The 57,671-nt window shown below is 43.8% G+C and carries 43 protein-coding genes, 1 pseudogene and 2 riboswitches (2 of these 46 running past the window's edge); of the genes and pseudogenes, 22 read left to right on the forward strand and 22 right to left on the reverse strand.

What is annotated here, in order from left to right:
- The 4 genes from pcnB to sfsA all read right to left on the reverse strand — a co-directional run.
- On the reverse strand, positions 1–1,258 hold the 5' portion of the coding sequence (gene pcnB, locus L2730_RS00695; RefSeq protein WP_020914368.1) for a polynucleotide adenylyltransferase PcnB. 44 nt of this gene lie to the left of the window's left edge; the window shows 1,258 of its 1,302 coding nt (coding positions 1–1,258); it begins with the start codon at positions 1,256–1,258; its stop codon lies beyond the left edge, outside the window.
- A gap of 180 nt (positions 1,259–1,438) precedes the next feature.
- On the reverse strand, positions 1,439–2,317 hold the full coding sequence (gene gluQRS / locus L2730_RS00700) for a tRNA glutamyl-Q(34) synthetase GluQRS (RefSeq protein ID WP_248972828.1): 879 nt from the start codon (positions 2,315–2,317) through the stop codon (positions 1,439–1,441).
- A gap of 51 nt (positions 2,318–2,368) precedes the next feature.
- Positions 2,369–2,812, reverse strand: a complete 444-nt coding sequence (gene dksA / locus L2730_RS00705; RefSeq protein ID WP_020914366.1) for an RNA polymerase-binding protein DksA — start codon at positions 2,810–2,812, stop codon at positions 2,369–2,371.
- 160 nt (positions 2,813–2,972) lie between these two features.
- Entirely contained in the window at positions 2,973–3,677 is a 705-nt protein-coding gene (sfsA, locus tag L2730_RS00710) for a DNA/RNA nuclease SfsA (RefSeq protein ID WP_248972829.1), read from the reverse strand.
- 225 nt (positions 3,678–3,902) lie between these two features.
- On the opposite strand from sfsA, the gene pepB reads away from it, so the two are divergent.
- Both pepB and L2730_RS00720 read left to right on the forward strand, forming a co-directional pair.
- Positions 3,903–5,180 carry an aminopeptidase PepB gene (gene pepB, locus L2730_RS00715; protein WP_248972830.1) on the forward strand — a complete coding sequence of 426 codons (1,278 nt, stop codon included), beginning with the start codon at positions 3,903–3,905 and terminating at the stop codon, positions 5,178–5,180.
- Positions 5,181–5,406: 226 nt separating this feature from the next.
- The gene (locus L2730_RS00720; protein ID WP_248972831.1) at positions 5,407–6,309 is read left to right on the forward strand and encodes a winged helix-turn-helix domain-containing protein; all 903 of its coding nucleotides are present in this window, start codon (positions 5,407–5,409) and stop codon (positions 6,307–6,309) included.
- Between the two features lie 475 nt (positions 6,310–6,784).
- Here the strand turns inward: L2730_RS00720 and L2730_RS00725 are convergent, their stop codons facing one another.
- Positions 6,785–7,096: a hypothetical protein gene (locus tag L2730_RS00725; RefSeq protein ID WP_248972832.1), complete on the reverse strand. Its 312-nt coding sequence runs from the start codon at positions 7,094–7,096 to the stop codon at positions 6,785–6,787.
- A gap of 74 nt (positions 7,097–7,170) precedes the next feature.
- Entirely contained in the window at positions 7,171–7,716 is a 546-nt protein-coding gene (gene thpR / locus L2730_RS00730) for an RNA 2',3'-cyclic phosphodiesterase (protein WP_248972833.1), read from the reverse strand.
- Positions 7,717–7,848: 132 nt separating this feature from the next.
- On the opposite strand from thpR, the gene hrpB reads away from it, so the two are divergent.
- The gene (hrpB, locus tag L2730_RS00735) at positions 7,849–10,359 is read left to right on the forward strand and encodes an ATP-dependent helicase HrpB (RefSeq protein WP_248973167.1); all 2,511 of its coding nucleotides are present in this window, start codon (positions 7,849–7,851) and stop codon (positions 10,357–10,359) included.
- A gap of 25 nt (positions 10,360–10,384) precedes the next feature.
- Positions 10,385–12,754 carry a penicillin-binding protein 1B gene (mrcB, locus tag L2730_RS00740; protein ID WP_248972834.1) on the forward strand — a complete coding sequence of 790 codons (2,370 nt, stop codon included), beginning with the start codon at positions 10,385–10,387 and terminating at the stop codon, positions 12,752–12,754.
- Positions 12,755–12,806: 52 nt separating this feature from the next.
- On the opposite strand, the gene L2730_RS00745 is transcribed toward mrcB, so the two are convergent.
- Complete coding sequence (locus L2730_RS00745) at positions 12,807–13,559, reverse strand: hypothetical protein (RefSeq protein WP_248972835.1); 753 nt, start codon at positions 13,557–13,559, stop codon at positions 12,807–12,809.
- 397 nt (positions 13,560–13,956) lie between these two features.
- Here L2730_RS00745 and L2730_RS00750 point away from each other — a divergent pair, with 397 nt between their 5' ends.
- The 4 genes from L2730_RS00750 to L2730_RS00765 all read left to right on the forward strand — a co-directional run bounded on the left by L2730_RS00750 (position 13,957) and on the right by L2730_RS00765 (position 18,622).
- Positions 13,957–14,859, forward strand: a complete 903-nt coding sequence (locus tag L2730_RS00750; protein WP_248972836.1) for a LysR family transcriptional regulator — start codon at positions 13,957–13,959, stop codon at positions 14,857–14,859.
- Between the two features lie 139 nt (positions 14,860–14,998).
- Complete coding sequence (locus L2730_RS00755) at positions 14,999–16,873, forward strand: alkyl sulfatase dimerization domain-containing protein (RefSeq protein WP_248972837.1); 1,875 nt, start codon at positions 14,999–15,001, stop codon at positions 16,871–16,873.
- 152 nt (positions 16,874–17,025) lie between these two features.
- Positions 17,026–17,730, forward strand: coding sequence for a glutathione S-transferase family protein (locus tag L2730_RS22020; RefSeq protein ID WP_248972838.1), 705 nt, complete (start codon positions 17,026–17,028; stop codon positions 17,728–17,730).
- 121 nt (positions 17,731–17,851) lie between these two features.
- The gene (locus L2730_RS00765) at positions 17,852–18,622 is read left to right on the forward strand and encodes a class I SAM-dependent methyltransferase (protein WP_248972839.1); all 771 of its coding nucleotides are present in this window, start codon (positions 17,852–17,854) and stop codon (positions 18,620–18,622) included.
- Here the strand turns inward: L2730_RS00765 and L2730_RS00770 are convergent, their stop codons facing one another.
- The 3 genes from L2730_RS00770 to L2730_RS00780 all read right to left on the reverse strand — a co-directional run bounded on the left by L2730_RS00770 (position 18,623) and on the right by L2730_RS00780 (position 21,182).
- Positions 18,623–19,396, reverse strand: coding sequence for a PepSY-associated TM helix domain-containing protein (locus tag L2730_RS00770; protein WP_248972840.1), 774 nt, complete (start codon positions 19,394–19,396; stop codon positions 18,623–18,625). It lies immediately after the preceding gene.
- A complete protein-coding gene (locus L2730_RS00775; RefSeq protein ID WP_248972841.1) occupies positions 19,393–19,926 on the reverse strand; it encodes an FMN-binding protein in 534 nt (177 codons plus the stop codon). The genes L2730_RS00770 and L2730_RS00775 overlap by 4 nt, the downstream gene beginning before the upstream one ends.
- A 77-nt stretch (positions 19,927–20,003) precedes the next feature.
- Positions 20,004–21,182: a porin gene (locus L2730_RS00780; protein ID WP_248972842.1), complete on the reverse strand. Its 1,179-nt coding sequence runs from the start codon at positions 21,180–21,182 to the stop codon at positions 20,004–20,006.
- 466 nt (positions 21,183–21,648) lie between these two features.
- Here L2730_RS00780 and L2730_RS00785 point away from each other — a divergent pair, with 466 nt between their 5' ends.
- The 7 genes from L2730_RS00785 to L2730_RS00815 all read left to right on the forward strand — a co-directional run bounded on the left by L2730_RS00785 (position 21,649) and on the right by L2730_RS00815 (position 32,780).
- Positions 21,649–22,356: a DUF3581 domain-containing protein gene (locus L2730_RS00785; protein ID WP_248972843.1), complete on the forward strand. Its 708-nt coding sequence runs from the start codon at positions 21,649–21,651 to the stop codon at positions 22,354–22,356.
- A gap of 347 nt (positions 22,357–22,703) precedes the next feature.
- Positions 22,704–22,834, forward strand: a riboswitch (glycine riboswitch).
- A 206-nt stretch (positions 22,835–23,040) separates the two neighbouring features.
- Positions 23,041–24,414, forward strand: a complete 1,374-nt coding sequence (locus L2730_RS00790) for an alanine/glycine:cation symporter family protein (protein ID WP_248972844.1) — start codon at positions 23,041–23,043, stop codon at positions 24,412–24,414.
- 310 nt (positions 24,415–24,724) lie between these two features.
- On the forward strand, positions 24,725–28,399 hold the full coding sequence (locus tag L2730_RS00795) for an ATP-binding protein (protein ID WP_248972845.1): 3,675 nt from the start codon (positions 24,725–24,727) through the stop codon (positions 28,397–28,399).
- Positions 28,399–29,052, forward strand: a complete 654-nt coding sequence (locus L2730_RS00800; RefSeq protein ID WP_248972846.1) for a condensin complex protein MksE — start codon at positions 28,399–28,401, stop codon at positions 29,050–29,052. The genes L2730_RS00795 and L2730_RS00800 overlap by 1 nt, the downstream gene beginning before the upstream one ends.
- Position 29,053: 1 nt before the next feature.
- Positions 29,054–30,274, forward strand: coding sequence for a phosphoenolpyruvate carboxylase (locus L2730_RS00805; RefSeq protein ID WP_248972847.1), 1,221 nt, complete (start codon positions 29,054–29,056; stop codon positions 30,272–30,274).
- Positions 30,262–31,116 (forward strand): DUF7281 domain-containing protein, encoded by an 855-nt coding sequence (locus L2730_RS00810; protein ID WP_248972848.1) that lies wholly within the window; start codon positions 30,262–30,264, stop codon positions 31,114–31,116. Before L2730_RS00805 ends, L2730_RS00810 begins: the two co-directional genes overlap by 13 nt.
- Positions 31,117–31,535: 419 nt before the next feature.
- Positions 31,536–32,780, forward strand: a complete 1,245-nt coding sequence (locus tag L2730_RS00815) for a dicarboxylate/amino acid:cation symporter (protein ID WP_248972849.1) — start codon at positions 31,536–31,538, stop codon at positions 32,778–32,780.
- 47 nt (positions 32,781–32,827) lie between these two features.
- Here L2730_RS00815 and L2730_RS00820 read toward each other — a convergent pair whose 3' ends face one another.
- Positions 32,828–33,310, reverse strand: coding sequence for a hypothetical protein (locus L2730_RS00820; RefSeq protein WP_248972850.1), 483 nt, complete (start codon positions 33,308–33,310; stop codon positions 32,828–32,830).
- 181 nt (positions 33,311–33,491) lie between these two features.
- Positions 33,492–34,019, reverse strand: a complete 528-nt coding sequence (locus tag L2730_RS00825; RefSeq protein WP_248972851.1) for a hypothetical protein — start codon at positions 34,017–34,019, stop codon at positions 33,492–33,494.
- Between the two features lie 358 nt (positions 34,020–34,377).
- Between L2730_RS00825 and L2730_RS00830 the strand changes: the two are divergent.
- Positions 34,378–34,608 (forward strand): annotated as a pseudogene (locus tag L2730_RS00830) (cation:dicarboxylate symporter family transporter); the annotation flags it as partial.
- Positions 34,609–34,675: 67 nt separating this feature from the next.
- Here L2730_RS00830 and L2730_RS00835 read toward each other — a convergent pair.
- Both L2730_RS00835 and L2730_RS00840 read right to left on the reverse strand, forming a co-directional pair.
- Entirely contained in the window at positions 34,676–36,055 is a 1,380-nt protein-coding gene (locus L2730_RS00835; RefSeq protein ID WP_248972852.1) for a sigma-54-dependent transcriptional regulator, read from the reverse strand.
- Positions 36,052–38,064, reverse strand: coding sequence for an ATP-binding protein (locus L2730_RS00840; RefSeq protein ID WP_248972853.1), 2,013 nt, complete (start codon positions 38,062–38,064; stop codon positions 36,052–36,054). The genes L2730_RS00835 and L2730_RS00840 overlap by 4 nt, the downstream gene beginning before the upstream one ends.
- Before the next feature lie 406 nt (positions 38,065–38,470).
- On the opposite strand from L2730_RS00840, the gene L2730_RS00845 reads away from it, so the two are divergent.
- Positions 38,471–40,261, forward strand: a complete 1,791-nt coding sequence (locus tag L2730_RS00845; protein WP_248972854.1) for a flavocytochrome c — start codon at positions 38,471–38,473, stop codon at positions 40,259–40,261.
- A 288-nt stretch (positions 40,262–40,549) separates the two neighbouring features.
- On the opposite strand, the gene L2730_RS00850 is transcribed toward L2730_RS00845, so the two are convergent.
- Positions 40,550–41,539, reverse strand: a complete 990-nt coding sequence (locus L2730_RS00850; RefSeq protein ID WP_248972855.1) for a class 1 fructose-bisphosphatase — start codon at positions 41,537–41,539, stop codon at positions 40,550–40,552.
- A 275-nt stretch (positions 41,540–41,814) separates the two neighbouring features.
- Here L2730_RS00850 and L2730_RS00855 point away from each other — a divergent pair, with 275 nt between their 5' ends.
- Entirely contained in the window at positions 41,815–44,013 is a 2,199-nt protein-coding gene (locus L2730_RS00855) for a S9 family peptidase (protein WP_428848425.1), read from the forward strand.
- Positions 44,014–44,345: 332 nt separating this feature from the next.
- On the opposite strand, the gene arcA is transcribed toward L2730_RS00855, so the two are convergent.
- Entirely contained in the window at positions 44,346–45,062 is a 717-nt protein-coding gene (gene arcA / locus L2730_RS00860) for a two-component system response regulator ArcA (protein WP_020914329.1), read from the reverse strand.
- A 569-nt stretch (positions 45,063–45,631) separates the two neighbouring features.
- On the opposite strand from arcA, the gene L2730_RS00865 reads away from it, so the two are divergent.
- From L2730_RS00865 to L2730_RS00880, 4 genes are all read left to right on the forward strand, one after another.
- Positions 45,632–46,060 (forward strand): DUF3293 domain-containing protein, encoded by a 429-nt coding sequence (locus tag L2730_RS00865; RefSeq protein ID WP_248972857.1) that lies wholly within the window; start codon positions 45,632–45,634, stop codon positions 46,058–46,060.
- Between the two features lie 143 nt (positions 46,061–46,203).
- A riboswitch (Lysine riboswitch) is annotated at positions 46,204–46,382 on the forward strand.
- A 134-nt stretch (positions 46,383–46,516) separates the two neighbouring features.
- The gene (lysC, locus tag L2730_RS00870; protein WP_248972858.1) at positions 46,517–47,881 is read left to right on the forward strand and encodes a lysine-sensitive aspartokinase 3; all 1,365 of its coding nucleotides are present in this window, start codon (positions 46,517–46,519) and stop codon (positions 47,879–47,881) included.
- Positions 47,882–47,930: 49 nt separating this feature from the next.
- The gene (locus L2730_RS00875; RefSeq protein ID WP_248973168.1) at positions 47,931–49,040 is read left to right on the forward strand and encodes a succinylglutamate desuccinylase/aspartoacylase family protein; all 1,110 of its coding nucleotides are present in this window, start codon (positions 47,931–47,933) and stop codon (positions 49,038–49,040) included.
- 600 nt (positions 49,041–49,640) lie between these two features.
- Positions 49,641–53,432: a S8 family serine peptidase gene (locus tag L2730_RS00880; protein WP_248972859.1), complete on the forward strand. Its 3,792-nt coding sequence runs from the start codon at positions 49,641–49,643 to the stop codon at positions 53,430–53,432.
- A 113-nt stretch (positions 53,433–53,545) separates the two neighbouring features.
- On the opposite strand, the gene asnC is transcribed toward L2730_RS00880, so the two are convergent.
- The 6 genes from asnC to L2730_RS00910 all read right to left on the reverse strand — a co-directional run.
- Positions 53,546–54,007 (reverse strand): transcriptional regulator AsnC, encoded by a 462-nt coding sequence (gene asnC / locus L2730_RS00885; RefSeq protein WP_248972860.1) that lies wholly within the window; start codon positions 54,005–54,007, stop codon positions 53,546–53,548.
- A 364-nt stretch (positions 54,008–54,371) separates the two neighbouring features.
- Positions 54,372–55,049, reverse strand: a complete 678-nt coding sequence (gene rluA, locus L2730_RS00890; RefSeq protein WP_248972861.1) for a bifunctional tRNA pseudouridine(32) synthase/23S rRNA pseudouridine(746) synthase RluA — start codon at positions 55,047–55,049, stop codon at positions 54,372–54,374.
- Positions 55,050–55,258: 209 nt separating this feature from the next.
- Positions 55,259–55,954: a DUF2182 domain-containing protein gene (locus tag L2730_RS00895; protein WP_248972862.1), complete on the reverse strand. Its 696-nt coding sequence runs from the start codon at positions 55,952–55,954 to the stop codon at positions 55,259–55,261.
- A gap of 46 nt (positions 55,955–56,000) precedes the next feature.
- Entirely contained in the window at positions 56,001–56,627 is a 627-nt protein-coding gene (locus tag L2730_RS00900; protein ID WP_248972863.1) for a DUF1326 domain-containing protein, read from the reverse strand.
- A 369-nt stretch (positions 56,628–56,996) separates the two neighbouring features.
- The gene (locus tag L2730_RS00905; protein WP_220735813.1) at positions 56,997–57,287 is read right to left on the reverse strand and encodes a hypothetical protein; all 291 of its coding nucleotides are present in this window, start codon (positions 57,285–57,287) and stop codon (positions 56,997–56,999) included.
- 28 nt (positions 57,288–57,315) lie between these two features.
- Positions 57,316–57,671: the 3' portion of a class I SAM-dependent methyltransferase gene (locus L2730_RS00910; protein ID WP_248972864.1), read on the reverse strand. The gene runs 184 nt beyond the window's last position; 356 of the gene's 540 nt are visible here — the last part of the coding sequence; its start codon lies beyond the right edge, outside the window; the stop codon is at positions 57,316–57,318.

Genomic DNA, 57,671 nt, shown 5'->3' on the forward strand with positions numbered 1-57,671 from the left:
GACGGCGTTGAGAGTTGCGGTTACGGCCGCCTTTGTTAGTCGATTTTGCAATAACATTGCGTTGATCTTCACTGCCTTCAACAAAGCTCTTCCACCAGGCCGCATTCTTGGCGACAGTTCCACCTTCGGCCTCGCCACGCAGCAAGAGTAGATCGTAAGCTGCTCTGAACTTAGGGTGCTCTATAAATTTAAACGCTTTGGTGCCTTTATTGCGTTCAAAACGGAGTTGCAGTTGCCAAATATCTTTGGTCACAGTGCTAAAGCGGCGTGGAATGCTGATTGAGCGGCACTGCTGTTCCATGATATCGCCCATGGCTGCAGTGTAGGCGTCATACAAGCTAAGACCACTTTCTAAAGCTATATCGTCAGCTCGCTGGGTGAGTGGATACCAAAGCATTGCTGCATAGAAAAATGCAGGAGTGACTGGTTTTTCCTGCTCAATACGCGAATCGGTGTTTTCCATCATCTCTTGTAGCAGCTTAGCTATCGGCCCATGTGGGGCTTCATTTAACTGCGTATCAACAAGTGGAAACAGTGGCGCAAATAAACCAAAGTCACGCATCATATTGTAGTTTTGTGCAGCTTTACCGGCGAAGAACAGTTTTAATACTTCTTCATACATGCGTGCTGCTGGAATATCTTTCAATAGTGGCGCTAATTCTTGTATCGGGTCGGCTGCTGCAGACTCAATGCTCATATCGAGCTTGGTGGCAAAGCGCACTGCACGAAGCATACGTACGGGATCTTCGCGATAGCGAGTCTCTGGATCACCAATAAGACGAATAGTGCGCGATTCTAAATCTTGTAGTCCACCACCATAGCTATGAATAGAGAAATCACTAATATCGTAGTAGAGTGCGTTAACCGTAAAGTCACGGCGTTCAGCGTCTTCATCAATTGAGCCGTAGACGTTGTCACGCAGTAGGCGACCTGACTCGTTAGTCTTGGAGATCTTTTCGCCGCTATCCACGTGATGACCACGCAACGTTGCCACTTCAATAACATCACGGCCAAATACAATGTGCGCGAGACGGAAGCGTCTACCGACAAGGCGACAGTTACGGAATAGGCGTTTTATCTCTTCTGGTGTCGCATTAGTCACGACGTCAAAATCTTTTGGTTGCATGCCCAATAGAATGTCACGCACACCACCACCGACTAAGTAAGCTTTAAAGCCTGACTTATGCAGTCTGTAGAGAACTTTGATCGCATTTTCGCTGATCTGTCTACGAGAAATTGAGTGCGCTTTTCTAGGCACAACTTCTAAACTCAGACCTTCCTGAGTATCTTCTTCAGCTTTTGAACTATCATCAAATAACTGTTTACAGAATTGGCTTATACGGCGAAAAATGGGACACCTCTGATTTGGATCTTAACTTAGGTAAAAACAAGTGGGCTATGATAACTCAATTAAAGCTCAATGAGTATACGATTAAGCTCACGTAACTAACAGGATCTCAGATTGCTGAGGTACCTGATTCAAATTGAACTGGTCAACGGCTTGCTCTAGCATCAAACGAACATCTGTTTCCGTATCGACTTGCGGTTGCCCTAAAAAGGCTAATGCCGCGTTAATACTGGCTTGCGGTTTAATGATATCAATCGCTGCGGCATGGTTTTGTTTGGATAACTTACGGCCTTTTTCTGCACAGGCTAGCGGCAGGTGCAACCAATCAGGACTCGGGTAATTTAATAGCTGAAATAGACTTATTTGGCGACAGGTAGGTTCGAGCAGATCCGAGCCTCTAACGACCTCAGTGATCTGTTGATGAATATCGTCTAGAACCACTGCCAACTGATAAGCGTAAAGGCCATCGCTGCGTTTAATGATAAAATCTTCAGCGGCAAATTGGCTATCGACAGAAATTATGCCTTTTAGCTGATCTTGGAACTGTGCCACGCCATATCGGTTCCGAATGCGAATTGCTCCGGTTGTATGGGGCTGAATACGTGATCCACATCGGCCATCATAACTGCCACCCATTGCCTTAATCTCTTTACGAGTGCATTGGCAGTAGTAGGCATTATCGGTTGCAAGTAATTGGTTAATTTGTTGCTGGTAAACATCGAGTCGCTGACTTTGGTAAAACACTGTGCTGTCCCAGTGCATACCATATGCTTCGAGCGTTCTGAGTATTTGATCGTTAGCACCTTCAATTTCACGCGGTGGGTCGATATCTTCAATACGCACAAGCCATTGGCCGCCCAAAGAGCGGGCACGCAAAAAACTGCCGAGGGCAGCAATCAATGAACCAAAATGAAGTGGACCAGAAGGGGACGGTGCGAAGCGACCGATATAGGGTGTCGAGTTAACCATGACGAAAAGAACAAAAGAGCGGAGCTTTTGCTCCGCACCTTATGATAGCGTTTAACCCGCCATCTGCTTTTCTTTGATCTCTGCAAGTGTCTTACAGTCGATACACTGATCGGCTGTTGGACGAGCTTCCAGACGGCGAATACCGATTTCGATACCGCAAGAGTCACAGAAACCAAAGTCTTCTTCTTCGATTTTCTGTAGTGTCTTTTCAATCTTCTTGATTAGCTTGCGCTCTCTATCACGAGCACGCAACTCTAAACTAAACTCTTCTTCCTGGGCAGCACGATCGACAGGATCTGGGAAATTGGCTGCTTCGTCTTGCATGTGATTAAGAGTACGATCGACTTCTTCACGCAATTGGTTACGCCAAGCTTCAAGAATTGTTTTGAAGTGAGCAGACTGCTCCTCATTCATGTACTCCTCACCGGGTTTTTCCTGGTAAGGTTCTACACCTGCGATAGCGAGCACGCCGAGTTTTTTAGTGCCTTCTGGCATAACGCATCTCCTGTTAATCATTTGCGTTGTAGGGCGTCTGTATAATAACGGGCGCTATCTATATCAGAAACCCACGATATAGGCAAATAATTTGTGTTATCTGGACTCTATTCTTTGACTATGTCCGCTATTAAGAACAATTTCAACTGTATATTCTGAATTAGAGTTTAACCGGGCAGGATTTAACCAAACTCGCTGCTATGGGTGACATGTCAGCACTATACGCTAACACCTCCACTCCTGTTGCATGGGCTTCACTGAGTAATTTGGCATATGCAGGATCAATATGTTCAGCTGCTTTGACTGAGTGTATTCCTGTATGCTGAACAACAAACAGCAATACCGCCCTGTGCCCTTGCTCAACCATCTCCATTAATTCACGTAAATGTTTTTGACCACGAGTGGTGACAGCATCTGGAAAATAGCCTTGTCCGTTTTCCAGTAGGGTGCAGCTTTTGACTTCTACATAGCAGTTAGCTTGTGCATCGCTGGTTAATAATATGTCTATGCGGCTATTTTCACTGCCATACTTCACTTCCCGGCGAAGCGACTTATAGCCTTGAAGCTCCACTATAATGCCGTTATTAATTGCTTCTTCAGCTAAGGTATTCGCTCTGCCCGTATTAATGCCAATAATATCACCGTCAGGAGTTTGGGCTTGCTCCCAAGTGCGACTGTACTTGCGCTTTGGGTTGTCAGAGACTGAAAACCACACCTTGTTACCTGGAAATAAACAGTTGCGCATTGAACCAGTATTTGGGCAGTGAATGGTGACTTCATTGCCATCTTCTAGAGTGATATCGGTTAGAAAGCGCTTATATCGTTGAATGAGCAGTCCGCTCGAAAATTCAGGGGTGAATTTCATCTCTACTACCAAATTAAAACTGATTTAGCGTTAGGTTAACAGAGTTCGTAAGTAGGATATGAGAAATATTCATTAGGGTGAGTTTAGTTTTTGCTCGCTTGTACTCTAAAATATCCTCAGAAAATACTGGCTTTAGAAATCAATAGCGATCCAGTAAACTCAGCTGAAAATAATAAGCGAGTCGAGGGCACCACTGCTGATCGATTCATATTTTAAGGACCGAAAATGACGGATTTAATGCAAGTTACCCTCACTCAAGATGCACCCGCTGCACATTGGGGCAAAGCCAATGTTACTTTTCAAAATGACGTGGCTTCAATCCATATTAAAGCTGGCGATATTCAGCGCCAAGTTCAACAGGCTGCTCGTAAACTGCAAAGTCAGGGCGTAAGCGCGGTAGCTTTGGAAGGTGAGTTATGGACTGTTGATTCTCAGTGGGCATTTGCTCAAGGTTTCGCGACGGCTCAAATCAAACCAAAAATTCAGTGGACCGGCGATGATGCGAGCAAAAAATTGCTTAATGATCGCTTAGAGAGCGCTAGCTTTGCCCGTGATTTAATTAACGAAACGCCTGAAAACCTGTCTCCTATGGTGTTAGCGACTCGCGCTGCTAACTGGCTGAGCGAAATAGGTGGCGATAAAGTCAGCTATCGCATTATAGAAGGTGAGGAGCTGCTGGAGCATCAGTGGATAGGTATCCATGCAGTAGGCCGTGGTAGTGAGCGCCCACCTGCTTTGCTAGAGGTCGATTTCAATCCGTTAGCAGCAGATGCCGATGTGTCAGTTGCTCTTGTAGGCAAAGGTATCACCTTCGACTCTGGTGGTTATAGCATTAAAAGCTCAGAAGGTATGCTGGGAATGAAGTGCGATATGGGTGGAGCTTCTACAGTTACAGCAGCACTTGGTTTAGCCATAAAATCAGGCTTGAACAAGCGTGTTAAATTATTCCTATGTTGTGCTGAAAACTTGATCAGCGGGCATGCTTATAAGTTGGGCGATATCCTGACTTACAAGAACGGTGTCACCGTAGAAGTGGTGAACACCGATGCAGAGGGGCGTTTAGTACTTGCTGATGGTTTGCAGGCCGCTTCAGAAACTGGCGCGCCACTTATTATTGATGCTGCGACACTTACCGGTGCTGCGTTTATGGCTGTTGGGACTAATTACAATGCTATCTTCTCGCCACAAGCGGAAGTTCTAGCGTTGGCTCAACAAAAAGCGATTGCAGCAGGTGAGCGTGTATGGCCATTACCGCTGGACCCTTGGCATATGGAAAGTTGCCCAAGCCCATATGCGGATACGGCAAATAGCCGTGCTATGAAAGGTGGTGGCGCAGGTGGAGCATCTAATGCTGCTGGTTTCCTATGGCGTTTTGTTACTCCAGAAGCTAACTGGTTACATATCGATTTAGCGTCAGCGTTTTCAGATTCTGGCGATTCATTATGGGCTGCGGGCGGCACTACCCATGGCGTGCTGACAATTGCGGGTTTACTGGAAGATTAGAGTAGCAAAAGCTAAACTAAAGCCACCTCAGAATAGGTGGCTTTTTAGTATTTATAGCACTAAGTGTAAGCCCTTTCAAAAGTGATCCTCTTTAGTTTTGGTATTGAAGCGATATTCTGTTGAATTTTAATCGCGGTGAAACCCATTATGCTGAAAACAGTCTTTGCCAAACCTTTTTTATTGTTGCAGTATTGTTAATTAGTGCTTAAGTATTGGTTTGCCGTCCATGAAATTGAGTTTTAGTGAATTTACCATCGATAATGAAGCTGCGGAGCTACAGGTTAATGGCAATGTTTTTGCCTTAGATGATCGCAACATTGCACTTATCCAACTGCTTTCTAAGCATTATCCTGAACACTGTTCAAAGCAGGATTGTTTAGATAATATTTGGGTTGGCACGGTAGTATCAGACATGTCTTTGTCAAAGCTAGTGTCTGATACACGTAAAGTGTTTAGCAAGGCTGGATACTCTGGGCCCCTTATTCAAACGGTCCACGGTCGAGGATATCGACTTGAGCATACGTTGGGCAAACAGCTGTCAAAAGCACATCCAGCGGCCAAACCCTCAATTACACCACAAGATAAGCCATCATCAGCTCCTTTTGTAGAGCGCCGTAAAAATCCTGCGCCAACTTCTTGGTGGGAAGTTTTTGCTAAGGTGTTGGTTGCACTAATTTTAGTTCTCGGCTTATTATTTCAGTTTTGGCAAGGTAATGACCATCAACATGAGCCAACGACTGCGGCGCGTGAGCTAAATTATAGCGAACCCAAGGCTGCGCTAGGTAGAGTATTGTGGGTGGACGATCATCCTGAGAATAATTTAGTTGAGAAGGCTTATTTGGAGTCTAAAAACGTTGGCGTTTATACCACTGTAACCTCAGAAGAAGCATTAATGCTGTTATCCATGTATAACTATCAAGCGATCATTTCTGATATGGGGCGCCATGGAGATTCATTGGCGGGACTGAAATTGTTACAGGAGGTTCGTGCGGCTGGTTACGACATCGACTTTTACCTATACACCTATGTTGATTCCCCTGGTGTCAGTGATGCTATTTTTAAAAGCGGCGGACAAGCTGTTGTTATCGATAGTGATACACTGTATCAGTTGGTATTAGCTCACTTTTAGACAGCCTTACTTCACTTTGTGGCAGTGCTTGTTAGTACCACAAAGGGCATGCTATTAATTATTGTTTTCTGCCAACAAACCCACCATCAATATTAGCCATAATCTTTAACTATCAACTATTTGAACCTCAATTCAGACTATTGAATTTAGATTCAAAACAAAAAACTGCCAAAAAGCGAAATTTTATCCGATTGAATTTAAATGATTTAATTTAAATTCATAATCTTTCAAACAAATTCAAGTTATCTCAATGGGCAATTAGCAATGCCTATGGTATCTATATGTTTAACAAGTGATTAAAGCTTTAGCGCAAAACCTTCCTTGATAGTTTAGTACACCAAAATTGATGGTGTATCCGATTAAGCAGTATTAATAGTTCTTCGATTAGCCACCTACGCTTAGGTGGCCTTTTTTTGTGTTGAAATTGGGTTAACTGTGATTGAGTTAGCTGTAATTGAATTAACGATAAAGCTGCCTAATCAGAAAAACCATCTTGGATAAATAGGTGTTTAGTTTGATTAAAGTTTGCTTCGCTACAGTTTACAAAATCAATGGCAAACTGCGCATTGTCTAAGCGAAATTTCTCTATTTTTGCTATCTCATATTCATTCATCACGATATTCATCGCTTCTTGTGTCCATTCAGGCTCACCTTTACCAATCACAACTTCAGGCGGATCGTAATGAGTCACCATCCAGTTTTGCAGCTCTTCTGCTGTGATCTTGCCCTGTTTCCAAGAGGATAAAAGTTCGGTTAGCTGTACTTTAGTAATATCTGATGTCGTCATAATGGGTTCCTAATGTGCTAATGCGGCGTAGCTTAGCCTAATTTTACCAAGCTCAACAGTGGATTTGGGCGCTATTATGTCAACTGCCATGAGTGTAATATCGGGTACTCTACGCCATCTTTACCGGCAAATGATTCAAATAGGTGGAGTGCACTAGGTTGTAAAGTCAGTGCGGTATAACAAATACCGTCAACAGCAGCCTTGGCCTTTCTAGACAGGGTAATATGCGGGCTATAGTGGTATTCGCTTTGATGTAGCTTGAGTTTCTGCGCAATCGTTTGACTATCGTTTGCCATCGATAACAGGTTTGGGTCAGACGCCGTACCTTTAAGACAGAGTATTTTTGGCTTTTTCCAGTGTTCAATGCAATCTAAGTTGACCGTAAAACGCAGTTTACTCATCGCATCGATATTATTGGTGAGCGCATCGATAGTTTCATTGCTGGCATAGCCAAAAAATGCCAGTGTCATGTGTAAATTTCGACTAGGCACCAACCTAACATTTGCAGGAAGTTGCCGCTGAATGGCTTCAATCTGCTTCGTTTGTTCAGTGGAGAGTGCGAAGCCAAGGAAAACCCGCTTTCCCGCCACAGTGCTTATGTTGCGTGTGCTGTTAGTCATCAATCGGTACCACAATAAAGATAAACACCTTTGAGAGTTTAGCCTGTTAGCGCTTTTAGAGTACACTGCTTGGCAAACATTACTTTAGTATGGTGCGTTATACGCCGCCATAACGAGCCTCACTACAAAACAATGCCAGTAACTTCATTACCCATTCACAGCTTATTAGAGCCTATTCGCAGTGCTTTTAATCAAACGAATCAAGTGATACTTGAGGCGCCTACCGGAGCAGGAAAGTCAACGGCATTACCTTTAGCCATGCTAGATTGGGATGAGATAGACGGTAAGATCTTAATGCTTGAACCGCGACGAGTCGCTGCCCGAAATGTTGCCCAGTTTATTGCAAGGCAACGCGGTTGTAGTTTGGGGGCTGAGGTTGGCTATCGCGTTAGAGGGGAATCAAAAGTTAGCGATGATACCTGCCTTGAGATAGTGACTGAAGGTGTGCTGACGCGGATGATCCAAAGTGATCCTGAATTGACCGGCATTGCACTGGTAATATTCGATGAGATCCATGAACGTCATCTAACCACTGATTTAGGTTTAGCTTTGGCATTAGAGATCCAAGCGAGTTTTCGCGAGGACTTAAAGCTACTGGCGATGTCAGCCACCTTGTCGGGATTACCGTTAAGCGAGCTGATGCCTGATGCACTGACGCTCAGTAGTGAAGGGCGTAGTTTCCCTGTTGAGCAAAATTATCGCGCTGCTCCCACGCAATCATTGTGGCTCGATCATATGGCAAAAGTGATTATCGATGCGTTAAATACCCAACAACAAGGTTCACTGTTAGCTTTCCTTCCTGGGCAAGGGGAGATTAGGCGGCTACAAAGCTTACTTGCACCGCGTTTAGACCCCAACTTATTTGTTATCTGTCCGCTATATGGCAGCTTGCCTGCTAAGGCGCAGGATCAAGCTATTGCGCCGCCTGTAACAGGTATTCGTAAAGTGGTACTCGCCACCAACGTCGCCGAATCTAGTTTGACGATTGAAGGCATAACCCAGGTTATTGACTCAGGTTATAAGCGCCAAGCAAGCTTTAATCCAAGAACAGGAGCGACGCGGCTATCGCTTAAACGGATAAGTCAGGCATCTGCGGCTCAACGTAGCGGTCGAGCAGGGCGACTCATGGCTGGCTTTAGCACTCGACTGTGGAGCCAAGAGGAGCATGGGCGACTGATTAAGGCTGATGAACCTGAGGTCATGCATACTGATTTGATTTCGATGGTATTAGATGGGGCGTACTGGGGCGTTAAGTCTCTTGGCGAGTTACCTATGCTGACCCAACCGTCAAAAGCCAATGAAGAGGTAAGCTGGCAGTTGCTCCGCTCGCTTGAAATGGTTGATGATAAACGGGTGATTACCGCTCATGGTCGTGCTGCTTATGAACTGGGTTGCCAGCCACGTATTGCGCATATGCTGCTTAAAGCGCAGCTTTTATCAAAGCAAGAGGGTGATAATAATCTAGTGATGCTTGCTGCTATTTTGGCTGGCACTTTAGAGGCTAGAGGCCGCAGCCGTAAAGGCAGTGATATCAGCCATTATTTTCAAGAAGCTTTAACATCGGAGCCTGCCAGGCAGATCCGTCAGTGGCTTAATAGCTTAGATGTTCGCAGTGGCTCCTTACAAGCTCTATCAATGGTCGCAAGGCAGGCTGCTAGTGATGATATTGCCATGCTGTTAGCTTTTGCCTATCCCGATCGCATTGCCAAGCAGCGCGGCGCAAGCGGCTATCAGTTAGCAGGTGGTACGGGCGTCGAGTTAGCGAACGATGATAGCTTGTCAGGGCAACCCTGGTTAGTGGTTGCTGACTTTCAAGAGAGTGAAGGGCGAAGTAATGGCAAAGTCTATCTTGCTGCCACGCTCAATGAACAATTATTTGCTGATCAATTGTCGAGCTTAGTGGATATTATTGAGTACTGTGGCTGGGATAACACTAAAGGGCGATTTTTCGCCGAGCTACGACGTAACGTCGGTCAAATATCCCTCAGTAAAACCCCTGTTAAACAGTTAGACAAAAAGCTAATTAAAAATGCGATTGTAGAGCAGGTCGAACTCAACGGCTTAGCATTACTGAAGTTTGATGAACGTACAGAGCAGTTGCGCTATCGAGTGGCGATTGCCAGCGACCTAGATAAATCGCATGATTGGCCAAGCTTAGATGACGAAAGCTTAATTGCATTATTGGATGATTGGCTAAAGCCCTATCTTGATGATGTGCGCAGTTTGGCACAATTACAGCAATTAGATTGTTATACTTTGCTGCTTAATTTAATGCCTTGGGCTACCCAACAGCACTTAGACCGAATATTGCCAATTAAATGGCCCATGGCCACCGGTACACATGCCAAGATAGAGTATGACGCTCAGAAGCGTGGACGGTTAAGTGTAAGGTTGCAAGAGGCCTTTGGTATGCAGCAGAGCCCTCAGTTAGTTAACGGTAAGTTAGTGCTTACTATGGAGCTGCTGTCTCCAGCTAGGCGACCTTTGGCATTAACGGCTGATTTAGCGAGTTTTTGGCAAGGTCCATATGACCACGTAAAGAAAGAGATGAAGGGCCGATACCCAAAGCATCTCTGGCCTGATGACCCGGCAAATACACAGCCCACCAAATTTACTAAAAAGAAGACCTTTAGCTCACAATAGTGTTGAGCTAGGCAGCGGAACAGTAATGACAGATAAAGCGACACCAAAACCTAAAAAAACCACCAAGCGTCCAGCGGTAAAAAGAGTATCAGCCGGCAAAGGTGGTAAAAAAAGAGCCACTAAGAAATCTCCCCCAAAATCGGGTTGGGGCCGTAAAATATGGTCTATAACTTGGAAACTTGGCGTTATTGCAGCTGTGGTTGTTGCTGCTTATGGGATCTATTTAGATCAAATTATTGCACGCAAGTTTGAAGGGCAAAAATGGCATTTACCTGCGCAAGTGTTTAGCCGCTCTATGGCACTTTATCCTGGAGCTGCAGTTAGCCACGGGCAGTTGATGTCTGAGCTAAAACTACTGGGCTATCGTAAAGTGGCTAACCCGCGCCAAGTGGGAGAGTTCTCTGCTTCAAAAACCAAAATCGATCTATGGCGTAGACCGTTTTTACATCCTAAAGGTGACCAAACAGAACAAAGAGTGATGATCTCCTTTGACTCGAACGGCATAAGCTCTGTGGCAAGAAGCAGCGACCAACGTCAGCTCGCAGTCTTTCATCTAGAACCCGTACTACTGGACAGAATTATTACCGGGGACGGCGAAGATAGATTATTTGTGGCGGCGGATAAGATGCCACAAGCGATAATTGATGCGCTTATCTTAGTTGAAGATCGCAGCTTCTATGAACATCACGGTGTTAACCCTTTTGCCATCTTGCGCGCGGCCATGGTGAACATCAGTGCTGGTCGGACAGTGCAGGGTGGCTCAACTTTGACGCAACAACTAGCGAAGAACTTTTTTCTATCTAGCGAACGTTCACTAACACGTAAATTACGTGAAGCTTTAATGGCAATCATAATCGACTTTCGTTATGAGAAAGATGAGATCCTCGAAGCCTACTTAAATGAAGTTTACATGGGGCAAGATAAGGCGCGTGGCGTCCATGGTATGGGGCTCGCATCGCAATTTTATTTTGGTCGACCAATAGGTGAACTAACCCTACCTCAACAAGCATTTTTAGTGGCGGTGATTAAAGGCCCTTCCTATTATAACCCATGGCGATACGAAGAGCGTGCACAAAAGCGTCGTGACTTAGTGCTTAGGTTATTAATGGAAGCGGGAGAGCTAAATGTAGCCCAATATGAAGCCGCGGTTGAATCACCATTAGGATTAAGAAAGTCCGATAAACCTGTACACCAAAAACTGCCGGCGTTTTTCGCCGTTGTTAAGCGTGAGTTAGCTACGCGCTATGGTGATTCGCTGCTGCAACAGTCTGGTATTAAGGTCTACACCACACTTGACCCTATGGCGCAGGAGGCGGCTGAAAAAGCGGTGAAACAGACCCTTAAGCAGCTAGGTAAGAATGATGAATCCTTGCAAGTAGGCATGGTGCTGACCGATAAATACTCAGCGGGTATTGCCGCAATGGTCGGTGATAAGGTACCTAGCTATCAGGGCTTTAATCGCGCAGTTGAGATAAGACGACCTATAGGTTCGTTAATCAAACCATTTGTGTATGCCACAGCGCTTAATCAACCGAAGAAGTACACCTTAGCAACGCCTTTAAAGGATGAGCCTATCACCCTTAAAAATGGCCAAGGTAAAACCTGGTCACCGCAAAACGTTGATAGAAAATTCCGTGGCCAAGTGCCGCTATTAACTGCGTTTAAAAAGTCGATGAACGTGCCGACCGTAAACTTGGGAATGGCTATTGGTGTCAGTAGCGTGGCTACGACCTTAGACAAAGCGGGTTGGAAAGACAAGATCTCTGAGTACCCATCAATGCTACTTGGCGCAGTTAATGGATCGCCACTCATGGTGGCGCAGGTGTTCCAGACCGTTGCAGATAATGGTCGTTATCGCCATTTAAACTCAGTTACCACGGTGCTAGATGAGGATAATCAACCGCTAGTTGCATCTAAGCGGACTGCGACACAGGCGATTCCGGTTGCCAGTAATTATCTGGTCAAGTATGCCATGACACAAGTGGTCGACAATGGCACTGCTAAACGCTTGGGTAACGCTTTCCCCCGAGTGACACTTGCGGGAAAAACAGGTACCAGTAATGATTCACGTGATTCATGGTTTGCTGGTTTTGATGAGCGAAACGTAGCGGCTATCTGGGTTGGTCGTGACGATAACGGTAAAACAGGCCTCTATGGCAGCAGTGGCGCGATGGCAGTCTATCAAGCGTTTTTAAATAACCGTCCTCCGCTGAGCCTGCGTATGGCGCCTGTTGATGGTACGGTTCAAGGTTATTTTGATCGTAATAGCGGCGCAGCCAAACAAGCAGATTGTGGCAATGTGATCAAGGTTCCTGCTTTAAGGGAAAGCTATCAGCCGGTTGCCAATTGTGGTGAGCCGCTGCCGTGGTGGAAAAAGTTGATTGGCGGCGAGTAAATTAACAACAGCTACTCCTTTGCCTTAAAGGAGTAGCTGCTGTTGCTTAATGTTAGATCCAGCTTTGCTCAATAGCGGTTGAAAAAGCGGCGGAGAAGTTGGACAAAATAGCGCTATGCCCAGCAGTAAACGCTTTAAATGATGCGTCAACAGGCACAGTTTGATCACTGCTAGTAACACTGACTGCAAGTACTGGGAATAACACTGTGCTGGCGCCATTGACTAAGTCTTGTGCTGCAGTTATTGAATATTGATCATTGCTAAGGTTGGCAGTAGATACATTGGTTAGCTTAGAGCTTGTCACTCGCTTTATCACTGCGGAATTCACTAATTTTGCCAGTGATTCTTCAGCGTCATTAACTACATCAGCAGTTTCTATATCAGTAGGTTCCACCCAAGTATATTCATAGCCATCATTAAATTGGTAGCTGCGGTTATTTTCAAATTCAATTCTGGCTGCTGTGTTGTCGACTGGCAGATGAAAAATAATACGACTAGCATCCGTACTTTTGGCGTAATCATTTTTCTGCGTTACATTATTATAAGTATATTCAAATCTGATTTCTTTCTGGTTGCTCTCACTGCTGAGAACGCTAATACACTTAACACTGATCTCCTTAGTCGCAGTACAGAGTTGAGTGATAATAGCCTCTGATAAGCCTAATTGCAGCGCATCATTTTTGAAGTTTTCATCAATTACGGTTTCATCACTATCGTCTGGATGTAATATATTGTCGATGTATTCACAGCCGACTAAATTCAAACAGAGCAAACTTGCTAGCAGTATTTTAACTTTTGCATTCATTCCTTGAGTACTCTTTCTAACTGATTAATTTGACGATAGCGACAATTTAGCATTGTTTTTATTAGTAATAGTAGTGATAAATACACTTATTGAATATAGAGGCGAAACTTCCGCTTTCGATAGCTGTTAGAGTCTAGATAGTCGAAGTTCTGCTAACCTAGGCGTTATTGAGTCAGTATATTGTGACTGTAGACAGAAACACTCATTACTAGATTACTTTACGTGAGTCATTGCAAACTGACGGCAGATGCTTATACCAATTGAGATTTCTATGCCGAAAGGAATAAGGCTTTATACTATTGCTATAGGTCTTTTTATAGGCCATTTAAAAGTGGCAGTGATTCATTACTAATCTGAGGCATTAGCTTATTGTTAGCTGCAGAATAAAGAGGTAAAAATGGATTTAAATCTGTTGAAAACGTTTGATGCGGTGATGAATGCCCGCAGTGTAAATCTAGCTGCTGAAGTACTAGGGATTACCTCTCCAGCGGTTAGCCAAGCATTGAATCGGCTCAGAGAACAATATGAAGACCCACTATTTGTGAGAGCAGGACGAGGAATACGGCCTACTAATTTTGCAGTAGAGCTTCATGCTGAAATACAACAACCCTTGTTGCAATTAGTCAACGGCACGCAATCTCGTCACCTTTTCAATCCTGAAACCAGTCAACGAAAGTTCAGAGTCTCTAGCCATAAAGATCTGGATCTAATGCTGATCCCAAGTCTGGTTAAGTATCGCCAAAAAAAGGCGCCCAATACTAAATTTATTGCCGACATTGAACACGATAGTGAAGAGTCTAGGCAAGATGATCTAAGGATGAGAAAAGTCGATATTATTATATCGACGGTGCAATTCGAAGAGCATGGTTATCATAACGAATTGCTTTTCAAGCAAGATCTCGTTGTAGCGCTAAGCCGTGAGCACCCAAGAATTCAGGGGGAAATTAGTGAGGATGCTTTTTTTGCTGAAGAACACATTCTTTGGCAAACAAAAAGAATGGACCGCTATACCCTCAACTCAGTGGCTGCTAAACATTTACCCTCAAGAAAAGTCGCTTATTCAACTGGATCTGCGATGACAGGGCTTAACTTAGTGGCTGACACTGAATGGTTATGTGTCAGTTCACGTTGGCATGCTAACCAAGTGGCTGTGACGGGGCGAATACAAGTGCTGGAGCTGCCATTTGAAACCCAGCAAGTACCGGTTTATATGACTTGGCACCATTCGCAACATAAAGATCCTGGCCATCAATGGTTAAGAGAAGCAATATTTAGCACAAGCACAGCCCTATATGGTTAGCAAACTTTACGTCTTAATCATAAGTAAAGCTTAATAGTTGTTTAAGTTTTGCACTATCGATACTGTGGCTATTAGTTATTAATATCTCCCTCATCAACGGGCCAAATGGTTGAGTCCGTCACTTTGAGAGAGTATTACTATGTTTAAATCTAACGTCATCGCAACATCAATTTGTGCAGTACTATTAGCTTCTTCAACAACGAGTGCATTTGCTGCCAATACCGACTTAGTTCGTAGCGCCGACCCGTCTTTTTTCACAAACGCGAAAGTGCAGAGCCATTTGGCTAAAGTGGTTTGGCAAGATGAAGCGCATAATAAAGCTTACACCGAAAGCTCTGACATGATCCCTGTGGCAATGACCGAGTTTGCTAAGCAAATGGCCCCTAAAATACAAGAGATTGCAGCGGGTAAGCTGTATTCTATTTCCGGCTTTCAATTGGCATCAACGTTAGTTGCCGTAGGTGATGACGGATTGATCATTGTTGATCCTGGTGAAAATGACACGGCGGCCAAAGCTTCTATGGATGCGTTTAGTCAATTTTCTAAATTACCTGTTAAGGCTGTTATATACACCCATCGCCATCCTGATCATGCCTTTGGTGCTGCTGGTTGGGGGGTTACTGAAGAGCAAGTTAAGTCTGGTGAGGTTAAGATTATTGCTTCAGATAACTTTATCCCAAATCTTGTTAGTGATGTCGGAGTTACAGGTACGATTCTTACCCAGCGTACTGCTTATGCCAGCGTATATTTACCTAAGGCACCAGCAGGGCGCCCAGCACATTTCGGCTTAGGCCCAACCTTTACGGCAGGCCCTGTTTCGTTCTTCATGCCAAATGTCTTAGTGAGTAATGATCAGCCATTAAAAATCACAGTCTCGGGCATCGATATGGAAGTGTTTGGTGCATACGGTGATGCAGGTGATGATGAAATCGATATCTATTTCCCTCAATTTAAGCATGTTCATGGTAGCGAAACGATCCAAGGTGAAACCTTCCCTAATCTATATACGCTGCGTGGTACTAAATATCGTGATGTACAGAAATGGTATGAAGGTATCGACCACTTGTTAGCTTATTCGGAAAAGGCCAATACCTATAGCGGTTCTCATATGAGAGCATGGGTGGGGCATGACTTTATTAATCAACGCATTACTAATTATCGCGATGCTATTCAATATGTACATGATCAGTCTGTTTACTACATTAATCGTGGTATTAAGCGTGATGAACTTGCTGAGAAAGTTATCTTGCCAGAGAATTTAGCCAATGATCCTTGGTTAGGTGAGTACTACGGTACCGTTGCTCATTCAGTGCGTAATATTTATAACGGTTACCTAGGCTGGTGGGAAGGTGATGCGACTAAACTTGCTCGTCCTGCTGTAAAAGAGATGGCTCAAGACTATGTTGATGCCATGGGCGGTGAAGCAAATGTGATTAAGATGGCGCAAAAAGCTGTTGATACGGAAAACTATGGTTGGGCGGCTGAAATTTTAACTCATGTGAACAACGTCGACCCAGCAAATATGGATGCGCGTAACTTAAAGGCCGAAGCATTACGTGAGTGGGGTTACAAGCAAACCAATATTTACTGGAGAGGATTTGCCGTTGCTGATGCTGGAGAACTTGACGGCACGTTAGATCGCTCGGTTGCTTGGGATTTTGCTAATCCAGCTATTGTGAAAGTACTACCTACAACCAAGATTCTAGCAACGCAGCGTGTGAACCTGAATGCTGAGCGCGCCAAAGGCCAAGAGTTATCTATCAATATTAAGGTGTCAGATACTGGCGAAGTGGCCAACTATACCGTACGAAATGAGATTGCTATCTTCTCGCTAAAACAGGACCCCAATGCTGATGCTACATTAACAGGTAATAAGTTAGAAATGTTGGGGTACTTCACAACGGGTGATGCTAGCAAAGCTCAAATATCGGGTAATAACAAGTCAGTCGAAACCTTCTTCAGCTTATTTGACCACAACAAGGCAAATGACATAAACCTAGTTTTACCAAACTAATTAGTGTGTAAAGGATGAAAACGGCTCTTAGTGAGCCGTTTTTTGATTGGCGGTTAAGCTTGTTGTTCATGGGGAGGCAATTATTTGCGTCCTTTCTCACTCAACTGCGTCTTAAGAGGTAATTAAACAATAATTTTCTCTCGGAGTTAGCCGTGATCAAACTTATCAGCTTTAAAAACTGTCCATTCGTTCAACGTGTGATGGGATCACTTGTTAGCAAGAGTATTCCTTTTGAAATCGAATACATTGAACTTAGCAATAAACCTCTATGGTTTTTAGATATTTCACCCAATGGCCAAGTACCAGTACTTATTACTGAAGATGAAACCGTATTATTTGAGTCTGATGCCATCGTCGAATACCTAGATGACAAATATGCGCCGATTGAACAGGTGTCGGCCGAACAAAAAGCGCTCGACCGTGCTTGGTCTTATCAAGCGAGTAAGCACTATATGGCTCAATGCGGCACTATGGGCAGCAAAGAGAAAGAAACTTTTGAAACACGCTTAGCTAAGCTATCTAAGTCATTCGCTAAAGCTGAACATAAGCTTGGCGACAGTGCTTTTTTTAAAGGCAGCACCATCTCTAACGTTGATATTGCGTGGTTACCGATATTACACCGAGCTGATGTTATTAAACGCTGTTCGGGTTTTGATATGCTCGATGGTTTCCCTAAAGTACAGAAATGGCAAGCCGCTTTGATTGAATCCGGTCTTGCAGACAAAACGGTACCGGATGATTTCGTTAAGAGCTTTAGTAATTTCTATTTGAAGAATACTTATCTGGCGAGTTTAGTCGATGGGGCTGAAATCAATGGTAAGGCTAGTTGCTGCGCGACCAGTTCATGCTGTGGTTAGTTGTTGAATATCATCGCCCTGTTATGCATCAGGGCGATATTTTTATTACATAGTATTCTTGCGCAGGAGTGTTATTTGAATCAGCATAGGCCTTGTTTCAACGAGCTGTGAGGAGTAATCATTGGATCTGTTTGAGGAATATCAAAAGCAACAAACTTGGCGAAATTGGGCGCGTTATCTACAGCATGTTCCTTTTAAAAGCAGTGACGTTGTCGTTGACCTCGGCTGTTCAGTAGGTGGGATGTCATCACTGTTAGCGTCTGAAGTTAAGCAGGTGGTTGGGATCGATTTAAATCTAAGCTTTATCGACTTCTGCCAGCGACATCAAAGTACCAAGCAAACTTTTATCTACTGTGATTTTGATAATATTGATTACCAGTCGTTGGCTGAGATTAACGGCGTATGGGCAAGTTTCTCGTTATCCTACCTACCTAATCCGCTTGATTACCTGACGAAGCTGTATTCGATTATTCAGCCTGGTGGCTGGATAGCCTTGCTTGATGTCGCATGTTTTATCTCTGCGAATCTCAGCATCGACAGTGCTTATTATGACAAGGTGCGTCAGTTTGAACTACAGTCGGCACAATCTGGGATCTATGATTTTAACTTCGGCGACAAAATGCAGCTGATGTTGCAGCAGGCAGGTTTTGAAATTAGCTATGTCGATAATGATGCTACCGACTTTGAACTTAACTTTTCAGGCGCTGCGCGGGCAGATGTGGTTCAAGGCTGGTCAGCAAGACTTGAGCGAATGCAAAAGTTACGGCAGTTGCTTGGCGATGATTATTCCGGTTTTTGTACTGAGTTGCTGGAAAACCTTCAATCGCCACAGCATCAACAAAGAGGCTGCGTTAAGTATGTTGTTGCCCAGAAGCATCATGCTACTGGTTAACTACTGTTTTTTGCGACGTTTCACTTTAGCGGGTTTCTGTTGCAACCAAATATAACAGCCGGTTAATGACATGATGATCAGTGCCAGTGCGACCAGATCCATCAACCAAGGGCCTAAATTGCCAAAGAAGCGACCGCTGTGTAGATCCAGTAATACCCTCTCCCAATGTAGTCGGCTGCTACGGATTTGCTCGGCGGCCTCAGAGTTATCAGTACCTTCTAGTGGCGTAATCCAAGGAATTGCCGCTAACGGCTGTGCAGGTGACCAATCAATCAAATCACTATCAGCAACAAATACTCCAGCTTGAGTTTTAAGCCATAGGTTTTGTTGTAACCCTAATGCTTGAATATGGGAGGGGAGACCTGTAGCACTGTCTTGGGTTTCCAGCAATTCGCCGCTTGAGGACATTAAATACAGATGGCTTGCATCGATAGCAACCAGCATATTGTTATAGCGAGTTACTGCTAATACTAGGCTGTTTGCTTCGAGTATGAGCTGATTGTCTAGCCAGACTTGATTGCCAGCGCTAATGAGTTTCTTTGGGCTTTGTTGATAAAAGCTTATCTCTGTGGGTGCTTTAATACCATAGTAATCGAGTAACCAGCGCTGTTTTACTTGGGCTGTATCGAGCGAAAGAGCATTACTGTGATTAATGAGCACCCCTGAAACGGCAATAAAGATGACCAAGAGGGTGGAAAATATCCCAATCCTACGGTGCCAAGGGCGTAATTGTCGTAACAGTTTGACTCTAAAGCTGGGGTGTTTGCGCGTCATTCTTTATCTTTATTTATCACATAATCATCTAGATACAGGGCAATGCGCGATAACTTAGTTAACGCTCTAACTGATAATGTTGCACCTGTTATGCCATCAATATGCGTATCAAGTTGTAAGTCTTGCTTGAGTTTGGCTGATTTAAACTGATCAGTAAAGAAATCATGTCTGACTTCGTCGCCGCGACTCTCTCTATATACCAGTACTTTTGTTTGGGCAATCGCACTGTCTTTGACATGAATGCCGACTGTGATGGGGGATTCTTTGCCAATTTCATCCATGATCCATACGCTTTCATCTGTTTGTTGCCAGTAGCGTAGACGCATCTTTTTAAAGCTATGGGCAAGAATAGATTCAATGGCTTGTTTTGCGGTATCGTCAATCCAGAATACTTTTGCTTTTGGCACTTCAGCATTAAAAGCTTGGCCAATGAACTCTTCTGGTGTTTGATAGGTCCCTCTAGCGTTTACTGTAGCGCTCGTCAGTGAGCAACTTAATAAGACAGATAATACAACGAGGGGTAGTTTCATATTGCGCTAGCTCGTGTGAGATAAAATGAATGAGTGCTCAAGTTTGAGCACTCATTTTTAGGTCAGTTTAGTTCAAATTAGAACTGGTACCCAACACCTAAGTTGAATCCGTCAGCGTCTTTAGCACCGCCAACTTTTTCGTAGTCAGCTTTAAATACTACGTTTTCGTGCAACCAGTAGTTAATACCTACATTGGTTTGCTCAATTTTGGTATCGTCGCTGTTACCTGCGTTGTTGTCATACTCGTTGTAGCGAGCAAATAGGCCAAAGCTATCATTGAACTTATAAGAAGGCTCAATGTACCAACCATTTTGCTCGTCACGTCCTAAAGCTTCGGCTTCTTTACCATCGATATCCCACTGTGCGTACAATGCTTTAACAGTGAAACCTTGGATAGAATAGATCGCGTGTGCAGAAAGCAATGTTGCAGATGCAGTATCAACGCCACCAGTACTTTGAGTTAGATCTGCTTGATATTGTGCAGTTGCAGCAAGCTCAAGACCAGGCACTGCTGTGTACTTAACTCGTGCCGTATAGGCAAGATCTGAAGCATCAGCTTTGGCTACCTTTTGACGGCCGCCACGAATGCTATAAGTTTCATCAACTTTAAGACCTGAAGTAATCGCACCATCGAAGGCTAAACCTGGAGCTGCTTTTAAGTTAAGTGCAGCACCCGCTTCCCACCAAGTTGCTGGGATGATGTTTTTCTCAACTGGGTTACGCTCAACACCGTAGAATGCTGGTGGCTCGTGAGTTTCGTTAATGATACCAACTGGCATCAAGAATAGACCCGCTTTACCAACGAACATGTCGTTAAAGTCATGCTCAATATAAGCTTGCTCTAGCTCTACTTCACCTGGCTTGTCGTCACCTGAAAGGGCGTGTTCAATTTCTAATTCAGAGAAGAAACGGGTGCTTTCTGTGAACTCATGACCAAAGAAAAGTACGAAGCGATGGAAATCGATAGCTTTCTTATCTTTACCAGACTTGTTGTCAGTGATGTTGTTGTAATGAAGCTCACCGTAACCACCGATTGTTGTGGCACTCTTTGACTCAGAAGCTGACTCTTCTACTACATCAGCGGTTTTCTCTACACGCTTTTCAGTTTCATCAAGACGCTTTTCAAGATCTTGTAGAACTTTCTGTTGCTGCTCAATAATCTTACGTAGCTCAGCTGTTTCATCAGCAGCATAAGCTCCTTGAGTTGCGAACATGCTAACTAGCGCAGTAGCAAGTAAGGTTTTCTTCATCATCATTCTATCCCTTTGTTATGGCGGGTTGTAAAATTTGTGGGGATTTTACCAACTGATTAACATAATGCAAATTATTCTCATTTAAATTATGATTTAGATCAACATTTGTAAAGTGTTTGTGGCTATTTATATAGCCTTGCTTTTACTGTGGTTATATCTATTTCAATGTAAAACAAAAAGTTATGTCAGTTTTTTACGTTTGTGGGAATTGCTGCTATTTTCTTTACATTTAAGTATTTAGTGACAATTTGCAGCTAGTTGGCATGAAAAAGTAGTGATATAGGCAGTTACTAATGTGAATTGATTTAGAACTAGTCGTGTCTTTAGATAACTTTTGGTTATATAAAGACAATAGATGCTCCTTTGTGCGCACCACAAATAGGCAGATGAAGTCATCGGGTGAGTCAAATTTCAATCATGGTATACAATGCTCAGCCACTTTGAAGGTTAACAAGATTGTTGAGTGATTATGTTCCTAAGTTCTTTCTTTAAAAAAGCAGACCAATCAGTTGTCATTGCTCCAGAACAAGCAAGCGAGTTTGCTAAAAGCGTTGCCCATGATTTCAATCCAATCCATGACGTTGCCGCAAAGCGTTTTTGTGTGCCAGGTGATCTGCTCTTTTCTTTAGTATTAAATGAATATGGCCTAAGCCAGAAAATGACCTTTAACTTTGCGGGTATGGTAGGGGATGGCGTTAAGCTGCAGTTCCCTGCAGTCGTTGAAGAAGATTTCGATATTAGAGATGACAAAGATAAATGCTACCTAAATGTACACCGTAGTGGTGACGTTCGTCATTGTGATGTACAAATCGAGTCTTTTATTCGCAAGTATGTGGCGTTCTCAGGCCTTAACTTTATGCATATTTTGGTGCCGATGATGAAGCAGCGCCAAATGATGATTAACCCTGCAAGACCATTAGTCATTTATGAAAGCATGTCTTTTGACTTAACGACGCTTGATTTTACCGAGGTTGAGTTGACCTTGGTTGAACAAGACTTAAAAATTGAAGGTAAGCGTGGCGATGTCACTTTAACTTTCGAGCTGCACAGCGGCGAAAAGTTAGTGGGTACCGGAATTAAAACTTTGGTGATGAGCGGCCTACGCCCCTATGTTGATGATCAAGCGCAGCAGATGTTTGATAAGTATGAAGAGCGTCGCCTCAGCTATGCTGGCTAAGCAATAGCGCTTAACTTACCATCAGACAGTCGTCAATGATTGTTGATAAACCGACTAATGACACTGGTGATTAGTCGGTTTTTTGTTTTAAAGCGATGATTAAAGCAGCAGCCAATCCCATTTGACTTTGTGAGTGAATAAACTGTGAACTGGCTCACTTGAGGCTAACCGTTAGATGACGCATTCTGTTTGACCCATTTGCTTTTATATAAAAGCGAATGGGATCCGTTCGGATGAAGGTAGCAGGAGAGTGGGGAGTAACCCCACACCGACGAGGCAACTTTGTTAACGCTTAGGCTAAGCAAAGCACTCTTTCAGGTGCCACTTATGTGGTGAGGACTGTTACTGGACGAGCCTCTGGAGAGACTGTGAGCAAATAAGCGTTCGTCAGCTTGATTGTCACACAGCGCCGAAGGCGAAAGTGTTAGCATTTTTTTGCTAACGCGAAACGCTCAGGCAAAAGGACAGAGGAGAGGATGACTGTGTTAACTATTATCAAATCGATATTAGTCACTGTTGTTTGCCGCTGCGCCTTTTCTAGCCTCTCTCCAGGCGGATAAACCGTTTGCTGCACACGGCAGCACGCTACACCAGCCATTTCTTTTCCTCCTCCGATTATTAATAACTCCTATTTCAAGCTGTTTGAATATAGCGAGTTCTGTTGTTTAATACTCGAGGAATACCATGAATTTTGAAACACTGCTAGCCGATATCAACGCCATTGTTTGGGGGCCTATCACCCTTTGTTTGTTGGTGGGTACCGGTCTTTATCTCACTATCCGATTAAAGCTTATCCAAGTTTTTAAACTGCCTTTAGCACTGAGCTTGCTGTTTAAGCCTGCAACTGGCAAAGGTGATCTGTCTTCTTTTGCCGCGCTATGTACCGCGCTGTCCGCAACCATAGGCACCGGTAATATAGTCGGGGTTGCTACCGCGATAAAAATTGGTGGCCCTGGTGCGCTGTTTTGGATGTGGTTAGCGGCATTTTTTGGCATGGCAACCAAATATGCTGAATGTATGCTGGCGGTTAAATATCGCACTACTGATGCTCGCGGCAATATTGCAGGTGGCCCAATGTATTACATTGAACGAGGGCTAGGGCTTAAGTGGTTGGCAAAAATATTTGCGGTATTCGGTGTTGGTGTGGCTTTCTTTGGCATAGGTACCTTTGCCCAAGTTAATGCGATTAGCGATGCGATGACTATCGCCTTTGACGTACCTGCTTGGACAACAGCCATCGTGCTGACGCTAATGGTTGCTGCGGTAACTTTAGGTGGCGTCAAGCGTATTGCCAATGTGGCGCAAAAGCTGGTACCGACAATGGCACTAGGCTATGTGTTGGCGTGTATTTGGATTTTGGTACTGTTTGCCGATCAGATAATGCCCGCACTCCAACTCGTGGTGCACTCGGCCTTTACACCGATATCGGCAGCGGGTGGTTTCTTAGGGGCGACGGTTGCTCAAGCATTACAAATTGGTATTGCTCGAGGGGTGTTCTCCAACGAATCTGGTCTAGGCAGTGCACCTATTGCGGCAGCGGCAGCTAAAACCAATGAGCCCGTTGAGCAAGGCATGGTGAGTATGACGGGCACATTCTTTGACACCATTTTAATCTGTACCATGACAGGTTTAGTGCTGATTATTACCGGTGTTTGGAGTGGTGATACTGCGGGCGCAGCCATGACCAGCGCTGCATTTGCCGCCGGAGGCTCAGCGATTATAGGTCAGTACGTGGTGACCATTGCCTTGGTTTGTTTCGCTTTTACTACTATTTTGGGCTGGCATTATTATGGCGAGCGTTGTTGGTACTACCTAACAGGTAAGCATCTAGGTGAAAAAGGCATTAAGTTATATCAGCTGACCTTTCTTAGTTTAATTGCGGTTGGCGCCTTTATAAAACTTGATCTTATTTGGATGCTAGCCGATACGGTTAATGGTTTAATGGCTATTCCAAATCTAATTGCGCTTATCGGTTTAAGACATGTGATTATGGCGGAAACCGACAAGTACTTTGCTAAGCGACGTGCAGCTGTGCTTGATGAATTGCGCGTTCAATAGTTTGCTCAGCGGCAGCCGATAACTTGTTATCACTGCCGCAAATTGATATCTCTTATATAAGGCGCTCAATTGCCGATTGATTGAGCACCTTCACCGCTGAAAATGGCGTATGATCGCGCTTCCTTTATTTAGTCACTAAAGTCAGCAAAATAGCTGCTTGGCGATGATTGCCAAGCGCGACGCTTTCCTTTAATTTAGTGACCAGCTAATTTTATTATCAACCTCTTTATATGCGTGTTGCTATCACTGCGACACGTAACAGTTTGCTAGCCATTTTTTGCCGCAAGCTGCGTTTGGATTAAGGAATGTAATGCCAAGCTTAAATCGCATCGTACTGATTGATACTCACTTACCAGGCGTGGTCGAACTCGCCCTTGATGGCCATACCAACATATGCGGCACTAACGCATCGGGTAAAACCACGTTACAACGTTTGGTACCGGTTTTTTACGGTGAGTACCCAAGCCGAGTTGTCCCCTCTACACGTGATAGTTTTGAGCGCTGGTACCTGCCGCACGAATCAAGCTTTATCATCTATGAATATATCAAGTCTGACGGACTCGCTTATCAAGCGGTATTAGCCTCTGCAGGTGACGGCAAAGGGGTTAATTACCGCTTTATCGGTAAAGGTTTTGAGCTAGATGATTATATTAAAACTCAGCAGGGCGATAATATTCAGTGCTTTACCATGGCTGAACTTGGCCGTGAGATGAAGCGAGCGGGTATTGCGGTCACGAACTTACTCAATACTCGAGAGTTTAGGGCGATCATTCAGAACGATAGAGCATTATTGAGCACTGGTAGTAACCGTACCGAGTTACGTAATTACGCCCGTCAATTCTCACTCTGTGAGGCGGAGCACTCGCTGCGCCATATTGAAAAACTGGCGAAAGCGGTGCACTCAAAAGAGGGCAAGATGGAGACGATCAAATCGATGATCGCCGCTATTCTTGAAGAGGATGGTGTTAATCCTCCTAGCTCTCGCATTAACCCACAACATGTTGAGTCTTGGATCAAAGAGAGTCAGCTTATTCAGGGTTTTGAGCTTATCCGCCCTGAGTTTGAAAAGTTAGAGCAGGAGTTTGACCAGCTACTAAGCACTGAGCAGCGACTTGCCAGTCTGCGCCGCGGTTATAGCAAAGATGAAAGTGATGAGGTCGAAAGACAAGAGCATCACCAAGACTTGTCAAAAGCACTCAACGCTAAACTAAGAGAGTTGGACGAAGAGTGGAAAGAGCAACGTGACGAGCTCAACTTAGACTTGTCTGCCGCTAAGGGCGATGTGGCCAAGTGTGAACAAGAGTTAGATTCTATTGAAGATCAACACGCCTCATTTCAAGATGCTGAAATTGAACAAGCAAAATTGGATCTCGAACAGTTACCTAGCTGGCGTGGCAGCTTAGAAAACTTGTCAGAGCGACATAAGTTACAAACAGAAAAGCACCAAGATATTGAGGCCGCGTACAACGCCCGCCGTAGTAAAATTGGTGAAGGGCTTAACCGAGAGCTGGAAAACTTGCATCAAGAGCAAGATAGCTTAAGAGAGTCCCGCGATAAACAGCGTGAGCAAGGCCGCAGTGAATTAGCAGCATTAGAAGATCAATGGCGTGATGCTACTGATAAAGGTCAGGCTAAATTTAGCGAACAAGCCTATCAATTAAAGCTGTCTGCCGCAGAGCTGAAAGTACGCGTTGATAGCGTGACCTACTCGGAAGAGGAAAAACTGGCCTTAGCAGTATTTGATGAACGAATTACCCGCGCCGATGAGGAGCAAGAGAGCTGTAATGCTAAGGTTGACCGCTTTACGAGCGAAGAGCGTAAGCTGCGTGCTAAACGCGATCAAGCTAATGAAGGTTTGCGGGTGGCTGGCATTCGAGTCACAGAGCGCCAAAGCGAGCTTGAAGAGCTGCACCATATTTTGTTCCCACAGTCACACACATTACTAGAGTTCTTACGTAAAGAAGCCAATGGTTGGGAGAACACCTTAGGCAAGGTGATCAATTCAGAACTACTGCACCGTAGTGACTTGCACCCGACAATCAGTGGGGAAAACCTTGAAGCCTTATATGGCATAGCGCTTGATCTAAAGGCGATCGATTCGCCAGAGTACGCCGCATCTGAGCAGGAGCTACGCATTAAGCATGCTAACGCCGAAGAGATGTTAACCAGTGCGAAAGAGTTACAAGCTGAAGCAGAAGCTAAATTGGTGGCCGTTAATTCAGAGCTAGATGCCATGGCGCGTGAGCTAACATTTGCCCGCACAGCATACAAAAATAGCCGCGATGATCTGCGCCGTCTGTTTGATGATAAACGCGCTGAGCAGGAGAGGATCAACCAAGCACTTAATGAGCGAAAGTCTGCATCGCAGAAGCAACTTGCTAGACTCGACAGCGAGCTGAAGCAATTAAAGCAACAGCAGCAAGAGTGGCTTGAAGAGCAAAAAGAGCAGGCGCTAGAAGCGCGCATGGAGAAAAACGCTTATTGGCAAGAGGTTGTTGGTGCGTTAGACAATCAACTTGGCCAGGTTAAAGCGAATATCCAAAACCGCCGTGATCATGCTAAAAGCGAACAAAAGGCTTGCGAGCAGTGGTACAAGAATGAGCTTAAATCTCGCGGTATCGATGAAGCCAAAATTGTCGCGCTAAAAACCGAGATCCGCACCCTTGAAGCTAATATCAGTAAAGCGGAGCAACGCCGCAGTGAAGTGCTGCGCTATGACGATTGGTATCAACATACTTGGCTCAAGCGTAAGCCTAAGCTACAAACTGAGCTTAGCACTGTTAAGCAAGCTAGCTTATCGTTAGAGCAGCAGCTTAAGGCCAAATCTAATGAGGTCAAAGCCAAGCGTAGTGAGCTTGATAGTGAACGCAAGCGTTCTGACGCGGTACAAGTTGAAGCCTCAGAAAACCTAACTAAATTGCGCAGTGTTATGCGCAAACTGACCGAGCTAAAACTGCCTGCTAATAATGAGGATGCTCAAGGTGGTCTCAGCGAGCGTCTACGCCAAGGTGAAGATCAGCTGTTAAAGCGTGATTCATTGCTCGGCTCAGTGAAGCAGTATGTTGAACACTTTGATTCAGTGATTGCCAGTAAGTCAGGTTCTAGCTTATCTGAGACTTGGGAGCGTGCGCGTGAAGAGTCGAGCTTTATCAATGATAAAGGGATTCGTATTCTAGATTACCGCAAACTAGTGCCGCAGCTGGAGCAGTTACTGAACGTGATGGTGCCACAATCTATGATGGCACTGCGTGAGCAAGGACGGATCTTTGGCGTTGATCTCACCGCATTTTACGATGTACTGGCCGATATTGACCGCCGTATTGCCACTCAAAGCGCCCGTATTACTCGTGAGGTGGGTGAAGAGTTGTTCCTTGATGGGGTATCGGAGTCTGCAGTTAGAATTCGTTCGCGCATTAGTGAACTTGAGTTCTGGCCTGAACTTGAAGCCTTTGTAAAAGCATTCCGTCAGTGGAAGGCCGAAGGCTTTAGTGAGCTGCCGGGTGAGGACTACACTAACAGCATGCGCCGTGCATTAGATATTATCGGCCGCGCGGCATTATCGGGCGGGATCTCCAAGTTACTGGAGATTGAATTGCGCTTAAAAGAGGGCAATAGTGACCTGATAATACGTACCGATAGACAGCTTAATGAGTCATCAAGCCATGGTATGGCATATCTGATTTTATGTAAGTTCTTGTTGGCATTCACCCGTCTACTGCGTGGCAGGGCGGAGGTGACCATTCATTGGCCTATTGATGAGCTCGGCACCTTGCATCACGGTAACGTGAAAAAGATTTTTGATGCTTGTGAAAACAACAATATCTCAGTGTTGGGTGCATTCCCGAATCCTGAGTCTGAGGTGCTTAGCCTGTTTGCTAATCGTTATATTATTAATAAGCAAACCAAAAAACTGCAGGTGGTTAAACCACAAATCAATCCAATAGCCGAAAAACTTAGTCAGCGACGTACTCAGGAGGCTGTGTAATGAGTCAAGTAACAGAAACTACATTAGTGGGTACCAGTGCGCTGATTGAACGTTTATTAAAAGGCCAGTTTATTTGCCGGACCACCGATGAAGATGGTTGGCGTGCGCTTAAAAACCCAGACACTCGTGAGCGTGTTGAAGCCTATTTAAACCAAATAAACCGTACGATTGGATCGGCGGGCGAAGGTGAAGTGTTCTTTTGCGGTTATCAGCAACTAGGTGAAAGCGAGCGTAAGGTCATTTCGTCGCAATTTAAAGATATCTGTAACGCGCTTATCCCGCTGGTGGAATGGCTGGTGTTAGTGCAAGAAGGCAGTGGTCAAGACGCACCTTTATCAGAAGGCGCAGCGGTAAGACTAACAGAATTACAGACTCGCATTGAAGATACGCCGGCTTTTCGTGAGCAATTGGCTAAAATCAGCCACTATCGTCTGTTTGGCTCGACCAGTAGTAATGTTGATGCGCAGATAAAGTTAGTGTTTAAGCGTTTGGTGGAGCTCGGATATTTAACTAAGCCTAACGCAGAGAAGCAGATCTTTATCGCCACAGGTAAGCTTGATTATCTGTATGAAGTGATCCGCTTTATTGATGAGACTGAAGGCTTGAGCTTAGAGGCGCAAGCTGAAACTGCCACCCAAAGGGACTTGGTCTAATATGAGCAGTAACTTACATCAAGCTGGAGTTAAGCTGCTAAAACAGCTTGGACGTCATGCTGAATTAGTGATGGATGTGTATCTATCGGGCTCAGTGTCAGAAGATGAAACCAATGCGGCGGCCATAGAGAAGCTACGTAAAAGTGATATCTTATGGCGGCCTGAAGCGGATCAAGAGTTACGTTTAAAGCGTTCGGTACGTGCCTTATTAGAGGAGGCATTAAGCGATGAGCGTAACCGTCAAATAGACTCCAATGTCGGCAGTTCGCTAGCCAGCATTAAAACCTTGGCTGCTCATTATAAAGAAGCGCGTCACAATGTTGATTACGCTGCCTCTGAGGCTTATCTCGCTGACTTAAGTGAGCATGTCTATAGCTTTGCTGATGGTTTGCGTTATTCGATACGGGTACTGTGGAGCCGCATTAACAACGAGTTTGGTTATGTTGGGACCATCAACGCCAAAATTCGTGAAAATGAGCTGGCTCAAAAACAGGTAACAGAGCTGCTCAATGGCTTAGAGATGTTCCAGTTTAGCGAACTTGGTGAAATAGCGGGCGATATTCGTGAGCTAAGAAAGCTTTTGGTTACCTCATTACAAGATACGTTGAGTGATTGTACTCAAGAGTTAAGTGTGGTGCAGGGACGTCTGCTTGAGCTGCTTGGCCGTTTCCGTCAAATTCGTGGGCGTACTCGTTTACTTAAAGGTTGGCTGCTTTATACCGATCTTCATCCTGATTATCATCCCGCGGACCATGTTAGTCACAAACAGCTGCCAGCATTGTTTAATTGTGCAGAAGCGCTACTTGCTCCCGCTGCAGTAGATGTCCACAGTAGTTTGTATGAGCCTGAACTCTTTGAAATTGTCTCCAATATTAAGCGTATCGATAGGCTTAATGCTGGGCATGTAATAGCTGAGCAAGATGTATCAGTATCGCTAAGCCAAACTGAAGATTTTGATATTCCGGATAACCCGCTCAAGCTGGCGGTTGATGCCTACTTCTGTGCGGTGATTGATTCAGGCAAGAGTCAATCAGCATTAGAGTACCTCGATGAGCAAGCGTTAAGCTGGGATCGTGAAAGTTGGTTGTATCAAGTTATTTGTGGTTATGAAGGCTTGCCTGAAGAGCATAGACAGTATTTCGAGCTCGAGGCTATCGGTGAGTCAGACCCTGTTTATACTGGTAACTTCGTTATTCGTGATGTTGAGCTGTGGCTCGCCTAACTAAAGTCCATGCCAATTTAATTGCCAATGTGCTGCGAAAGCGCATTGGCAAGGTGTCCTTTAGCGCTAATTGGCAAAAGATATTCGCTGAGCTAGAGGTGGGCAGTGTCGATGAGTCTGGCCGCGCCTTGCGATTTAGTGCTGCGCAGTTACATCAACTGAATCAAATGTCGATGGTTTACTTTGGTAGCGAGCTACTCAAAGACTCCTTCGGGGGCACTCGCGCTGAGGTCGCCAAACACAGTCGCTATGAAAAGCTCGCAGCAATAGCCCCTGATGAACAGTATGTGCTGCTCAAGCCGCCACCTTTTTATATGAATCTTCCAGTTGAGTATTCACTTAGAATACCGCTTGCTGACGTCATTCAATTATTTGAATCTCAGACTGCAACGATTACTCACCTAGTGATTGTTGAAAACCTTGATGCCTTTGATTGTTGGCATCAGTTTTCGGTCGATGAATCGTTCAGCAATGCATTAGTGGTGTATCGAGGGCATAACGGATTGGGTAAAGGACTTAGTGTTTTGCTTGAGCTGCTACCTAAGAGTGTAACTGTTGTGGCATTCGTCGATGTCGATCCTGCTGGTATACAAATCGCACTTACTACTCCCAGAGTCACTCAGCTGCTCGCCCCAAGCATTGAAGCCCTTTCATCGCTAGTCGTTACTGCAAGCTCCACGGAAGACTACACTGCACAATATAAACAACTTAAATATATCCAACATCAAAGTGAAGTGTGGCAACCATTACAGCAGTTTATTATCGAGCATAGAGTCAGCATTAAGCAGCAGCATCTATTGGCTCATAAGCTAGGGTTAATTATCCATCCTCGAGCTTGTTAAGCATAAAAACTCAGCAGTTTCGCTTTAGATAACACTATGTACCGAAGTTGACTGGTGATAATGACTTTCGGATGTAGCTCTGTTGGTTTGTTGTGCTGTTTATTTTGCTTTTTACGGTTGTTGCTACCGCCATGTTTTTGCTGGTTTGTTTTTAATTTGTTGTTATGTTGTTTCTTGTGTAAAAGTTGCTTCAATCTGGCTTTAGGGTGAATAGTTGAATTTACTGTTTTTACAGGAGGTTACCTGGTTGCCGTTGAGGTGTTATAAGATTGTTTCATAAACTAATTTTATGGTTTTGATTGAAATTCTTGCCAGCATGTTTCACTATCCTTGCCACTAATAGATGGAAATTAAATATCCATCCAGATTGAAGGCAATAGCAGACATGCGTTAAGACATGTCGAATATAAGGCAAGTTAATGACTAAATCACTTTCTACTCGGATCTTTATAGGTCTGTTTTCAGGTTTGATCCTCGGTTCGATCATTCAATACTTCCTCGCAGATATCGGTTTCTTCAGCGGTACAGTAGTCGATATTGCTTCCGGCGCTGGCACCATGTTTGTAAACATGATCATGATGTTAGTTGTGCCATTAGTATTCGTTTCAATTGTATGTGGCGTTTGCGAACTAAAAGACCTCAATAGTTTTGGCCGTTTAGGCGGTAAAACGTTTGGCTTCTACATCATTAATACCTTGGTGGCTATTTTTGCCGCACTAGCTGTCGCTTTGCTGTTAGCGCCGGGTAAAGGCGTTGATATGTCGAGCAGTGGTGGTGTTGATATTGTCGCCACAGAGCTACCAAACTTAGTACAGCTGATTGTGGGTATCGTGCCTAGTAACCCTGTCGCAGCCTTTACATCTGGCAATATGCTACAAGTTATCTTTATGGCACTTTTGCTCGGCGGCGTGATTAAGTCACTTGGTGAAACGGCTAAAAGTGCTGTGAGTGGCTTTCAGGTTGCTAACAAAATCATGATGAAGCTCATTAGCGTGGTTATGCAGTTAGCACCTATTGGTGTGTTTGCATTGATGCTAAAACTCGGTGCAACCCTTGAAGCTGCGATATTTGGTAGCGTATTAGAATACCTTGTGGTGATTTTAAGTTTACTGCTGTTATGGATATTTGTAGTTTATCCATTTGCTGTAAGCATGTTTACTCCGGTGTCGGCCAAAGAATTCCGCGCTAAAACTCGTGAACAGATCCTATTTTCACTTTCAACAGCGAGCTCAAACGCCACTATTCCAGTCACAATGCGTACCCTCACCGAGAAACTCGGCGTTAATCGCGCCGTGGCAGGTTTTGGCGTACCGCTGGGGGCAACGATGAACATGGGCGGCGTATCAATTTACATCACCATTGCTATCTTCTTTGTTGCGAATGCGTTTGGCGCGCCAATAGGCATGGATCAGTTACCTGCGCTACTGTTTAGTATCTTCTTACTGTCTGTTGGCGCAGGCGGTGTTCCAGGTGGCGGAATGGTGATGATTGGCGTGCTTATTCATCAGATGGGTTTACCGGTTGAAGCATTCGCTATCGTTGCCGCGCTTGACCGTCTAATCGATATGGTACTGACTTCATGTAACGTAGTGGGTGACGCAGCAGTACTGACAATTGTTGATGAAACTGAAAAACGTGCAGAAGCTAAGCTGGTGACTGCTTAAAGCGCCACGGTTTATTTTAAAATGTCAGCGCTTAGCTGGCATTTTTTTTAGTCTATAATTTTACACTGATTAAAAAAATATCTTAATTCAATGGCTTCTGCGTCAATATTAAATTTTGCAGATGAACTTCTTCCAGAGCTCATTGAAATAGCTTCAAGTTCCAGACTCAGTGGCTTATTAGATTGGAATTCATGACGGAGCTTTCTATCTTTTTCTAATTCGCAGCTTTCGTTCGATACAAATGTAGAAGCAGAGCTTCTTCCACTCATTTGGCAAATAATACCATTTAAACCAACAATTAATAGACTGTCATCTGCGTAGTAAGCATAAGGAATGTTTGTTGTGAGGGTCGTTTTTATGTTGTGACTGGCGCTGTCACAACTAAAAGTTAGCTTATTATTTTCTTGTAACACACGCAGTGACAAGTCAGATTCTGTTGAACTAACGATTAAATGACTACGAGATTCAGCTAAGCTTGGTAAGCTGTTTATAAGGGGCAAAATGCATACGAATATTCTAAAAAATTTCACTATTCATCCTTGAGATCTAAATAGCTCATCCTATGAGCATGTTTCAATTTGCGGATGTTAGCATAGCTAAAGTCGATTTTAATAGACAAATATTCTTAATATATAAACGGTGGTGCGATTTAACGAACAATGTTTATGAGTGGTTAATATTGTTTGTATTTTGTTAGGTTTTTGGCTGGTATTACCTGCTTGCTTTCGTCATTTTAAAGTGAATACTGTTATTTCGAAGTGATAATTGATGGCAACTTTTTTGCAATTCAAATATTGCTTCGTCTAGGTTTTTAATCTCAAAACTTACACGACTGCTGAGTCCTGAGCTAAGTGAAATCGCTTCAAGATTCAATGTACCATCTGCTGAGCTGTTGAGAACATTAAGTATTGTGTGAAGATTATCGTTATCGCAATTAAAGCAAGATTTGAATTTAGAATCAGAGCCATCACCACTTAATTGGTGATGTAAGCCATTCAACTCAAAAATTAATAGACTAGGATCATCGTTGTAGGCAAAAAAGTGTTGAGTGTCGACAATGGTTTGAATTTCAGTATTCTCAATATCGCACTTAAATTGCAGAGTATTGCCCTCTTGGGTGGTTCTGATCTGTGCTGAATATTCGCTTAAGTCGAAGGTGAACTCACCAATAACTTCCGCTTTGGCAATTTGTATAGTTGTTAGTGACGATATTAATAAAAACCAAAACCAATTCTTCATGTTTACGTCCGATTTATTCCCTGTCAATAGTCCGTATTGACAACTGGACAGGACTTTAGCACGTAGACTATTTAACAATCTAGTCTCATAGTCAAAAAAATGCCGCTTGTCAGATATGTGACTCTGTTTTTGTGAGTCTGTTCATAAATTGTCCTTGTTTGGGTATATATTCAATAATAACAGTGACTTTTCTAAATTAGCTTTAGTTTATTCTTTATTTTTTTGTTGTGCTTTCGCTCTGACATTGTGGTGTTATCGTTACTTTTTTATGAGTGCTTGTGGTAGGGCTGCTGTATCGTGGTTAAAGGGTTGAGCGGTGCTTGCTTTCTTAGCTTAAATGAAAAGTGATATGTCGAGTAGTGGTGGTGTACCAAACGGCGACATGGTGATGATTGGCGTGCTTATTCATCAGATGGGCTTACCGGTTGAAGCATTCGCTATCGTTGCCGCGCTTGACCGTCTAATCAATATGGTACTGACTTCATGTAACGTAGTGGGTGACGCAGCAGTACTGCCCATTGTTGATGAAACAGAAAAGCGCGCAGAAGTTAAGCTAGAGACTGCATCAAACAGCGTTACCTCAAGCTAGCTTAAGGGCTGCTTGATCATAAAAACTCGCCTAAATTGGCGAGTTTTTTTGTATGGATTTTAAAATGTTATTTTTCTTGTTTTAGCCGACGACTTAGTGCGCTTTGGCTAATGCCGAGCATTCTAGCTGCGGCTGTCTGGCTATTGGCAGTGCGGCTCATTGCCTCATTAATCAATGCATCTCCCATCTGCGCCAATGTCGGCAGTTCTTTTGGAAAGACTAACTGATCACTATCCTGAGCAGTTACCTTGCTTAGGTTGATGGCCTCCATAAAAGGACTGATATTGAGTTGAATACCATCGCTTCTGCTTACCGCATCAAACACCATACCTTTTAATTCATGCAAATTGCCGGGAAACTCATAGTCGGCGAGTTGTGAGGAGAGGGTGCTCGGTTGATCTGGCCGTGGCAGGTTCATCTCTTCGGCGGCTAAGGTGATGAAGTGATTGATCAACATGAATAGATCGAGCCTACGTTGCCTAAGCGGAGGCAGTTTAATGGTGTGAGAACGTAGACGGTAGAGAAGGTCGTTACGGAACTTGCCCATTTTACTTAAGGTCAGCAGATCATGTTGCGTTGAGGTGATGATTTTACACAGTACTGGATAGGCTTTGTCACTACCAATGGGGTAATACTGTTTATGCTCAATCACATCCACTAGTTTGGCTTGGGCTTCAATCGGCAGATCGCCAATCTCATTTAAATATAGTAAGCCTGATTGAACCTGATGCAACACACCAGCTTGGGCGCTGACTTGACCATTATCTAAGGTCTTAATTTGGCCAAACAGTTGCAGTTCAAAAGCACTAGCGCTTATTCCGGCAAGATTAACGTTGATAAAAGGCGCGTCTGGACAGCACAGTTGATGAGCAGATTTGGCAAACTCATCTTTGCCGGTACCACTCTCACCTTGAATTAGGATAGGCTCCGGACTAGGCGCAACCGCTTCAAAATAACGAAACTGATCAAGCAAGGCGGGTTCACAAGTCAAAATATTATTGAATGCTTCTGGCTGGGAAAGCGTTTTACTGAGAAAGCTCTCTTTAATTCTCAAATAATTACGTTCCAGCCCCACGACTTCTAATGCGCGGCGCACTGTGCGGGCAAGATCGTCAACATTATCGGTTTTGATAAAGTAGTCGTAAGCGCCGTGTTTAATGCAACGCACAGCGGTATCGACCTCATTGACACCAGTGACTATGATGACCCGAGTATTGGGATGGCTATTGCGGATCATATCCAATAGCTCTTCACCTGAGTGGAACGGCATAGTTAAGTCGAGTAAAACTAAAGCGTAATCACCGACTTCAAGACGGTTCATCACCTGCCGGCTGTCGACACAGGTATCGATTTTTGCTTCGGGCACTAATCGGTTGAGCGTTATTGCAAGGGTACGTAACCAAGATGCTTCATCGTCGACAAGTAGAATATTTCTGGCTAGTTTCACGTTTGAGTCTCCAATGGGAAGCGAAGGGTGATTACGGTGCCTTTGCCAATACGCGATTTTATCTGCATATCAGCGTTGTGTTCCTTAATGATGCGGCTACAAACCGACAGTCCAAGCCCGGTGCCACCACTTGAGCGTCTTGTGGTGAAAAATGGCTCGGTGATCCGTTGCAATGTCGCTCTGTCCATACCTTGACCTTTATCGGTAATCGTCAAGTAAGCAAATTCTGACTTAGCGTGAGTTTTGAGCACAATATGCTGGTCATTATCATAAGTGTCAGCATCCAATACGATGGCATGGCAGGCGTTCTGAATTAAGTTGATTAGCACTTGGTTCAACTGCTGTGCATCGCCTTTAATAATGGGACTCGGACTGGATAAGTCAGTGACTACGTTTAAGGTTTTTATCTGGTTGGCTGTTAAGCGCAAAGAGACCTGTACCACTTCATTAAGTGATATTGCTTGGTATTCATCAGCAATGGTCGGTAAGGCATAGCGTTTTAAGTCGTTAACGATACGGCTAATACGATCGGCACCTTCAACAATCGATTGGCTACTCAGATTGAGCTCAGTTAATGCCGATGTAGGCTCTAGTCCTGCAATATTCCAAAATGGGTTCTGTTTCTGGTAGCTATCAGCAGCGATAGAAAGATCGGCTAGGGCATCATTTATAAACGCTATCGAGTGGATGATTATGCCGGTGGGATTATTGATTTCATGGGCGATACCTGCTGAAAGCTCTCCTAAAGAGGCCAAGCGACTGGCCTCGTCATTAGCTTGACGCAGTAGTTGTTGCTCTGTGGTCTCTTCCAGCAAAATAACTGCTTGGTCGTCGCCAATGGGATGCAATTGTAACTGCCAATGCTGGTTTTTAATAACCATATCAGCGATGGTGGAACGGTTGCTGTCTAAGGTTTCAAGTAGGCTTGGCAATAGTTTGAATGGTTGACCATCGATGTAGTGGAACTCAGGATTTTTGAGTAGTTGATTATTATCATTACTCCACAGGCATTCACCTTGTCGATTAAATAAGGTCACTCCATGAGGGATACCGTCGAGTACTGACTGGAACTGTTTCGACAGGTTAGAAATAGCCGCTTCTGCTTTTTTCCGCTGAGCTAACTCTAGTTTTAATGCTTTACTGCGCTTACGTAAGCTAAGACTGACATACCCTGTGAGCAGCATGCCGACAGCAGAGATCAAACTGACAAAAATTGCCAGTGACAACATACGTTGTTGCGCGGAGTTCAGATCGACTTTTTCTCGTCCTGTACCAAACCACTTATTGACGAGACGGTCATATTCTCCGGACAATTTTAGCTGCCGTAATGCATCATTAATATGCGCCATTAAGGCTGCATTTTTGCGATTACTAACAAAGTTAAACGCACCATATATCAGTGGGTCACTGGAACTTCTAATTGATGGATACAATGGCATTAATCGTCTGGCTACAAAGTTTTCTGCGATCACTACATCGACTTGTCCCTTTATTAATAACTGAAACCCCGTTTCGTAAAGGTCAACATCGACCCTTTTAAAGTCTTGTTGTTTGCCTGAGATATACACATCGACAAAGGCCCCTTTTTTAATAGCGACTCGTTTACCTTTTAGATCGTCCCAGCCATCAATGAAAGACTTGCCTTGAAGTGTGTAAGCTTTCGCGTGGGTGGCATAGATAGGATCGGACTGGCTCAGATCTCGATCGATTGTCACTGGGCTTACAACCGCAATCACATCAATTAGTGATTCAGGGTTATGAACATCATCTAGTAGCTGCTGAAAGGTCTTACGTCTAACAACAATACGGTTACCGGTGAGTTGACCGATCCGATCCAGTAGCTCCAAGTTAAAGCCTTGATCGACCCCGTTATTACGCCATTCAAGCGGAGCTGTTTTTGAATGAACACCAAACACAATACTATTGCTCTCTTTAGCTACTGCAGTTTGGCTGAGCAGCACTGAAGTCATTACCAGCAGTGTGCATAAAAGTTTAACAAATATTTTCATGGGTTAATCTTAGCATGCACTTATACACGTTAACTGTGCAGTAATTCTCGGTTTTTGACCGCTACAACAGCGATCTAATAGCGCTATATCCCTGTCTTTCTGTCTCTTTGAAGTTTTACATAATTGCTGGAGCGGTCTTATTGAGCGATGTTAGCTCGCTCACACAGGGCTATGCATTTTTGCATAACCCATCATGCCGTTATGCATTCGTGCATGAGTAATTTGGCAAGCTGTGATCAAGTGTTCAGTTTGTTGTGAGCTATTGGTTTGTTGGTTGAGAGCAGTGCATATCAGGCTCAAAATGAATTCGAACTTAACAATTGACGACAACATTAACGATTGTCGAAATTACCGTGATGACTTTTACAAGTGGCGATAAGTGACTTGATGAGAGTGAGGATTTGAGATGAAAAACTTTAAAAAAGCAGTGTGCATTGCAACGCTTATAGGCTCAGCGGGCTTTATGGGTAATGCAATGGCAGCAGATAACTTAGCTGAATTCCATGGTGAAAACCAAGAGTGTGATAGCTGCCACATGCCTGATGGCGAGCTTTCAAATGACAACCTAAGTTACGAAAATGAGCAGTGTGTATCTTGTCATGGCACCATGGAAGAGGTGGCAAAAGAGACTGAACATGAACACTACAATGCTCACGCATCTCACTTCCCTGGCGAAATCGCTTGTACCTCTTGCCACAGCGCTCACGAAAAATCGATGGTTTACTGTGACTCTTGCCATAGCTTTGACTTTGACATGCCATACACGAAGAAGTGGGAACGTCATGAGCCAAGCATCGATGAGCTATTAAAAGACAAATCAGATCGTCAAGCTGCACTTGCTGCTGCACCACGTGACACTACAGATGTAGTGGTTATTGGTTCTGGTGGCGCTGGTTTCTCAGCAGCGGTTTCAGCTCATGATAATGGCGCTAAAGTTATTCTTATTGAAAAAGAGCCTGTGATTGGTGGTAACGCTAAGTTAGCAGCGGGTGGTATGAATGCCGCTTGGACTGATCAACAAAAAGCGAAAGGTATTGAGGATAGCGTTGAGTCAATGGTTAAAGACACCATGAAAGGTGGCCGTAACTTAAATGATCCAGCTCTTGTCGACGTATTGGCATCTCACTCAAAAGGTTCTGTTGACTGGTTAACTGCAATGGGTGCAGATTTAACTGATATCGGCCGTATGGGGGGCGCATCTGTTAACCGTTCTCACCGTCCAACTGGTGGTGCAGGTGTTGGTGCTCACGTGATTCAAGTGCTTTACGATAATGCGGTTAAACGTGATATCGATATGCGCATGAACACTCGTGGTATTGAGATCCTAAAAGACGACAAAGGCAACGTTAAAGGCCTGCTCGTTAAAGGTATGTACAAAGGTTACTACTGGATTAAAGCTGATGCTGTTGTATTGGCAACAGGTGGTTTCGGTAAGAACAATGACCGTGTAGCGAAACTTGATCCAAAGCTAAAAGGTTTTGTATCAACTAACCAACCCGGTGCGACTGGTGATGGTATTGATGTAGCGGGTAATGCTGGCGCTGCGATGCAAGATCTACAGTACATCCAAGCTCACCCAACACTGTCTGTTAAAGGTGGTGTGATGGTTACTGAAGCGGTACGTGGTAACGGTGCAATCTTGGTTAACCGCGAAGGTAAGCGTTTCGTCAACGAAATCACCACTCGTGACAAAGCCGCTGCTGCTATCTTAGAGCAAACAGGTAAAACAGCTTACCTAATCTTTGATGACTCTGTACGTAAGTCACTAAGCAAAATCGATAAGTACATCGGTCTAGGTGTCGCACCGACTGCTGACTCACTGGTTAAGCTGGGTAAACTAGAGAACATCGATGGTAAAGCATTGACTGAAACTGTGGCGCGTTACAACAGCTTCGTGACTGCAGGTAAAGACGCTGACTTTGAACGTCCAAACCTACCGCGTGCTCTTAATGAAGGTAACTATTTCGCGATTGAAGTGACTCCTGGTGTTCACCACACTATGGGCGGCGTGATGATTGACTCTAAGTCTGAAATCTTGAACGCTAAGAAGCAGGTTATTCCTGGTCTATACGGCGCAGGCGAAGTGACAGGCGGTGTTCATGGTGCTAACCGTTTAGGTGGTAACGCGATTTCTGACATCGTCACCTTCGGTAGAATGGCTGGTGAAAATGCAGCTAAGTACTCTGTTAAAAAGTAGTCTTTAGTTACTTTCAAAATGAAGCCTTCATCTGCATAGATGAAGGCTTTTTTGTATCAGAAACTTTGTCGTAAGTTGCTTAAGGGGCTAGAGATATCAAGCTGCGCTTAATAAAAGTCGCGAGCTTCCAGCTCACGACCTTAGTTGTTAGACGAAGTCTGATTTTTATACGTTGGTTAAGCGGAGTTTGATAGTCGTCAACTAATGACTAACCAGTCACAAAAAAGCGCAGCTCCCGAAAGAACTGCGCTTTTTAATCTACTGGCGTTGTACTAAAACAACGTCAATTTAGATCGTTGGCTCTTGTGAGTAATCAACTTGATGATACTCAAGGCATGCGTCAACTTCATTGGCAGAACCTAAGATAACCGCCACACGTTGGTGGATCTCTGTTGGCTCAATATCCATGATAGTTTCATAACCGGTAGACGCTTTACCACCTGCTTGTTCAACCAGAAACGACATTGGGTTTGCTTCATACATTAAGCGCAATTTGAATGGCTTGTTCGGATTCTTATTGTCTGTTGGGTAGGTGAAGATCCCGCCGCGGCAAAGTACTCGGTGAACATCGCCAACCATGGCGGCAATCCAGCGCATGTTAAAGGCTTTTTCACGTGGACCAATGGTGCCTAGTAGCAGATCGTTAATGTAGGTCTGCATTGGCGCTTCCCAGAAGCGTTGGTTCGACATGTTAATGGCAAACTCAGCAGTGTCTTTGCTGATGCTCATAGCTGGATCAGTCAATAGATACATGTTGGTTTCAGGATTAAGGGTGAAAAGTTGCACGCCTTTACCTGTGGTGAGAGCCAGCATAGTAGAAGGGCCATAAAGCACATAACCTGCGGCAACTTGTTTACGACCCGCTTGCAAGAAGCTTTTTTCTGAAAACTCACCGGCTGGTGCTGGTAGTACCGAAAAGATAGTACCTACTAATGAGTTGATGTCGATATTTGATGAACCATCTAATGGATCAAAACATACTAGAAACTCGCCGTTTGCATCGGCGTCAACCACGTAGTCTTCCTCTTCAGATGCTATGCCGCGTACTGTACCGTCAGCTTTTAGCGCATCTTTGAGCATATCATTGGTGATGATATCCAGTTTCTTTTGGGTTTCACCTTGAACATTTTCTTGCTCTGTTGCGCCCAAAATACCCGCTAAGGCACCATGGCGAACGGCATGGCTGATCTCGATAGAGGTGTCAGCTAAGGTCAGGATCAGTTTTTCAAGAGAGGGAGAAATTGCTTGCGATGTCAGGTTTTCAGCCAGAGTCTGCATGTTGTTTCCTATGACAATTTAATCATCTTAAATTGAGTTAGAGGTCGGGATTTTTAGTTTTAAACTTTTTATTGTCGGCGATGATACCTGAGAATGGCAGTTTTTTCAGCTGTAAAGCGCACACGCCAGTGCATATTGTCTGCATTGTTTTTGTTTTGTTGATGTTTGAGGCACAATGTAGGCGAATTTTCGGTCTAAATGCGCTTCAAAGGCGTGTTATCCAAGGAATAATAATGAAAAAAAATTGGATGAATTTGCTGCTTGCCACACTTCCTATGATGATGGCACCTTCAGCAATTGCACAATCTACAGCAAATAAAGGTGGCGATAAGCCGCTAACTATCGAACGTATGTATGCCTCGCCAGCTTTAGCTGGTACTAGCCCGCGTGGGCTTAAGCTTTCGCCAGATGGTAAGCGAGTGACCTATTTGGCTGGCCGTAAAGATGATCAACATTTTTATGATCTTTGGCAGATGGATGTAGCAACCGGCAAGCAAAGCTTGTTGCTTGACGCTGATAAGCTAACAATTGGTGAGCTATCCGATGAGGAGAAAGCACGCCGCGAACGTCAGCGTATTTATGGCCAAGGCATTATGGAATATTTCTGGGCAGATGATAGCCAAGCTATGCTTATCCCAGCCTCAGGTCAGCTGTATTACTTCTCGGTGAAAACCAATCAAGTAAAACTGCTTAAAACTGGTGAGGGCTTTGCGACCGATGCAAGACTGTCTCCTAAGGGCAATTACGTCTCTTTCGTACGTGAACAGAATTTGTATGTGCTGGATCTTAAATCAGAGAAGGTTACTGCATTAACCACTGATGGCGGCGGCGCGATTAAAAACGCCATGGCGGAGTTTGTTGCCCAAGAAGAGATGGGTCGTATGACGGGTTATTGGTGGTCACCTGATGAATCAGCGATTGCCTACACTCGGATTGATGAATCTGCTGTTGAGTTAGTCACCCGTAATGAAATCTACGCTGATGGCATTAAACTTACCGAGCAACGTTATCCATATGCTGGTAAAAATAACGTAAAAATTGCGTTAGGTGTAGTTTCGCTTAGTGACAGTAAAGTCGCATGGGTTGATTTAGGTAAAGAAACTGATATCTATATTCCACGGGTTAAGTGGCTGCCAAATAGTAAGCAGCTCTCCTACCAGTGGCAGAGCCGCGATCAACAATCGCTCGACTTAAGAGTCGTTAACATTGATGATATCAAACGCAATAAAGATTTGGTGCAGGAGCGCAGCGAAGCATGGATCAATCTAAATAATGACCTGCATTTCTTAAAGAAACAGAAATCGTTTATCTGGGCGTCGGAGCGTGATGGTTTCAACCATCTTTACCTAATAGGGCTTGACGGCAAGGTTATTCGTCAGCTTACCCAAGGTGATTGGGCGGTAGATGCTGTTGAGTACATCGATGAAAAAGCCGGGGAAGTGTACTTTACTGGTCGTAAAACTAAAGTCACTGAAAGGCAGTTATATCGGGTCGCTATTACTGGTGGAAAGGTCGAACCTATAAGCAGCCGCTCTGGTATGCATTCAACTGTGTTTGCCGATAATCAGCCAGTCTACTTAGACTATTTTAGTAGTTTGTCGCAGCCACCTCAGGTGAGTTTGCACAATGAGTCTGGTAAGCGATTAGCCTGGGTTGAGCAAAATGAAGTTATAAAAGGCCACCCACTTTATGACTATTTTGGACTGTGGCAAATACCAGAGTTTGGCGAGTTAACCGCTGAAGATGGACAAGCGTTACAGTACCGCATATTTAAGCCTACAAACTTTGACGCGAGCAAGAAATACCCTGTGGTTGTTCGCGTTTATGGTGGTCCACACGCACAACTAGTGACCAATAGTTGGAGTCATCAGGACTACTTTACTCAGCATCTATTGCAGCAAGGCTTTATCGTTTATCAATTAGATAACCGTGGTTCTGCTCATCGTGGTACTAAGTTTGAGTATGTGATTTACAAGCAGTTGGGCGATGCTGAAGTTAATGATCAAAAAGTGGGCGTCGATTACTTGCGTAGCTTGCCGTATGTCGATGGCGATAATATTGCTATCTACGGCCACAGTTATGGCGGTTATATGGCGTTGATGAGTCTGTTTAAGGCACCTGATTACTTCAAGGCCGCAATCTCTGGTGCACCAGTATCCGATTGGTCATTGTATGATACCCATTACACCGAGCGTTACCTGAGCCACCCCGAGACAAATGCTAAAGGCTATGAGGCGAGTAGTGTGCTGCCATATGTCAAAGGTTATCAGTCTGGATTGTTGATGTACCACGGTATGGCTGATGACAACGTGCTGTTTGAAAACAGCACTCGTGTATATAAAGCGCTGCAAGATGAAGGTAAATTATTTCAGATGATAGATTACCCCGGTTCTAAACACTCTATGCGTGGTGAAAAAGTAAGGGTGCATTTATATCGTTCGCTAGCAGACTTTTTGGACCGTGAACTAAAATAGAGTTAACTATTTCAAAATAGGTATAGAACTAATTTAAATTTATGCCTATTTTGATTAACCGAAGATTAAATATCGTTAATAAGATGGTTTGTTTATTCTTAATCTTAAAAAGCGACCCGTATTGGGATAAAGCAATATTTATAATTATCGTTGGCTTATTTGACAAGTGAGAATTATCTGCTAGCAGAATTTAACTTGTTGTAGAGTCAGTTTAAGGTTTAATTAAGGCTAAGCTATCAAGTTTAATAGCTTAGTTATTTGATTTTTTTCTTCGATTTTAGATACAAAAAAGCCAGTCAAATGACTGGCTTTTATTTTAATAGAAGATTGGATTAGTCTTCTAAGTTACCACAAAAACGGTAACCTTCACCGTGGATGGTAGCGATGATTTCTGGTGTATCTGGCAAGCTTTCGAAGTGCTTACGGATACGACGAATCGTCACATCAACAGTACGGTCATGTGGCTTAAGCTCACGACCAGTCATTTTCATTAGTAGGTCTGCACGGCTAAGGATCTTGCCTGGGTTCTCTACAAAGTGCAGCATAGCGCGGAATTCACTACGTGGCAGCTTGTAAGACTCACCTTGTGGGCTAACGAGAGAGCGGCTGTTGATTTCTAAGCTCCAACCGTTGAAACGGTAGAACTCAACTGCACTTTTCTCTTCAGACTCAGCACCAGTGCTATTTACACGGGTCAATAAGTTGCGAGCACGGATAGTCAATTCACGTGGATTGAATGGCTTAGTGATGTAATCATCAGCGCCAATTTCAAGTCCAAGGATCTTGTCTACTTCGTTATCACGGCCTGTAAGGAAGATAAGGCCAATGTTATTAATTTCACGAAGTTCGCGTGCTAATAAAAGTCCATTCTTGCCGGGAAGATTAATATCCATCACGACTAAGTTAACTTTATTGTCTTGCATAGCTTTATGCATTTCAGCGCCATCATTGGCTTCAGATACCACATATCCTTCTGCTTCAAAAATACTTCTAAGTGTGTTTCTGGTAACTGCTTCATCTTCAACAATCAGAATGTGCGGGTTTTGCATATTAATTACCTAATCTCTGTCAATTCTATTCTAACCATGAGTATAAATAGTTTTATACTCCATAAAGTCATGCTGATATTTCACTGATACACGCTGGTGTTTTCAAATTCTATTCTGAAACAGCAACACACTTAATGATAAGTAAAGTATGGGTATCTCACATATGGAAAACGTAAACTGTATTTCCTTCGATAAACAATAGGGACAAGAAGTTCCTTAACGATTGTTTTTTTTTGAAGTTTAAATGTTAAATCAAACATAGATCACATTTGGTACAGCCGTGTGGATTACTCTTCTATCTGTTTCAGATATGTGTAACAAAATGTGTCGTCACATGTATATCAGTGCGAGTTAATCAACAAGACCTATTGTACTCGTTTTAGGCATTTGTTAACAAATGAAATGTTAACAAATTTACTGGAAGGCATGACTTAGATCACGTTAAAGTGATTAAGTGATTGATAACAAAGGTAAGTTAAATTTTATTTACTGTGATCGGTATCACATCTATAGGCAGCCCTAACGATTTTGCTATAATAAAATCACTTCAATTGGAGAATTTGTTAGCAATGAATCACTCAGTAGAAAGACTTTGGCACGAATATCAACAAACGGAATTCTTGTTCACACAAGGTTTATCTCCCAATATTTCATTTGCAATCATCACGGCTCACAATCCGAAAGGTGAATCATTGGCTCCCAGTCAAAATCGATTGCTCGACCGTAAGTTACTGCAAGAGATCCTCGGTTTACGACGCCCTTATCGGGCGATAGTAGGCGCCTCTCAAGATCGCAGTCATATGGAAAAGAGTTGGGCTGTAGCAACCGATAAAGCTTCTGCGATTAAACTTGGCTGCAAATTTAATCAAAATGCTATCTATTATGTCGAGTCTGACAAATTGCAGTTGATCCCTTGCTTGTTGTCACAACAGGAAACGGTTCTTGGTGCGTTTTCACCGAGGGTTAATGTGGTGCATGAGTTGCCTGATAGCGTGTAATCACAATTGACATCAAATCAAGATGGGCGGCTTTGACACGAGCTGCTATTTACTGGTTGGTATAATTCTAAAGTTGTACAAATTTTGTTTGACTTGCTGGCGTTAATTATATATTTTTCACTTTCTTGATTTGTATACAAATTGAGTACAGAAGAGGAGCGTTAACTAGGTAGTGAATGAGAGGGACCAAAACCCAAAGATCATTCATGAGGGAGATTAGCGCCGAGATATTAAAAGCTTTTTGGATAGCTTTAAGTATCGGTCGTTCAGGCTGAATCCTGTCGATTGTCACCTATTATTATGGTGGAGAGCTTCTGGTGACGATCGCTGTTTCCCATCAATGGGGTGCATATCTTAGCACCAGGCTCTTCGAACGAAGTTAGTTCGGAGCTTATTCATGTTAGTTTTTCAAAATACCTATTCTATGCAGATTCCATTTAACGTGGAGGCTGACTTATGTCTTTAACCAATGGTTTAACAGTTGCTAAGTTTGGCGGTACTTCAGTAGCTGATTATGATGCTATGCACCGCTGCGCCGATATCATTATCAATAACCCTGCTACAAAAGTGGTGGTGGTGAGCGCTTCAAGTGGCGTCACCAATAAGCTTGTAGCACTGACTCAAGCTACAACAACCTCAGAGCAAAGCAAACTGCTGATAAAGCAGATTGCTTCTATTCAGTATCAGATCCTCGATAGACTCGGTCACCCAAGTGATGTGGCTGCAAAAATTGATGCGGTTATTAGTCATATATCGGTACTTGCTGAACGCTTAGTATTGAGTCGCAGTAAAGCTGTTATGGATGAAATGCTATCGCAAGGCGAGATGTGCTCGTCGGTATTCTTCGCCGCTGTATTACGTGAGAAAGGGGCTTCTGCTGCAGCATTCGATGTGCGACAAGTGATGCGAACGGATAGCCATCATGGCCGTGCAGAACCACAAATAGAATCCATTGCTCAACTTGCTGAAGCACATTTAGCGCCATTGTTGAATTCTCAAGTAATAGTTACCCAAGGTTTTATAGGGGCTGATGAAGAGGGAGTTACCACGACTTTGGGGCGTGGCGGCAGTGACTATTCAGCAGCACTATTAGCTGAAGCGCTGCGGGCAACCGCGGTTGAGATCTGGACTGATGTTGCCGGGATCTACACCACTGATCCAAGACTTGCACCCAATGCTAAGCCTATTGCTGAAATCAGCTTTAATGAAGCGGCAGAGATGGCCACTTTCGGTGCTAAAGTATTGCATCCAGCCACTATTCTTCCAGCGGTTAGGCAAAAAATCCAAGTGTTTGTTGGCTCAAGCTGGACACCAGAACAAGGCGGTACTTGGATCCGTCATCAGGTGTCTAATGAACCCGTTTACCGCGCAGTCGCGGTAAGAAGAGATCAAACACTGTTAAATCTTCACAGTCTACAAATGCTTCACGCACAGGGCTTTTTAGCGGAAACTTTTGCTACGTTGGCAAAGCATAAGATCAGTGTTGACTTAATTACCACTTCAGAAGTGAATGTGGCGTTGACCCTAGATAAAACCGGCTCTGATTCGAGTGGCCATGGCTTATTGAGTGAGTCGCTACTGCAAGAGTTGTCGCAACATTGTCGAGTTCGAGTCGAAGATGGTTTGGCATTAGTTGCTGTTATTGGTAACAGAATTGCTTCAACGGCGGGTGTATGTCGCAGAGTGTTTGAAGTACTTGAACCTCATAATGTACGCATGATTTGCCAAGGCGCTAGCCCGCATAATCTATGTGTGTTGGTAGAAGAAGCTGAAGCTGCTGATGTGATCCGCGCACTGCATGAAAACTTGTTTGAATCATAATCTTTGTTGAATATTAGCCGCTGTTGAAGCAAGGAATCGAGTACACATGATGCAATTTACCCAATCTAACCTTAATGTTGGCGAACTGGCAACAGGGCAAGAGCTAAGCATTCCTGTGTACCGTGTGGCGGCGAAAGACCCATCTGCGCCGAGTGTATTTGTGCAAGCGAATGTTCACGGTGCAGAAGTGCAGGGAAATGCGGTTATTTTCCAGTTAATGAAACAATTGGAAGCTATGGATGTGCGCGGTGAGGTGACTTTATTGCCACTTGCTAATCCATTAGGGATCAATCAAAAGAGTGGTGAGTTTACTCTTGGGCGCTTTGATCCTATTACTGGGGTTAACTGGAACCGAGAGTATCTTGAACACTCAATCGATATCCCTGCATTTTATCAACAACATTGTCATCTAGATGATACACAGCTAAAGCAGCAATTTAGGCTGGCGTTGTTGGCATCATGTGAGGCGAATTTAGCAAACCCTTGGGGCGTGACGACAGGTAAAAGGCTTGCTGTCACGTTGCAAACGTTAGCACATCAAGCCGATATTGTGATTGATCTGCATACGGGGCCAAAATCTTGTAAACATCTTTATTGTCCTGAATACGATAGAGACTCTGCAAAGTTCTTTTCTATTCCTTATAGTTTAATCATTCCCAATGATTTTGGCGGCGCAATGGATGAGGCAGCATTTTGCCCTTGGTGGGCGCTGGTTGAGCATGCAGCTAGCCAAGGCCGAAAGATGCCAGTCCCTGTTGCGGCTTTTACATTGGAGCTGGCAAGCCAAGAGCGTATTGATATGCAGGATGCCCTGGTCGATGCTCAGGGGATTTTGGCCTATCTTAGCCATCGCGGTGTGATCAACAATAAGGTTGTTCCGGCCGATATGCCTCGTTTTGGTTGTTTACTCAAAGACTACAAGAAATATCATGCACCTAAAGGCGGATTAGTGGAGTACTTAGCCCAGCCTGGTAGACCACTGAAGGCAGGTGAACCGCTGGCTAATATTCTTAGACTTGACTGCTATGGCACTGAAGATGAATTAACTTCGCTGCAGCTTGAGCAAGATTGTGTGCCCATTCTTCACTTTGCTTCAGCCTCTGTTTATCAAGGTACTGAGTTGTATAAGCTGATGACTAATGTGTTCACAATAGGCTGAAGAGTAACAGCAGTGGGTCAACTTTTATCATCGATTAGAATCCTGCTTGAAATAAGTTTGCCCACCAAGAACTAATCAGCTTCTAGTTTGCAAAACTCGCCTAGGTGATACTTTAGTTGTGGTGCTGGTAACGTTTAAAAGCTGATTACAAGTTTTGCCTGGAAAGTGGCCATTTCGTATTTTTAACAAGCTTATAGTCTGTATTTTTTTGTTAATTTTTTCTCGCTTTATATATCATCTGTTATAAGCGTTTTTTTATTTTTGATCACACCCCCTTATGCTGGTGTTAAGTATTTGTTTTACTTGACCTTATTGTCATCACCATAAGTCTCGCCTTTCCTTTCACTTACTCTGCAGGTATTTTTTTTGCATATTTATTCAGTATTGCTATCTTTACAAATGTGTCATTTCGTATCTTTTTGTATCTGCCTTGTTAAATCCTTGTTTGCCGACTTGTTTTTATTGTGTTAATAATGCTTTCCCTCAGTCAAATGTGCTACGGAAAGTCATTTTACTTTAGCTTTCTTCTTGTAGAGATGCCGAGGCTACAACAAAGCAGGATAAAACAAAAAATACTATAAAGTATTAAGGAATTGACAAGTGAAAACAAAAATCGCAATTGCAGTATCTACTGCATTGGTCACCATGTCAGCAAGTGCGCTAAGTGCTCAGTCTGAACATAACATTACCCTAGTAACTTCAACTGAAGCTAATGCCCATATCAAGAAGGTAGACTCAAAGTCATACGCTGATAATCAAGTTATTCGTAATAACGCTATCTTCACACCAGAAGCTAATTTGGGGGCTGGTAGCTATAGATATTTTGTACGTTTGATTGAGAGCCCTGTAGCGCTTTATCAAGGTGGGATTGAGGGCTATAAAGCTACGTCAGTTGAGAAAGTTCAGGGAAAGAGTCGTAAACTTGATGTAACCAGCTCGAATGTGAAGTCATACCGTTCGTTTCTAAATTCACGTCAAGACAGTGTGATTCAAAAAGCTACAGCGGCATTAGGCGAGCTAAATGTTAAGCAAAGAACAACGCTTGCTTATAACGGTTTAGTTGTGGAAATGACCCAAGCTGAAGCGACTAAGCTTGCTAAAGTTGCCGGGATTGCCAATATCCAGCGCGAGATTTTGCGTAAACCTATGACAGACTCAGGTCCAGCTATCATCAAAGCGCCTGCTGTTTGGAGTGGTGAAGCTACAGGTACTGAAAGTAAAGGTGAAGGTATGATCGTCGGTATTATTGATACCGGTATTAATACTGACCACCCATCTTTTGCTGATGTTGGTGGGGATAAATATGATCACACTAACCCATGGGGCCAAGGTGTTTATTCTGGCGATTGTGCTGGAGATTTTGCTGAACTTTGTAACGATAAATTGATTGGGGTTCATAGCTGGCCTGCAGTTACTGACCTTTACTTAGATTATGATATCGATGTACCTGCAAATGGTGAAGATCACAATGGTCATGGTTCACACACTGCTGGTACTACAGCGGGCAACGTGCTTGTCGATACTAATGTGCCAAACGTTGATGGCGGCGATACAGGTGTTGTATTTGCATCTATGTCAGGTGTTGCACCGCATGCAAACATTGTTTCATATCAGGTTTGTTTACCGGGTGAAGATGACGATATTGGTTTTGCTGGGTGTTTACCATCGTTAACTGTTCTAGCGGTTGAGCATGCAATTGAAAACGGTGTTGATGCACTTAACTACTCTATTGGTGGCGGTTCAAGTAATCCATGGAATGATGCTGACGCATTAGCTTTCCTATCGGCACGTAAAGCTGGTATTCATGTTGCGACTTCTGCAGGTAACTCGGGTCCAGGCCCTGAAACTGTGGGCTCACCTGGTGATGCGCCTTGGCTAACAACAGTTGCTGCATATACTCATGACCGTGACTTCTCAGAAAAAAGCATAGGTGCATTTACTGGTGGTGATACAGCAGCTCCGAGTGAACTGACTGGTAAGTCAATGACGGGTGGGTTTACCGGTTCTATCGTTTACGCTGGTGATTTTAAAAACAGTAACGATCCCGATGGTGATCCGGCTCAGTGTCTAGAGCCATTCCCTGCAGACACCTTTGCAGAGAACTCTATTGTTGTTTGTGACCGTGGTGCTATAGCTCGTGTAGACAAAGGCCGCAATGTTCTAGCAGGTGGTGCTGATGCATTAGTTTTAGCAAACTTGCAAGGCGGAGCTGCTAGTGTTGTCGCTGATGCTCATGTATTACCAGCAATTCAAATTGATGCTGATCAAGGGGATAAGCTTAAAGCTTGGCTGGAAAGTGGTGCTGAGCACATGGGCACAATAACGGGTACTGAAGTGATTCAAGATGAGAAGCTAGCTCGTATTGCTGCCGGCTTTACTTCTCGTGGACCAAATAAATCAGTTCCTGACGTTATAGCGCCATCTATTGCTGCACCTGGGGTGAGCATTTTTGCGGCTTACGCGAATGATCAGTCCGATGCATTTAAGCAAAATCCAGATCCTAGTGATTATGGCTTCTTAAGTGGTACTTCAATGGCTAGTCCGCACATTGCGGGAGCATTGACACTGCTTGCAAGCATCCACCCTGATTGGACTCCTGCTGAGATTCAGTCTGCATTGATGATGACGGCTAACCAAGAAACCTTCAAAGACGATGGTGTTACACCATCAGATTTCTTTGATATGGGTGCGGGTTATGCAAATGTCGAAGCAGCTGCGAAGGCTGGTCTTGTGATGGATGAGAGCTACGTTGATTATGTTAAGGCAGATCCCGCTTTAGGTGGTCAGCCTTCACAAATCAACTTACCAACAATTGCTAATGCTAAATGTGTTGGTGAATGTTCATGGACTCGTACTGTAAAAGCAACAAAAGATGGTTCTTGGACTGCAAGTACCATGGGTGTAACAGATGGCTTAGTTCTTTCTGTAATGCCTGCATCGTTTGAGTTGAAAGCGGGTGAATCACAAGAGCTAACCATTAAAGCGGACGTTTCTTCGGCAAGTGCTGGTTGGAATTTCGCAAACATCAAGTTAATGTCAGAAGATATGCCTGAAGCGAAGCTTCCTGTGGCGGTGAAAGCTAATGGTGATAATTTACCTACAAGCCTCGATATTACAGCGGGTCGTAGTGAAGGGAGCATGACTTATTCAGGCTTTGTTTCTAATGACCTAGTTAATATTAAAGCTGGTACCTATGACAAATCGACAGACATCATTGCACCTGCAACTTTGAATGTTGCTGAAGATGGCTTCGACTTTGTTGCACTCAACTTCCCTAATATGATGCCTAATGTCATATTCTCTACAGCTTCAGAGACTGCGCCTGATGTCGATCTAAGAATATTGGATGCGACGTTTACTAATATTGGTAGCAGTGCCGGTCCTGATTCTAACGAGTCTGTAGCCTTTACGAATCTTCCGGCAGGTACTTACTATATCGTTGTTGATGGTTATAAAGCCTCGACTCCAGGTGGTACCGATGAAGTGACATTGAGCGTTACTTCAGTATTAGCAGATGAGGATTCATTGAGTGATGATGTTTCTGTATCAGTGGAAGAAGCTGAAGGTGAGTTTAGCCTTACGTTTGACTGGGACACTGATAAGAACTCTGCTGGTATATTGATTCTGGAGTCTGGTGATGGCTCTAACGTGGTTCAAGTGCCGTATAGCATTACACGTAAAAATGATGTCACTATGATGACTAATCTATCTGATGCAATGCCTGCGGGTGTCGCTAGCCGGGTTAGTTTTGATGTAGCACCTAACTTTAGTGATGAAGATAAAGAATATTCATTCTCTGCTCAGATGTCAGCTGGTCACAAGGTCGCAAACATCTCGAATGATGGTACACAAGAAGGTAACACTATTACTTGGACTGTGATTCAAGCTGCTTCTTCAGGTGAAAATCTATCAGTTGGTTTTGATTTAATTCCAACTAAAGCGGGTTCAGCTTATGCACTTAAGCTAACGAATGCGTTTGATGAAGATGAAGTTGAGAGCACCTTCAAATTTGGTGTTCAAGAGGTTGCTCCTGTAGCAATGGTAGATGCGCCAAGTTGGGTAGTCGAAGGTCAAACTATCAACATGAACGGTTCAGCATCTTACGATGGTAACGACGATGAACTGACTTATAAGTGGTCACAAACTGGGGGATTACCAGTCCTATTTGATGATGCTGCGGAGTCATTCATGTTTGAAGCACCAAAAGTTGATGCTGAAGGGGCTATTTTATCATTTGAGCTAACAGTTTCAGATTCAAATGGTAACTCTGATACTACAACGGCTGTTACTTCAGTAACTAATGCTGAAAAGTTGGATGATGGCGGTTCTGTTGGTTGGATGGGACTACTGTTGTTACCTGCAGTTTGGATTAGACGAAAAATGAAGTCATAAGACTTTAATTTGGCACTATATAAAAAGGCTAACTTAATAAGTTAGCCTTTTTTAATTCCAGTTGATAGATAAGCGCTTATGCGTCAGCAAGGATGGTTTATTCTATTGTGTGATTAAGGCTTAACCGCTCTTACAATTGGATTTTGCAGACTGATAAGGGTTTCGGTAGATTGGATCTCATCAATTGACTGAATGCGGTTAATCAGTACATGTTGCAGACCATCAATTGATTGGCACATCACTTTGACAAATACGCTGTAATTACCAGTGGTGTAGTAAGCTTCTACAACCTCTTCAAGCGCATTGAGTTTAGACAGTGCAGCAGGGTAATCACCTGCACTTTTTAGGTTAATGCCGATAAAACAGCACACATCATAGCCAAGTGCTTTTGGGTTTACGGTTATTTGAGCACCAGTGATAATCCCCGCTTGCTTCATTTTCTCGACACGGACGTGAATAGTTCCTGCGCTAACACCAAAACGTTTCGCCAGTTCAGCGAAAGGTGTACGTGCTTCCTCCATGAGTGCTGAAAGAATTTGATTATCGAGTGAATCTCTTTGAAATGAAGTTTCCATAATAAATACGCAGATTAGCTAAGGTAGTGCTTGGTAATCTACGTATTTTTGTACCGATAATCTAGGGGCTGTTGAACATTCGAGCTTGGTTTTTGTTCGAATTCAATGCTTCTAGTACAAAGGTTGAGCGATAAGGCTTAGCTGGCTAAGTGAAAAGCTCATCACACATTCTAGTCATAAAAGAATAGAAGCATTGAATCGAACCCAAAGGGCAGCGTTGCTTGACTATTTTTACTGTGTTGCAGACTATTTGTGGAGAATAACTAAACGGCATAGCCTCCGCCTTGTCAAAATAGCCAATAAACTGCGGCAAAAACACCCATGAAAGATCAACAGCCCCTAGCAATTATCGCTTTAGGGGCAATTACTGCTCCCCTTCGGCATTCATAAAGGGTGCCTCACAACTAAAGGTCATTGGTTCTTTAGTAAACGGGTGCGTAATGGTTAGTGATTGAGCGTGCAGCAGTAGTCGCGGAGCTAAACGTTTGGCTAATGGATCGGCATAAAAATTATCACCCAAAATTGGGTGCCCTAATGCCATCATATGTACGCGTAATTGGTGAGAACGGCCGGTGATTGGCGTCAGCTTGACTAAGGTTGAGCGCTTTGCACGGCTAACCACATCATAGTGAGTTTGTGAGGCTTTACCTATTTGATGATCGACCTTTTGCTTTGGTCGGTTTGGCCAGTCACAGATTAGTGGCAGGTTAACGGTGCCACTTTCTGCTTTGACATGGCCAGCAACACGGGCGTAATAGGTCTTAGCTGTCTCTCGGTCTCGAAACTGTCTTTTTAGCTCCGATTCGGCGCTGCGTAGCAGCGCAACTACGATGACACCAGAGGTCGCCATATCGAGTCGATGCACGATTTTTGCATCAGGGTACTCGGCTAATACACGGCTATAAGTACTATCATTATGCGCTGGCGCTCGCCCAGGCACAGACAACAAACCTGATGGTTTATTGAGCACCATGATGTCTTGGTCTTGATGCAAAATATCTAGCCAAGGTTTAGTGGGCGGAGAGTATACAAAATCAGTCATGATAGAACCTTATTAAAAATGCGCGGCAAAGATACCTCTTTGCTGGTTATTGATGCAAGCAGATTGTCAGTATTGAAGCAACTATCTGAATATTTCTTGAGGAGGCGTAGAAGCGGTTTCGTGGCGTTAAGCTGTACTCTTCACTGATTAGCCTTAGGATCATGTGGATAGTTAACTAATATCGGATTAGTCGTTAATATAGATTAACGTCATAGCATGCAATATAAGCCACTTGCAATCAGTATCACGCCTATAATTCTGCTTGAAATTTCGCCAAACGGCAGCAGTTTTTCTAGCATGACCAGTAAAGTGAGTAGAAGTATCCATTTAAGATTCATCACTCCAGTAGCAAACAGCAGTGCCATTAAAAACCAGCAACAACCTAAGCAGGTTTGACCATGTTTGAAGCCCATCCAAATAGCGCCATCAATTCCCTCTCGCCATTGGCTGCTAATAAAGCTAATTGGCGATCGACATTGACTTAAACAGGCTTGTTTCAATGGCGTGAATTGATACAGCCCAGCTATCAACAATAATATTGCAGTAAAGGTTGAGTTCGCACTGACCATCATGCTGTTGAGCAGTGACAAATGATGCAGTGCATATTGTACTAAGGTGATTATCGCACTGTAAAAGCTCCAAGCGAGCAGATAACCCAGCATAAAGTACAGGCTAGGTGCATAGCTGCTGTGGCGTTGTTTACGTTGTTGATTGAGCTTTTCAACTAATAGAATAACGGGCGCTGCAGAGGGCAACATCATACCTGCCATCATGATAGCCCACATCACAAAAAGCATCACAATATCGTATAGTTGCCACTGCTGCACCGGGTCCATATTCATGCTCATGGCAAACACCATATAATACCAGCTCAGTGCCGTGGCTAGTAGTAATGTGAGTGCCACTAAGCTACGCCTGAGGCCGCAGGGAGATAACCACTGGGTTAACAAGTTAAGCGTTGCTCCAGTTAACAACGGCTTTCGCTGCAAATCTGCCGACATGTTCGAAGGCTACGGCGCCATAATTCATCGACATCTTATCGGTGGTACCAATGATGCCGTCATTCCACATAAAGCCGCCATCAGGGAAGGTTATATGCACATTTTGATCTTCACCTGATATTGGATTTTTCAGTGGCCGCTGCTGAGCCTCGGTTATTCCTTCAATCGAGAACCATGAGTGAGTATCTGACGCATCCATGTTGATATCGCGAATGATAGGTCCTTCAAAGGCGCTAAATGTCGTTGCTAAAGCTTCTAGTGGCATGCCGTTAGCTTGTCCCGACATAATGGTCGCCAATGCCGCAATTTGATCGCCGTTAGCCGCTGAATCGATAAACAGCACACCTTTACCATTACCTTCATGCATTGCTTGTGGCCACATGGCGGCAAATACCATTTTTAAACCCGATAAATCTAAGTCACCGTAATGACCTTTGATGATTAAAAAACCTAATACCGCTTCACAACCACCATTCTCACTGTCAGGAAAACCGCCAAATTGGCAGCCACAACCATGGCTACAACTGCAGTTTTCTATTTGGTGCATCGATAATGCCCAATCTTTAATATCCGACATACTACTTCACCTCGAATGGTTAATATTCGCTAGAGTATAGTTCAGTAAAAGTCATACGCTGTGGGCATTTGAAGCATAATTAGGGCGTTTGGGAGTGTTGTAAAATTGAGTCGATCAACTTTCAATATATTCAATCATCTACAATGGGCAACTAACAGGAGCTGCCTATAGAATAAATATATCTATTAATTAACAGAGACCAGTTAAAAGGTGATTTAGCAAAAAGTTTGAAGCGATATTCGAAAATCTACTCGTTGGATATGGGATTGCTGAGCAAGATTGAGTTACCGCAATAACCATTAAACTCCCACTGAGCCCAGCATCTTCAGGTCAAACAGGTGTCAGTCATGGTTATTGACTGGATATTTTTTAAGAGAAGCCACTGCCGTTGACGTGCATGATACAAAATGTCCACACCACAAATGCCAAACAGCAATGTATTAGCGCATAGAAGGATTGATCAAGCCGGCCCATATTTCTTGCATCCCAAATAAGCACTAAATGCAGTAACACAACAAGTGGGAACAGTGCCAATAGCGGGTAAAGGCTAAAGCTACTGGCATCGCCAAATACTAAGCGGCTGATGAGCGCCCATACAACCATACCACCAGTGATGATTGGCGGAGCTGCAACGCGGTATTGTTCAGGGTACGGAAACATAATTATGCTATTAATCCTTTAGCCGTTTTCACAATGGTTTTTGAGCAATGATTTGTGCTTTGTAGCTTGCGCTAGTTAATTCGCCTAGCAGACCTTCAGAGTAATGTAGGCAGCGCCAGTTAGCAAATAAAGCTTTTAACTCAGTCTCTTTTAATAGGAAGTTTGGGTTGCGCGGCCGACCAATGGTCGCTTGTTGGCGAGTAAAGGTCTCATAAATAATCAGTCCGCCAGGTTTAATAGCATCGATTATTTGTGGAAATAGTGGCCTATGTAAGTAGTTGAATACTATAACTGCATCATAGGAGTTAGACGGCAGTGTCGGTGGGTTCTCTGTTTCGAGATCCCATTCAAGCAGTTTTACTCTGTCGTCAGTTTGGTTAGGCT

The sequence above is a fragment of the Shewanella kaireitica genome (assembly GCF_023284045.1).
Lineage (GTDB): Bacteria > Pseudomonadota > Gammaproteobacteria > Enterobacterales > Shewanellaceae > Shewanella > Shewanella kaireitica.

Coding starts and splice junctions, on each gene's coding strand:
- L2730_RS00815 (WP_248972849.1), top strand. CDS start 31,536: ATGACTAAATCACTTTCTACTCGGATCTTTATAGGTCTGTTTTCAGGT.
- gluQRS (WP_248972828.1), bottom strand. CDS start 2,317: ATGGTTAACTCGACACCCTATATCGGTCGCTTCGCACCGTCCCCTTCT.
- L2730_RS00725 (WP_248972832.1), bottom strand. CDS start 7,096: ATGACGACATCAGATATTACTAAAGTACAGCTAACCGAACTTTTATCC.
- pepB (WP_248972830.1), top strand. CDS start 3,903: ATGACGGATTTAATGCAAGTTACCCTCACTCAAGATGCACCCGCTGCA.
- L2730_RS00845 (WP_248972854.1), top strand. CDS start 38,471: ATGAAAAACTTTAAAAAAGCAGTGTGCATTGCAACGCTTATAGGCTCA.
- L2730_RS00855 (WP_428848425.1), top strand. CDS start 41,815: ATGATGATGGCACCTTCAGCAATTGCACAATCTACAGCAAATAAAGGT.
- lysC (WP_248972858.1), top strand. CDS start 46,517: ATGTCTTTAACCAATGGTTTAACAGTTGCTAAGTTTGGCGGTACTTCA.
- L2730_RS00900 (WP_248972863.1), bottom strand. CDS start 56,627: ATGTCGGATATTAAAGATTGGGCATTATCGATGCACCAAATAGAAAAC.
- L2730_RS00775 (WP_248972841.1), bottom strand. CDS start 19,926: ATGAAACTACCCCTCGTTGTATTATCTGTCTTATTAAGTTGCTCACTG.
- L2730_RS00780 (WP_248972842.1), bottom strand. CDS start 21,182: ATGATGATGAAGAAAACCTTACTTGCTACTGCGCTAGTTAGCATGTTC.
- thpR (WP_248972833.1), bottom strand. CDS start 7,716: ATGACTAACAGCACACGCAACATAAGCACTGTGGCGGGAAAGCGGGTT.
- L2730_RS00720 (WP_248972831.1), top strand. CDS start 5,407: ATGAAATTGAGTTTTAGTGAATTTACCATCGATAATGAAGCTGCGGAG.
- L2730_RS00755 (WP_248972837.1), top strand. CDS start 14,999: ATGTTTAAATCTAACGTCATCGCAACATCAATTTGTGCAGTACTATTA.
- L2730_RS00785 (WP_248972843.1), top strand. CDS start 21,649: ATGTTCCTAAGTTCTTTCTTTAAAAAAGCAGACCAATCAGTTGTCATT.
- hrpB (WP_248973167.1), top strand. CDS start 7,849: ATGCCAGTAACTTCATTACCCATTCACAGCTTATTAGAGCCTATTCGC.
- L2730_RS00865 (WP_248972857.1), top strand. CDS start 45,632: ATGAATCACTCAGTAGAAAGACTTTGGCACGAATATCAACAAACGGAA.
- mrcB (WP_248972834.1), top strand. CDS start 10,385: ATGACAGATAAAGCGACACCAAAACCTAAAAAAACCACCAAGCGTCCA.
- L2730_RS00905 (WP_220735813.1), bottom strand. CDS start 57,287: ATGTTTCCGTACCCTGAACAATACCGCGTTGCAGCTCCGCCAATCATC.
- L2730_RS00770 (WP_248972840.1), bottom strand. CDS start 19,396: ATGACGCGCAAACACCCCAGCTTTAGAGTCAAACTGTTACGACAATTA.
- L2730_RS00750 (WP_248972836.1), top strand. CDS start 13,957: ATGGATTTAAATCTGTTGAAAACGTTTGATGCGGTGATGAATGCCCGC.
- L2730_RS00805 (WP_248972847.1), top strand. CDS start 29,054: ATGAGCAGTAACTTACATCAAGCTGGAGTTAAGCTGCTAAAACAGCTT.
- asnC (WP_248972860.1), bottom strand. CDS start 54,007: ATGGAAACTTCATTTCAAAGAGATTCACTCGATAATCAAATTCTTTCA.
- L2730_RS00790 (WP_248972844.1), top strand. CDS start 23,041: ATGAATTTTGAAACACTGCTAGCCGATATCAACGCCATTGTTTGGGGG.
- L2730_RS00840 (WP_248972853.1), bottom strand. CDS start 38,064: ATGAAAATATTTGTTAAACTTTTATGCACACTGCTGGTAATGACTTCA.
- L2730_RS00745 (WP_248972835.1), bottom strand. CDS start 13,559: ATGAATGCAAAAGTTAAAATACTGCTAGCAAGTTTGCTCTGTTTGAAT.
- L2730_RS00875 (WP_248973168.1), top strand. CDS start 47,931: ATGCAATTTACCCAATCTAACCTTAATGTTGGCGAACTGGCAACAGGG.
- L2730_RS00825 (WP_248972851.1), bottom strand. CDS start 34,019: ATGAAGAATTGGTTTTGGTTTTTATTAATATCGTCACTAACAACTATA.
- dksA (WP_020914366.1), bottom strand. CDS start 2,812: ATGCCAGAAGGCACTAAAAAACTCGGCGTGCTCGCTATCGCAGGTGTA.
- L2730_RS00795 (WP_248972845.1), top strand. CDS start 24,725: ATGCCAAGCTTAAATCGCATCGTACTGATTGATACTCACTTACCAGGC.
- L2730_RS00850 (WP_248972855.1), bottom strand. CDS start 41,539: ATGCAGACTCTGGCTGAAAACCTGACATCGCAAGCAATTTCTCCCTCT.
- sfsA (WP_248972829.1), bottom strand. CDS start 3,677: ATGAAATTCACCCCTGAATTTTCGAGCGGACTGCTCATTCAACGATAT.
- rluA (WP_248972861.1), bottom strand. CDS start 55,049: ATGACTGATTTTGTATACTCTCCGCCCACTAAACCTTGGCTAGATATT.
- arcA (WP_020914329.1), bottom strand. CDS start 45,062: ATGCAAAACCCGCACATTCTGATTGTTGAAGATGAAGCAGTTACCAGA.
- L2730_RS00800 (WP_248972846.1), top strand. CDS start 28,399: ATGAGTCAAGTAACAGAAACTACATTAGTGGGTACCAGTGCGCTGATT.